Source organism: Pseudomonas syringae pv. coryli str. NCPPB 4273 (assembly GCF_000972175.1).
GTDB lineage: Bacteria > Pseudomonadota > Gammaproteobacteria > Pseudomonadales > Pseudomonadaceae > Aquipseudomonas > Aquipseudomonas syringae.
This window is the reverse complement of record NZ_AWQP01000054.1, coordinates 1-57,671: the sequence shown is the minus strand read 5'-3', so window position 1 is coordinate 57,671 and position 57,671 is coordinate 1. Positions and strand designations below refer to the sequence as shown.

General features: G+C 59.8%; 49 protein-coding genes, 1 pseudogene and 1 riboswitch (1 of these 51 running past the window's edge). Of the genes and pseudogenes, 26 read left to right on the top strand and 24 right to left on the bottom strand.

Annotated elements, in window-relative coordinates; translation table 11 throughout:
• The 15 genes from P406_RS21180 to P406_RS21110 form a co-directional block, all read left to right on the top strand.
• Positions 1 to 687, top strand: the 3' portion of a protein-coding gene (locus tag P406_RS21180) for a metallophosphoesterase (RefSeq protein ID WP_003409653.1). Its footprint begins 279 nt before the window's first position; the window shows 687 of its 966 coding nt (coding positions 280–966); the start codon falls outside the window, past its left edge; it ends in the stop codon at positions 685 to 687.
• A gap of 2 nt (positions 688 to 689) precedes the next feature.
• Entirely contained in the window at positions 690 to 1,562 is an 873-nt protein-coding gene (locus P406_RS21175) for a rhomboid family intramembrane serine protease (RefSeq protein ID WP_003415704.1), read from the top strand.
• A 28-nt stretch (positions 1,563 to 1,590) separates the two neighbouring features.
• Positions 1,591 to 1,851 (top strand): YeaC family protein, encoded by a 261-nt coding sequence (locus P406_RS21170; RefSeq protein WP_003368468.1) that lies wholly within the window; start codon positions 1,591 to 1,593, stop codon positions 1,849 to 1,851.
• Complete coding sequence (locus P406_RS21165) at positions 1,848 to 2,681, top strand: DUF2797 domain-containing protein (protein ID WP_024639083.1); 834 nt, start codon at positions 1,848 to 1,850, stop codon at positions 2,679 to 2,681. Before P406_RS21170 ends, P406_RS21165 begins: the two co-directional genes overlap by 4 nt.
• 12 nt (positions 2,682 to 2,693) lie before the next feature.
• On the top strand, positions 2,694 to 5,360 hold the full coding sequence (gene pepN / locus P406_RS21160; RefSeq protein ID WP_046237288.1) for an aminopeptidase N: 2,667 nt from the start codon (positions 2,694 to 2,696) through the stop codon (positions 5,358 to 5,360).
• 390 nt (positions 5,361 to 5,750) lie between these two features.
• The gene (locus P406_RS21155) at positions 5,751 to 6,404 is read left to right on the top strand and encodes a YjfI family protein (protein ID WP_046237287.1); all 654 of its coding nucleotides are present in this window, start codon (positions 5,751 to 5,753) and stop codon (positions 6,402 to 6,404) included.
• A gap of 26 nt (positions 6,405 to 6,430) precedes the next feature.
• Positions 6,431 to 7,138 (top strand): PspA/IM30 family protein, encoded by a 708-nt coding sequence (locus tag P406_RS21150; protein ID WP_046237286.1) that lies wholly within the window; start codon positions 6,431 to 6,433, stop codon positions 7,136 to 7,138.
• Between the two features lie 30 nt (positions 7,139 to 7,168).
• A complete protein-coding gene (locus P406_RS21145) occupies positions 7,169 to 7,723 on the top strand; it encodes a rhomboid family intramembrane serine protease (RefSeq protein ID WP_046237285.1) in 555 nt (184 codons plus the stop codon).
• Positions 7,724 to 7,807: 84 nt separating this feature from the next.
• A complete protein-coding gene (locus P406_RS21140) occupies positions 7,808 to 8,473 on the top strand; it encodes a DUF2491 family protein (protein WP_046237284.1) in 666 nt (221 codons plus the stop codon).
• Between the two features lie 13 nt (positions 8,474 to 8,486).
• A complete protein-coding gene (locus P406_RS21135; protein WP_046237283.1) occupies positions 8,487 to 8,912 on the top strand; it encodes a DUF350 domain-containing protein in 426 nt (141 codons plus the stop codon).
• 27 nt (positions 8,913 to 8,939) lie between these two features.
• Entirely contained in the window at positions 8,940 to 9,683 is a 744-nt protein-coding gene (locus P406_RS21130) for a DUF1190 domain-containing protein (RefSeq protein WP_003409665.1), read from the top strand.
• An 11-nt stretch (positions 9,684 to 9,694) separates the two neighbouring features.
• Positions 9,695 to 10,852 (top strand): glutathionylspermidine synthase family protein, encoded by a 1,158-nt coding sequence (locus P406_RS21125; protein ID WP_046237282.1) that lies wholly within the window; start codon positions 9,695 to 9,697, stop codon positions 10,850 to 10,852.
• A 516-nt stretch (positions 10,853 to 11,368) separates the two neighbouring features.
• Positions 11,369 to 12,724: a DUF1329 domain-containing protein gene (locus tag P406_RS21120; protein ID WP_046237281.1), complete on the top strand. Its 1,356-nt coding sequence runs from the start codon at positions 11,369 to 11,371 to the stop codon at positions 12,722 to 12,724.
• A 233-nt stretch (positions 12,725 to 12,957) separates the two neighbouring features.
• Positions 12,958 to 14,004, top strand: coding sequence for a YCF48-related protein (locus tag P406_RS21115; protein ID WP_046237280.1), 1,047 nt, complete (start codon positions 12,958 to 12,960; stop codon positions 14,002 to 14,004).
• Positions 14,005 to 14,031: 27 nt separating this feature from the next.
• On the top strand, positions 14,032 to 16,422 hold the full coding sequence (locus tag P406_RS21110; RefSeq protein ID WP_046237279.1) for an efflux RND transporter permease subunit: 2,391 nt from the start codon (positions 14,032 to 14,034) through the stop codon (positions 16,420 to 16,422).
• A gap of 96 nt (positions 16,423 to 16,518) precedes the next feature.
• Here the strand turns inward: P406_RS21110 and P406_RS30385 are convergent, their stop codons facing one another.
• The 6 genes from P406_RS30385 to P406_RS21090 all read right to left on the bottom strand — a co-directional run bounded on the left by P406_RS30385 (position 16,519) and on the right by P406_RS21090 (position 21,795).
• A complete protein-coding gene (locus tag P406_RS30385) occupies positions 16,519 to 16,959 on the bottom strand; it encodes a hypothetical protein (RefSeq protein WP_082100890.1) in 441 nt (146 codons plus the stop codon).
• Positions 16,956 to 17,396 carry a hypothetical protein gene (locus P406_RS28195; RefSeq protein ID WP_162234438.1) on the bottom strand — a complete coding sequence of 147 codons (441 nt, stop codon included), beginning with the start codon at positions 17,394 to 17,396 and terminating at the stop codon, positions 16,956 to 16,958. The genes P406_RS30385 and P406_RS28195 overlap by 4 nt, the downstream gene beginning before the upstream one ends.
• Entirely contained in the window at positions 17,393 to 18,319 is a 927-nt protein-coding gene (locus P406_RS21105) for a DUF6402 family protein (RefSeq protein ID WP_046237278.1), read from the bottom strand. The genes P406_RS28195 and P406_RS21105 overlap by 4 nt, the downstream gene beginning before the upstream one ends.
• Before the next feature lie 5 nt (positions 18,320 to 18,324).
• Positions 18,325 to 18,909 (bottom strand): PAAR domain-containing protein, encoded by a 585-nt coding sequence (locus P406_RS21100; protein ID WP_046237277.1) that lies wholly within the window; start codon positions 18,907 to 18,909, stop codon positions 18,325 to 18,327.
• A gap of 334 nt (positions 18,910 to 19,243) precedes the next feature.
• Complete coding sequence (locus P406_RS21095) at positions 19,244 to 19,957, bottom strand: FadR/GntR family transcriptional regulator (RefSeq protein ID WP_003318617.1); 714 nt, start codon at positions 19,955 to 19,957, stop codon at positions 19,244 to 19,246.
• A gap of 95 nt (positions 19,958 to 20,052) precedes the next feature.
• Entirely contained in the window at positions 20,053 to 21,795 is a 1,743-nt protein-coding gene (locus P406_RS21090; protein ID WP_046237276.1) for an IlvD/Edd family dehydratase, read from the bottom strand.
• 213 nt (positions 21,796 to 22,008) lie between these two features.
• Between P406_RS21090 and P406_RS21085 the strand changes: the two genes are divergently transcribed.
• The 5 genes from P406_RS21085 to P406_RS21065 all read left to right on the top strand — a co-directional run bounded on the left by P406_RS21085 (position 22,009) and on the right by P406_RS21065 (position 26,385).
• Positions 22,009 to 23,322, top strand: a complete 1,314-nt coding sequence (locus P406_RS21085; protein ID WP_046237275.1) for an MFS transporter — start codon at positions 22,009 to 22,011, stop codon at positions 23,320 to 23,322.
• A 35-nt stretch (positions 23,323 to 23,357) separates the two neighbouring features.
• Positions 23,358 to 24,350 carry an AraD1 family protein gene (araD1, locus tag P406_RS21080; RefSeq protein ID WP_004418549.1) on the top strand — a complete coding sequence of 331 codons (993 nt, stop codon included), beginning with the start codon at positions 23,358 to 23,360 and terminating at the stop codon, positions 24,348 to 24,350.
• A 127-nt stretch (positions 24,351 to 24,477) separates the two neighbouring features.
• Complete coding sequence (locus P406_RS21075; RefSeq protein WP_046237274.1) at positions 24,478 to 24,762, top strand: DUF5629 family protein; 285 nt, start codon at positions 24,478 to 24,480, stop codon at positions 24,760 to 24,762.
• 80 nt (positions 24,763 to 24,842) lie between these two features.
• A complete protein-coding gene (locus P406_RS21070) occupies positions 24,843 to 26,015 on the top strand; it encodes a lactonase family protein (RefSeq protein WP_003423190.1) in 1,173 nt (390 codons plus the stop codon).
• Between the two features lie 175 nt (positions 26,016 to 26,190).
• Positions 26,191 to 26,385 carry a hypothetical protein gene (locus P406_RS21065; protein ID WP_046237273.1) on the top strand — a complete coding sequence of 65 codons (195 nt, stop codon included), beginning with the start codon at positions 26,191 to 26,193 and terminating at the stop codon, positions 26,383 to 26,385.
• Positions 26,386 to 26,613: 228 nt separating this feature from the next.
• On the opposite strand, the gene P406_RS21060 is transcribed toward P406_RS21065, so the two are convergent.
• From P406_RS21060 to P406_RS21015, 10 genes are all read right to left on the bottom strand, one after another.
• Positions 26,614 to 30,258 carry an AAA family ATPase gene (locus P406_RS21060; RefSeq protein WP_046237272.1) on the bottom strand — a complete coding sequence of 1,215 codons (3,645 nt, stop codon included), beginning with the start codon at positions 30,256 to 30,258 and terminating at the stop codon, positions 26,614 to 26,616.
• Positions 30,255 to 31,499, bottom strand: a complete 1,245-nt coding sequence (locus P406_RS21055) for an exonuclease SbcCD subunit D C-terminal domain-containing protein (protein WP_046237271.1) — start codon at positions 31,497 to 31,499, stop codon at positions 30,255 to 30,257. The genes P406_RS21060 and P406_RS21055 overlap by 4 nt, the downstream gene beginning before the upstream one ends.
• Positions 31,500 to 31,541: 42 nt before the next feature.
• Positions 31,542 to 33,200: a BatD family protein gene (locus P406_RS21050; RefSeq protein ID WP_046237270.1), complete on the bottom strand. Its 1,659-nt coding sequence runs from the start codon at positions 33,198 to 33,200 to the stop codon at positions 31,542 to 31,544.
• On the bottom strand, positions 33,197 to 34,915 hold the full coding sequence (locus P406_RS21045) for a VWA domain-containing protein (RefSeq protein ID WP_046237269.1): 1,719 nt from the start codon (positions 34,913 to 34,915) through the stop codon (positions 33,197 to 33,199). The genes P406_RS21050 and P406_RS21045 overlap by 4 nt, the downstream gene beginning before the upstream one ends.
• Entirely contained in the window at positions 34,912 to 35,970 is a 1,059-nt protein-coding gene (locus P406_RS21040; RefSeq protein ID WP_046237268.1) for a vWA domain-containing protein, read from the bottom strand. The genes P406_RS21045 and P406_RS21040 overlap by 4 nt, the downstream gene beginning before the upstream one ends.
• On the bottom strand, positions 35,963 to 36,457 hold the full coding sequence (locus P406_RS21035; protein WP_003415732.1) for a DUF4381 domain-containing protein: 495 nt from the start codon (positions 36,455 to 36,457) through the stop codon (positions 35,963 to 35,965). Before P406_RS21035 ends, P406_RS21040 begins: the two co-directional genes overlap by 8 nt.
• On the bottom strand, positions 36,454 to 37,398 hold the full coding sequence (locus P406_RS21030) for a DUF58 domain-containing protein (RefSeq protein ID WP_003318876.1): 945 nt from the start codon (positions 37,396 to 37,398) through the stop codon (positions 36,454 to 36,456). Before P406_RS21030 ends, P406_RS21035 begins: the two co-directional genes overlap by 4 nt.
• Positions 37,399 to 37,402: 4 nt before the next feature.
• Positions 37,403 to 38,362, bottom strand: a complete 960-nt coding sequence (locus P406_RS21025; RefSeq protein WP_046237267.1) for an AAA family ATPase — start codon at positions 38,360 to 38,362, stop codon at positions 37,403 to 37,405.
• A gap of 210 nt (positions 38,363 to 38,572) precedes the next feature.
• On the bottom strand, positions 38,573 to 39,319 hold the full coding sequence (locus P406_RS21020; protein WP_046237266.1) for an amidohydrolase family protein: 747 nt from the start codon (positions 39,317 to 39,319) through the stop codon (positions 38,573 to 38,575).
• Positions 39,320 to 39,367: 48 nt separating this feature from the next.
• Positions 39,368 to 39,727, bottom strand: coding sequence for a hypothetical protein (locus tag P406_RS21015; protein WP_003415734.1), 360 nt, complete (start codon positions 39,725 to 39,727; stop codon positions 39,368 to 39,370).
• Between the two features lie 367 nt (positions 39,728 to 40,094).
• Between P406_RS21015 and P406_RS21010 the strand changes: the two genes are divergently transcribed.
• Positions 40,095 to 44,951: an NAD-glutamate dehydrogenase gene (locus P406_RS21010; RefSeq protein ID WP_046237265.1), complete on the top strand. Its 4,857-nt coding sequence runs from the start codon at positions 40,095 to 40,097 to the stop codon at positions 44,949 to 44,951.
• A gap of 184 nt (positions 44,952 to 45,135) precedes the next feature.
• Here P406_RS21010 and P406_RS21005 read toward each other — a convergent pair whose 3' ends face one another.
• From P406_RS21005 to acnB, 8 genes and pseudogenes are all read right to left on the bottom strand, one after another.
• The gene (locus tag P406_RS21005; RefSeq protein WP_046237300.1) at positions 45,136 to 45,558 is read right to left on the bottom strand and encodes a hypothetical protein; all 423 of its coding nucleotides are present in this window, start codon (positions 45,556 to 45,558) and stop codon (positions 45,136 to 45,138) included.
• Positions 45,559 to 45,592: 34 nt separating this feature from the next.
• Positions 45,593 to 46,003, bottom strand: coding sequence for a hypothetical protein (locus P406_RS21000; protein ID WP_046237264.1), 411 nt, complete (start codon positions 46,001 to 46,003; stop codon positions 45,593 to 45,595).
• A pseudogene (locus tag P406_RS20995) lies at positions 45,984 to 46,508 on the bottom strand (polymorphic toxin type 44 domain-containing protein); the annotation flags it as partial. The gene P406_RS21000 and the pseudogene P406_RS20995, both read right to left, overlap by 20 nt.
• Before the next feature lie 75 nt (positions 46,509 to 46,583).
• Positions 46,584 to 47,003 (bottom strand): hypothetical protein, encoded by a 420-nt coding sequence (locus tag P406_RS20990; RefSeq protein WP_046237299.1) that lies wholly within the window; start codon positions 47,001 to 47,003, stop codon positions 46,584 to 46,586.
• A gap of 148 nt (positions 47,004 to 47,151) precedes the next feature.
• Complete coding sequence (locus P406_RS20985) at positions 47,152 to 47,580, bottom strand: hypothetical protein (RefSeq protein WP_235810358.1); 429 nt, start codon at positions 47,578 to 47,580, stop codon at positions 47,152 to 47,154.
• A complete protein-coding gene (locus P406_RS20980) occupies positions 47,555 to 48,724 on the bottom strand; it encodes a polymorphic toxin type 44 domain-containing protein (protein WP_046237263.1) in 1,170 nt (389 codons plus the stop codon). Before P406_RS20980 ends, P406_RS20985 begins: the two co-directional genes overlap by 26 nt.
• Positions 48,725 to 49,027: 303 nt before the next feature.
• Positions 49,028 to 49,600 (bottom strand): manganese efflux pump MntP, encoded by a 573-nt coding sequence (gene mntP, locus P406_RS20975; protein WP_003409706.1) that lies wholly within the window; start codon positions 49,598 to 49,600, stop codon positions 49,028 to 49,030.
• 6 nt (positions 49,601 to 49,606) lie between these two features.
• Positions 49,607 to 49,772: riboswitch (yybP-ykoY riboswitch) on the bottom strand.
• A gap of 107 nt (positions 49,773 to 49,879) precedes the next feature.
• Positions 49,880 to 52,480, bottom strand: coding sequence for a bifunctional aconitate hydratase 2/2-methylisocitrate dehydratase (gene acnB / locus P406_RS20970; protein WP_046237262.1), 2,601 nt, complete (start codon positions 52,478 to 52,480; stop codon positions 49,880 to 49,882).
• 402 nt (positions 52,481 to 52,882) lie between these two features.
• On the opposite strand from acnB, the gene P406_RS20965 reads away from it, so the two are divergent.
• The 5 genes from P406_RS20965 (at position 52,883) to P406_RS20945 (ending at position 57,571) form a co-directional block, all read left to right on the top strand.
• The gene (locus P406_RS20965; RefSeq protein ID WP_002554470.1) at positions 52,883 to 53,353 is read left to right on the top strand and encodes a DUF1289 domain-containing protein; all 471 of its coding nucleotides are present in this window, start codon (positions 52,883 to 52,885) and stop codon (positions 53,351 to 53,353) included.
• Positions 53,354 to 53,437: 84 nt separating this feature from the next.
• The gene (locus tag P406_RS20960) at positions 53,438 to 54,049 is read left to right on the top strand and encodes a MiaE family protein (RefSeq protein WP_046237261.1); all 612 of its coding nucleotides are present in this window, start codon (positions 53,438 to 53,440) and stop codon (positions 54,047 to 54,049) included.
• A 150-nt stretch (positions 54,050 to 54,199) separates the two neighbouring features.
• Positions 54,200 to 54,688, top strand: coding sequence for a MarR family winged helix-turn-helix transcriptional regulator (locus tag P406_RS20955; protein WP_003409713.1), 489 nt, complete (start codon positions 54,200 to 54,202; stop codon positions 54,686 to 54,688).
• 72 nt (positions 54,689 to 54,760) lie between these two features.
• Entirely contained in the window at positions 54,761 to 55,969 is a 1,209-nt protein-coding gene (locus P406_RS20950; protein ID WP_046237260.1) for an HlyD family secretion protein, read from the top strand.
• A gap of 42 nt (positions 55,970 to 56,011) precedes the next feature.
• Positions 56,012 to 57,571 (top strand): DHA2 family efflux MFS transporter permease subunit, encoded by a 1,560-nt coding sequence (locus P406_RS20945; protein ID WP_226488771.1) that lies wholly within the window; start codon positions 56,012 to 56,014, stop codon positions 57,569 to 57,571.
• Positions 57,572 to 57,671: the final 100 nt, after the last annotated feature.

Sequence of the window (57,671 nt, the reverse complement as noted above, 5' to 3'; positions counted from 1 at the left end):
GAAAGCGGTCACCAGTTCGTGCGCGAGCACACCCCGCGTCATGCGCGGCTGATCGGCGAGACCCTGGCACAGTTCGAGCAGTATCCGGATGAGTGGAGCGAGTTCGTCAACTGGTTCTACGAGCTACCGCTGTACCTCGATGCCGGTCGCTTCAGGGTCGTGCATGCCTGCTGGGATGCGACCCTGATCGATCCGCTGCGGGGCCTGCATGGCACGGGGTGTATCGACAAGCATTTCGTTCAGGCGTCGGCAGTGCCCGGCAGTTTCGCCAGTAATGTCTTCAACCGTCTGCTGCGTGGCACCGACATGCGCCTGCCGCATGGCCTGACCCTGACTGGCGGTGATGGGCTGACCCGCGAATTCTTCCGCACCAAGTTCTGGGAGGATGATCCGCAGACCTACGGCGACGTGGTCTTTCAGCCGGACGCCTTGCCCGAAGGGGTCGCCAAGACGCCGCTGTCCACGTCGGAAAAAAACGCCTTGCTGCGGTATGGCATCAATGAGCCGCTGCTGTTTGTCGGTCATTACTGGCGTAGCGGCATCCCTGCGCCTATCCGGCCGAACCTGGCCTGCCTGGATTACAGCGCCGTGCTCTACGGCAAACTGGTCGCCTATCGGCTGGACCAGGAAACACAGATCGATCCGGACAAATTCGTCTGGGTCGACGTGCAGCGTCCCGAGGTTTGAGAATGAGTCCTGTAGCTGTCCTGCGTTTGCCGCTGACCACCGACCTGAGCGGTTTTGTCAGGCTGTTGCTGCGCTTGCAGATCCCTCACCGGGTCAGTGAAGAGGCTGGCGAGCAAGTCCTGTGGGTGCCGGACGCGCCGCGACTGGTCGAAGAAGTACGCGAGTTGTACACGCGCTTTCCCGAAGGTGACGAGCACGTGCAACTGACGCAAGACAGCGGAAGCGTCACCTACAAGCCGCCCGGCCTGATCGAGCAGTTACGCAGCAGTCCGGTGACGGCCCTGGTGTTGCTGGTCACCTTGCTGGTGGCCGGTCTGACGCTGCTGGGCGATAACCTCGAAGCCGTCCGCTGGCTGACCTTTCAGGATTTTCGCATCAATGGCGAGTACGCAACGTTTTTGCCGTTGTCCGAAAGCCTCGCGTCCGGACAGTGGTGGCGGATCATCTCGCCCATGCTGATCCACTTCGGCATCCTGCACCTGGCCATGAACGGCATGTGGTTCTGGGAGCTGGGGCGGCGGATCGAAATTCGTCAGGGCAGCCTGTCGCTGCTGTTGCTGACCTTGCTGTTTTCGGCGGTTTCAAATTATGTGCAATACCTGTTCAGCGGCCCAAGCCTGTTTGGCGGACTGTCCGGGGTGCTGTATGGCCTGCTCGGGCATTGCTGGATTTTCCAGATGCTGGCGCCCAACCCGGTCTACCGCCTGCCGCGCGGCGTGTTGATCATGATGCTGGTCTGGCTGGCGCTGTGCCTGTCCGGGCTGGTGAGCATGCTCGGCTTCGGCGAAATCGCCAACGGTGCGCATGTCGGCGGGCTGATCATCGGTTGTGTCACCGGGCTGCTGGGTGGTGCGATTGCGCGCCGCAAGGCCTAGAATTACCCGCTATTTTCTGGAGTGCGCCATGTCGTCTTTTATAGAAATGATCGAAAACATCACCCCGGATATCTACGAGAGCCTGAAACTGGCGGTGGAAATCGGCAAATGGTCCGACGGTCGCAAGCTCACTCAGGAACAACGTGAGCTGTCCCTGCAGGCGCTGATCGCCTGGGAAGCGCAGAACCTGCCGGAAGACCAGCGCACCGGCTACATGGGGCCGCAGGAATGCGCCTCCAAATCGGCCCCGGTGCCCAATATCCTGTTCAAATCGGATGCTATTCATTGATCGAAATTGGTCGCGGAGCAGTCAACAAAATGTCGGCGCGTCAGGACGACACGTCGTGTGTGCAATACGCTTTTCGCCTCGGTGAGACCGAGATCGCGGTCAACCCGCTGATCGGCAAGACGCTGCGTCTGGAGTTTCTCGGCGCCATTCATTGCAGTCATTGCGGGCGCAAGACCAAGTCCAGCTACAGCCAGGGTTACTGCTACCCGTGCATGCTCAAGCTGGCGCAGTGCGACCTGTGCATCATGAGCCCGGAGAAATGCCATCACGATCAAGGCACTTGCCGTGATCCGGCGTGGGGCGAGCAGTTCTGCATGACCGATCACATCGTTTACCTGGCCAATTCGTCAGGCGTGAAGGTCGGCATTACCCGCTCAACGCAGTTGCCGACCCGCTGGCTGGATCAGGGCGCAAGCCAGGCACTGCCGATCCTGCGCGTGGCAACCCGTCAACAGTCCGGCTTCGTCGAAGACCTGCTGCGCAGCCAGGTGGCCGATCGCACCAACTGGCGTGCCTTGCTCAAGGGCGACGCTCAACCTGTCGACCTCAAGGCCATTCGCCAGGAGCTGTTCGACAGTTGCGGCGCAGGGCTGCTGGGATTGCAAGAACGATTCGGGCTGCAGGCCATCCAATTGCTACATGACGCCGAGCCTGTCGAGTTTCGTTACCCGGTCGAGGCGTATCCGACCAAGATTGTCAGCTTCAATCTGGACAAGAACCCGATTGCCGAAGGCACGCTGCTGGGGATCAAGGGCCAATACCTGATTTTCGACACGGGCGTGATCAATATTCGCAAGTACACGGCCTATCAGCTGGCCGTGCATCAGTAGAAGGATTCCAGCATGCGCACCGAACAACCGAAAATGATCTACCTGAAGGATTACCAGGCTCCCGAGTACCTCATTGATGAGACGAACCTGACCTTCGAACTGTTCGACGACCACTCGCTGGTCCACGCGCAGCTGGTCATGCGCCGCAACCCCGAGCGTGGCGCAGGCCTGCCACCGCTGGTGCTCGACGGTCAGCATCTGGAACTGGTTTCGGTCAAGCTGAGCGATGTCGAGCTGAGCGCTGCGGATTATCAGCTGACCGACGACCATCTGACCCTGCACCCACAGGCTGACAGTTTTACAGTCGACAGCACCGTGCGCATCCATCCGGAATCCAACACCGCACTGGAAGGGCTGTACAAGTCCAGCGGCATGTTCTGCACCCAGTGCGAGGCCGAGGGCTTTCGCAAGATCACCTATTACCTCGACCGTCCTGACGTGATGAGCAAGTTCACCACCACCGTCAGCGCCGACAAGCAGGATTTCCCGATCCTGCTGTCCAACGGCAACCCGGTGGCCAGCGGCGAAGAAGGGGGTGGCCGGCACTGGGCGACGTGGGAAGATCCGTTCATGAAACCGGCCTACCTGTTTGCGCTGGTGGCCGGTGATCTGTGGTGTATCGAAGACACATTCACCACCATGAGTGAGCGGAACGTGACCCTGCGCATCTACGTCGAGCCAGAAAACGTCGACAAGTGCCAGCACGCCATGACCAGCCTGAAAAAGTCCATGCGCTGGGACGAAGAGACCTACGGTCGCGAGTACGACCTGGACATCTTCATGATTGTCGCGGTCAACGACTTCAACATGGGCGCGATGGAAAACAAGGGCCTCAACATCTTCAACTCCAGCGCCGTGCTGGCGCGCGCCGAGACGGCGACCGATGCCGCACACCAGCGTGTCGAAGCGATCGTCGCCCACGAATACTTCCACAACTGGTCGGGCAACCGCGTGACCTGCCGTGACTGGTTCCAGCTGTCGCTCAAGGAAGGCTTCACCGTGTACCGCGACGCCGGTTTCTCGGCCGACATGAACTCGGCCACGGTCAAGCGTATTCAGGACGTTGCCTACCTGCGTACCCACCAGTTCGCCGAAGACGCAGGCCCGATGGCGCACGCCGTGCGCCCGGACAGCTTTATCGAAATCTCCAACTTCTACACCCTGACCGTGTACGAAAAGGGCTCGGAAGTGGTCGGCATGCTTCACACCCTGCTGGGGGCTGAAGGATTCCGCAAGGGCAGCGATCTGTATTTCGAGCGCCACGACGGCCAGGCCGTGACCTGCGACGACTTCATCAAGGCCATGGAAGACGCCAATGGCGTCGATCTGACCCAGTTCAAGCGCTGGTACAGCCAGGCGGGCACGCCACGTCTGGCGGTCAGCGAGTCGTACGACGCTGCAGCTAAAACCTACAGCCTGACCTTCCGCCAGAGCTGCCCGACCACACCAGGCCAGCCTGGCGACCAGAAGCAACCCTTCGTGATCCCGGTCGAACTGGGGCTGCTGGACAGCAAGGGTGGCGAGATTGCCCTGCGTCTGGCGAACGAAACGACGGCGACCGGCACCACGCGGGTATTGTCGGTTACCGAAACCGAGCAGACCTTCACCTTCGTCGATGTAGCCGAAAAGCCGCTGCCTTCGCTGCTGCGCGGCTTCTCTGCACCGGTCAAGCTGAGCTTCCCGTATGACCGCGACCAACTGATGTTCCTGATGCAGCACGACAGCGACGGTTTCAATCGCTGGGATGCCGGTCAGCAGTTGTCGGTTCAGGTGTTGCAGGAACTGATCGGCCAGCATCAGCAAGGCCAGCCACTGGTCATGGATCAGCGTCTGATTACCGCACTGGGCGCCGTGCTGGCGGATGATCATCTGGATCAGGCGATGGTCGCGGAAATGCTTTCGTTGCCGGGCGAGGCTTATCTGGCAGAAATCAGCGAAGTGGCCGATGTCGATGCCATTCACGCCGCTCGCGATTTTGCCCGTCAGCAGTTGGCAGAGGGGCTGTTCGATGGGCTGCTGGCGCGCTATCAGGCCAACCGTGAAGTGTCGAAGGTCACGCCTTATGTGGCCGAAGCCGCACACTTTGCCCGTCGTGCCCTGCAGAACATCGCGCTGTCTTACCTGATGCTCAGCGGCAAGCCGGAGGTGCTGGCAGCCACCATTGATCAGTTCGATACCAGCGACAACATGACCGAGCGTCTGACTGCGCTGGCCGTGCTGGTCAATTCGCCGTTCACTGCCGAGCGCGACAAGGCGCTCGCCGTGTTTGCCGAGAACTTCAAGAGCAATGCACTGGTCATGGATCAGTGGTTCAGCGTCCAGGCGGCAAGCACCCTGCCGGGCGGCCTGCAGCGCGTGCAGGAACTGATGAAGCACCCGGCCTTCAGCATCAAGAACCCGAACAAGGTGCGTGCCTTGATCGGTGCCTTCGCCGGGCAGAACCTGGTCAACTTCCACGCGGCCGATGGCTCCGGCTATCGCTTCCTGGCGGACCTGGTCATCGAGCTGAACGCGCTGAATCCGCAGATCGCTTCGCGTCAGTTGGCACCACTGACCCGCTGGCGCAAATACGACAGCGCCCGTCAGGCACTGATGAAAGCCGAGCTGGAGCGCATCCTCGCCTCCGGCAAACTGTCTGCGGACGTGTATGAAGTGGTGAGCAAAAGCCTGGCGGAATGAGGGTTGATGCCATGCTGAGTGCGTGATGGGCGCTCAGAAGGAAGGCGCTATCTGCTGACGTGGATAGCGCCTTTTTTGATTCGCGTGCCAATGCTCGAAGCGTTCATCGCAATACGCCAATCTCGTGGGAGCTTGCTCGCGAAGGTGCCGGTACAGTCCACGAAAAAAGGCGTTGCAACCATCGCCTTCGCGAGCAAGCTCGCTCCCACAGAGACTGGTGTTTATCCAGTTACCAAGGTTTCAGCCTTGCGGTTTTCAGAGTTCATCTCGTTTTGTTTAGCGACGATAGGAATTCGATCCTTAAAATCTCACATGTGATACATATCTATCTTCAGAAACATCTGCTACGTTGCTCACCTGATCCACGGCCAGCAACAGAGGGAAGCGCCAATGCCTCGTAAGACCCAGGGCGATAACGCAGCGGTCCCGGCCAAGGTTTCCAAGAGTTCCACCGATTACATGCGTGAAATGCGTCAGCGGCTCAAGGAGGCGGGGCTGGTGAAGCGCGAATTCTGGATCCGGCCCGAAAATGTCGATGCCCTGCGGGGGATCGAAAAAGCCTTAAGACAGCCCTTTTTGGGCGACAGAATAAAACTGGAGGACTTCATGACCGAGAATACCCACTGGACCATCAGCTCACTGCACAAGGCTTTTTCCGAACTGGACCTGGTAAGTCATGGGCAGGTCGAAATGAGCGCTATTGAAGGCAATGCGGCGGGCATGAAGCTGAAAATGGCCAGTCACGGCGACCTGCCAATCTATATCGCGGTGGAAGGCGAGCAGATTCTGGCTGACGCGACCTTGATTGAAGTCAACAAGGTCAAGAACGTGCAAGCCTTCAACGACGTTGTCCTGCGCAGCCGCGACCTGTTTCCACTGTCCTCGATCGGCATCGAAAAGCTGGGCGGCGATCAGGAAGTCTACTGCCTGTTCGGCGCACTGAGCGCTGCCTCGTCGCTCACCGTAATCGTGCAGGAAATCCTCACCCTCGCGGATAACGTGATGCGTGCGGCCGACGCTTTTGAAGATCATTTCATCTACTGAACAGCGCTGTCAGGCGGAGAACATTCATGACTACGAGTATCTGGAAAAAACTGGTCACCGCCGTTCGTGGTGGTGCTTCCGAAGTGGGCGAGTCGATTGCCGACGCCAATGCCATCCGCATCCTGGACCAGGAAATCCGCGACGCCGAGAACGCGCTGGTCAAGGCCCGCGACGGGCTGATCACTATCAAGGCCAAGCACAAGCTGTCTGCACAGCGCCTTGAAGAACATGCCACCAGCATCGCCAACTGGGAAGGTCGCGCCATGCAGGCCCTGAACAAGGGTGAAGAAGCCCTGGCCGTAGAGTGCGCGAACAAGATCGCCGAAATCGAAGCCCTGCGTGATCAGGAGCAGGAGCTGGCCGAGCAGTTCAACAAGCAGGTCGGTCTGTTGCAGGAGCAGGTCATCAAGGCCGAGTCACGAATCAAGAGCCTCAAGCAGCAGGTCGAAATGGCCAAGGCCCGTGAAACCGTGCAAAAGGCCCGCGTGGCAACGGCCACTGCAACCGGTGGCGCCAGCGGCGCTGTGGAAACTGCAGTCGGCTCGCTGGCACGCCTCAAGCAGCGTCAGGATGAACAGGACGCCAAGCTCGAAGCGGCTGAAGAGCTGGCCAGCCAGTCCAGCGGTAGCGATCTGGAGCGTCGTCTGCAGGATGCCGGGATCGGTGCCAAAAGCGGCGGTGCGCAGGATGTACTGGCGCGCCTGAAAGCCAAAAATCAGACGCCGGCTCAGTAAGCGCTGCAACAAGGCAGGCGAGGGTGGTGCATGGCGTTTTCCCGACGACTCAAGGTCATCCTCGTCCTGTCGGTCGTGTTGATTGCGGTACAGGCAATCAACTCGGTCACCGGCAACAGTCTGGTCCAGTTCGGTATCATGCCGCGCAGCCTCACCGGGTTGCGTGGCATTGTGTTTGCGCCCTTTCTGCACGGGTCGATTCAGCACTTGCTCAGCAATCTGTTGCCGTTCATTGTGCTGAGCTGGCTGGTCGCGACCGAGGGTGTCAGGCGTTACGCATGGGTCGCCGGGCTGATCTGCCTGCTGGGCGGGCTGCTGGTCTGGAGCTTCGGTCGCAGCAATATCCATGTCGGCGCAAGCGGTCTGATTTTTGGTTTGTGGGCTTATCTGCTGGCGCGGGCGTGGTATCAGCGCAGTATCGCCAGCGTGCTGATCGCGCTGCTGGTGCTGGCCGCTTACAGCGGGCTGGTATTGGGCTTCGTTCCGGTGGCCGGCGTGTCGTTCGAATCACATATCGCCGGTGCACTTGCGGGCGTTTGTGTGGCCTGGCTGATGCACTCCAGGGCATTGCTGGCGCAGAAGTGAGTCAGTCTCACGCGCGCAGGCAGTGCGCCTGTTGCGCTTGAAGAGCGTTTTATATCGTCACCCGTCACTGCAAGGAAATGGATTATGAGTTGGTTCAAACGGGCCATGGGCCTGGAAGCCCCCAAGGTATCAGGCCGCGATGGCGCACAACCGGTCAGCACGGTGAGTCCGCTGGGGCTGGCGTCCGGACGCATGCTATGCCTGGACAGTTCACTGAAGCTGTTGCTCGACGGTCACTCGGAAGTGGTCGTCCCGGGCGATGAAAAGGTCTGGTCCGTAGGGCATATCGATCTCGGCCAATCCATGGCGCTGCATCGTTTCTACCTCGATAACGAGGACTACTTTCTGCAAGTGGTCAGCGACGGCCCCAACCCGGAAGACGTACAGGACATCATCCTGTTCGGCTATTACAGTGCCGAGCCGATCACCAGCAAGGATGAATTGCTGCGCCTGACCGGCCCGTCGTCGAAGATCGGCCTGCCGACCTACGAGCACGATGGCGAGGTCTTCGAGCGGCAATGGGGGACTTCACCCGGCCAGACCGAACTGACGCCACTCGATGAAGACATCGTCAGTCCTGACGCGACTTATCGCGTCAAGCACCTGAGCATGCTGTACGCCCGCGAGACGGGACTGATCAACCGCCGTGAGTTTCTGCTGTTTTCCGTAGAGGAAGACGAGGAGGGCAGCATCACGCTCACCACGGCGGTCGGCATCACGCTGCAATCCACTGATATCAACGTTCTTTGACAAGGAAATCCTCATGATCGACGCGCTGCGTATGTCGCTCAATGCCACCGCTGTGTTCGGCTTCGTCATGTACATCCTGGTGGCGGCGATTCTGTTCGCGCTGTTCCAGTTCATCTACAGCCGGATCACGCCACACAAGGAATTTGCGCTGATTCGCGAGAACAACAGTGCCGCTGCGCTGGCCTTGGGTGGTTCGCTGATCGGTTTCGCGCTGCCGGCCAGTAACATCATCAGCTACAGCATCAGCATCCTGGATGTGGTCGTCTGGGCAGTGATTGCCGCCGTTGTGCAACTGCTGGCGTTCGGCGTTACCAGCCTGGTGCTCAAGGGCCTGTCGACGCGTATCGCCAAGGGCGAAATGGCGGCGGCCATCTATTCGGCCAGCGTCGCGATCAGCGTCGGTCTTCTCAACGCCGCCTGCATGACCCCGTCGGTCTGACGGCAGCCTTGAACAAGGAGACTCACGATGAGACGTAGTTCAGTAAAACTGGTACTCGCCGGTGCGCTTCCGCTGGCCCTTGCCGGGTGCGGTCCGTCCGAGCAGAAGGACACCGTCAACGCCAAGGCCAACTTCAGTTCGGTGCAGGAATGCGCCGATGCCAAGGTGCCGGTTAATATCTGTTCGGATGCCTACATGCAGGCGCTGTCCGATCATCGCCGCATTGCGCCGACCTACGATGACAAGGCCTCCTGCGACGCGGACTTCGTACCGGATTATTGCCAGGTCACCTCTGACGGCAAGTACATGCCCAAGCTCGGCGGCTTCGAACTGGGCTTTTCCGGGCAAGTGCCGAAAGAGGCTCTGGACCGTGCCAATCAGGAAGTCAACCAGTCTGCTTCGGCAGGCATGAGTGGCACCACCGGGCTGATGGCCGGCTTGCTGATCGGCAATCTGCTCAGCAACGGCTTCGGCAATAACCGCTATTACTCGCAGCCCATCTATCAGACGCGCGATGACCGGGGCGGTTATTACAGCTCGTCCCTGCCCAGTCAGATCGATCGCGGCAAGACCTTCGGGCGCTCGACCCAGGCGCAATCCAGCCCGGATCGCAGCTACGGCAGGAGCACTCTGGGGCGTAACCTGGGCAGCTCGGGTTCCGGCTCGTCCTCGGTGTCATCGACCATCTCGCGCGGCGGCTTCGGCAGTCAGGCTTCGGCACGCAGTGGCTGGGGCGGCAAGAGCAGCAGTGGCAGCAGTTTCGGAGGCTGACGGTTCGCGGCATGAAAAAGATCAGCATCGAGGAACGTCCGGACTGGCGCACGACCGCCGAACGTGAAGGGTTCAACTTTCACACCATCGACGGCGAGCGTTACTGGGACGAGCGCGGGTATTACCTGTTCAGCGAACAGCAGATTACCCGCGATCTTGAAGCGCCCACCCAGGAGCTTCACCAGATGTGCATGGACGCCGTGGCGCGAGTGGTGGACAGCGAAGCGCTGCTCCATCAACTGGCGATTCCGGAAGCGTTCTTCGACCTGATCCAGACCTCGTGGAAGGAGGGACATCCGCATCTGTACGGGCGCTTCGATTTTGCCTACGACGGTACGGGCCCGGCAAAGATGTACGAAATCAATGCCGATACGCCGACCAGTCTGATGGAAGCGGGGGCGGTGCAGTTGCTCTGGCTGGAAGAGCAGATGGCACGCGGCGTGTTGCCTGCGCATGCCACCCAGTTCAACTCGATTGCCGAGGACCTGGTTCGGGCCTTTGCCGAGTTTCCCGGCACGACTCCCTTCTACTTTTCGGCGATGTCCGGTTCCATCGAAGACCGGGGCACCACCGATTTCCTGCGGCGTATGGCAGCACACGTCGGCATTGATGCGAGGCATATCGATATCGAAGACATCGGGCTGAGCGCTGACGGGCGTTTTGTCGATCTGGACGGGCGCTGGATCGAGCGCTTGTTCAAGCTGCATGCTTGGGAGCACATCTTTCACGAGGAGTTCGGCCAGCACGTGTCAGCCGCTGGCACCCAGTTCGTCGAACCCGCGTGGAAGGCGATTCTCAGCAATAAGGGGATTCTGCCGTTGTTGTGGCAGTTCAACGAAGGCCATCCGAACCTGCTGCCTGCGCACGTCGACCAGGACCCGAACAAAGCGGTCCCCAAAGGCTGGGTACGCAAACCCTACTTTTCCCGTGAGGGCGCCAACATTGAAATGCGCACGCCCGGCGATCAGGTGATCTCGGTCGATGGGCCCTACACGGATGCGCCCTACATTCTGCAGGCGTACTCGCCGCTTCCGCGATTCGGCGACAGCTACACGCTGATCGGCTCCTGGGTCATCGGCGATCTTGCGTCCGGGATCGGTATTCGTGAAGACGACAGCCTGATCACCAAGGACACCAGCCGCTTCCTGCCACACGTCGTCATCGACTGAACCCTGCCTGTCGTCACCCGGTGTTACTGGCTTCGAGCACGTAACACTCTTGTTGTTACCACGCGTTCATATACCCGCCCTCAAGCAGCGATAATAAGTGGTTTTGTTAGCGTGCTGTCTGACAATCAAACAGGCGGTGTCGCTGTTTTTAATTCTGGTCATAACGCGGGGGCACGACGTTTCAGATCTGTACCTTATATAAGTTGTGATCTGCTCTTTATCGCCTGTTGGCATTCACGTTGCATTACTGTGGGCTATTCCGGGTGCCTGCTTCATTGGTGTTTAACAGCGCGTTGTCGACTCTTCTTGTTCTGTGAAGTTTCCTACAGACCTATACCCGATAGATAACCTGTTCGCGGTAGGAATACGTGGGCAATTTGGTTTGCCTGTTAAACAAACGGTTATTGGCCGAACGTCAATAACCGTGTCGCCCTTACAACCTGCCGTTTACACGGAACTATTCCCGGCCTGGACGCCAGACACGCGTCCCGACGTGGCCATGCAAGGAGAGCCCACATGCTCATGAAACTTCGGCTGGGCGGCGCGCTGATGCTGCTGTTCGCGATCGACACCTGCCAGGCAGTCGATGCCACGTTGCTCGGGAGTCGTTTGACCCCGCTGGGAGGCGAGATGGCAGGTAATGCCACGGGGACCATTCCGCCCTGGACGGGCGGAATCACCCGACCGCCGTCCGGATACAAGGGGTCGGGCACCCGGCATGTCGACCCGTATGCCGCTGACAAGCCCCTGTTCACCATCACCCACGCCAATATGCAGCACTATCGCACGCGTCTGACGCCAGGGCAGGTGGCGATGTTCGAAGCCTACCCTGACAGCTACCGGATGCCGGTATACCCCACGCGACGTTCCGGATCGGCACCGCAATGGGTGTACGACAACACCCGCCGCAATGCGCAGAAAGCCCGATTGATCGGCGGCGGCAACGGTTTTGTCGATGCCTACGGCGGCATTCCATTTCCGCTTCCGGAAAAGGGCATTCAGGCCGTGTGGAACCATATTGCCCGGTATCGCGGCCATTATGCGGTGCGACGTACTTCGGAAGTTGCCATACAGCGCGACGGCAGTTTCAAGCTGAACACGTCGCGTCAGGAAGTGCTGTTTCGCTTCTATGACCCTGCGGGCAGCTTTGCCAGTCTGGATAACGTGCTGTTCTATTACCTGTCGTTTACCCAGTGCCCGACGCGCATGGCCGGTTCTGCCGTGCTGGTCCATGAAACACTGGACCAGATCCAGGAGCCGCGGCAGGCGTGGACCTACAGTGCTCGGCAACGTCGGGTACGCCGCGCGCCGAGTCTGGCTTACGACATGCCGATCCCGGCCTCTGAAGGCTTGCGCACGGCCGACGACACCGACATGTTCAATGGCTCGCCGGATCGTTACGACTGGAGGTTACTGGGCAAACGCGAGATTTATATTCCCTACAACAACTACCGGATTTCCAGCCCCGACATTACCTATCGGCAATTATTGCAGGTGGGTCATCTCAACCCGGCCTATACGCGCCATGAGTTGCATCGCGTATGGGTGGTGGAGGGCACGCTCAAACCGACCGCGCGTCATGTCTATTCAAGACGCACGCTGTACCTGGACGAGGACAGTTGGCAGGCTGCAATCGTCGATCAGTACGACGCTCGGGGGCAGTTGTGGCGCGTCTCCATGGCGTACCTGAAGAACTATTACGAACTGCCGACGACCTGGTCCGCACTGGACGTTTTCCATGACTTGCAGGCGCGGCGTTATCACGTACAGAACCTCGACAATCAGGAGCCTGGCACCAGTGACTTCTCTCAGCCGGTACCCAGCGTGAACGCCTTCAAACCAGCGGCCTTGCGGCGCAGGAGCATTCGCTGACCGGCGTCTGGTCAATCTGTCCGATCAACCGTCGTTATGTTTCATCAATCACATTCAGCACGCTTAACAAAAGATAACGACATGTCGATTGTCAGGCATTTGCAAAGCTGCCTAGGATGGCTGAGCTTCCAGACAGGTAACGCCATAGCGCTGTGGGCGTCGGCATCGATATGAGTTGTCCGGCACCCGCACCCGATAACAGCCACCTGATAATAATAAGAGCGGAAAAGTCCATGCGTGAGTCTTTCCATCGTCGCACCCGGTTATACGCGGGCATGTCTCTGGCTGTCGTTGCGTCATCCCTGTTTGCGCTGCCAGCCATGGCTGGTTCCGAGGCGCTAGCCACTGCCGCCGCTGCCGACACGCCTGTTTATGCCATCGAGTCGGCCAAAGCCTCACGCACGTTGTTGCTGGACGTCGCCCATGCGGGGGCGCGGCTGGTCGTGGTGGGTGACCATGGGCATATTCTGCTTTCCGATGATCAGGGCAACACCTGGAGTCAGGCCCGCGTGCCTACCCGGCAGTTGTTGACGGCCGTGTTTTTTGTGGATGAACAGCACGGTTGGGCGGTCGGTCACGACGCGCAGGTACTGGCCAGCAGCGATGGCGGCAAGACCTGGAACAAGCAGTTCGAGGACTTGAAGCGCGAGGCTCCGCTGCTGGATGTCTGGTTCAAGGACCTCGACAACGGCTTGGCCATCGGCGCCTACGGCCTGCTGCTGAGCACGGCCGATGGCGGGCAGCACTGGGAAGATGTCAGCGACAGGCTGGACAACGAAGACCAATACCACCTGAACGGCATCGCTCAGGTCAAGGACGCCGGCCTGTTCATTGTCGGCGAAGCGGGCAGCATGTTTCGCTCCCGCGACGAGGGGCAGACCTGGGAGAAAGTCGACGGCCCGTATCAAGGCTCGTTATTCGGCGTGATCGGCACGGCTCAGCCGTCCACGTTGCTGGCCTATGGTCTGCGCGGCAATCTGTTTCGCTCCAGCGATTTTGGTGACAGCTGGCAGCCGATCGAACTGAAGGGCGCGCGCGGGCCGCTCGAGTTCGGTCTGGCCAGCGCCACGCTGCTGGCCGATGGCTCGCTGGTGCTGGTCGGCAATGGCGGCAGTGTCATGCGCAGCACCGATGACGGGGAAACATTCGCGGTCTTCAATCGACCTGATCGCATCTCGCTGGCCGGGGTTACCGGCAACCCTCAGGGCAATCTGATTCTGGTCGGGCAGGGCGGTGTTCGCCTCACCTCGCCGACGGGCGCCGATACCACCCAACAATAAGACCTTTCAGGGCGGGGATATTCAGGCATGAGCACGCACCAGCACGCGCAAGATCCGGATGAAAAGGCAACCTTCCTTGAACGCCTGATTTTCAACCATCGCCCGGCAGTCATCATCCTCTGCCTGCTGGCCAGCCTCTTTCTGTTCTGGCAGGCCACGCAGGTGCGGCCTTCCACCAGTTTCGAGAAGATGATCCCGCTGTCTCATCCGTTCATTCAGAACATGATGGAACACCGCAACGATCTGGCGAATCTGGGTAACACCGTTCGTATCTCGGTGGAGGCCAAGGACGGCGACATCTTCTCCAAACAGTACATGGAGACGCTGCGTCAGATCAGCGACGAGGTGTTCTATATTCCCGGCGTCGACCGGTCTGGCCTGAAATCGCTGTGGAGCCCGAGCGTACGCTGGACCGAAGTGACGGAGGAGGGCTTTGCCGGAGGCGAAGTGATTCCGCAGAGTTACAACGGTTCGGAGGAGAGCCTGGATCTGTTGCGCAACAACATACTCAAGTCCGGACAGGTCGGGCGTCTGGTCGCCAACGATTTCAAATCCAGCATCATTGATGTGCCGTTGCAGGAGTCCTACCCGGATCCGGCAGATCAGGGCAAGTTGCTGGCGCTGGACTATCAGCAGTTCTCGCACCAGCTTGAAGAGAAGATCCGCGACAAGTACGAAGCACAGAACCCCAACATCAAGATTCATATCGTCGGTTTCGCCAAGAAGGTCGGTGACCTCATCGACGGTCTGTTCATGGTGGTGATGTTCTTCGGCATCGCCTTTCTGATCACGCTGGTGCTGCTGATCTGGTTCACCCGGTGTATCCGTAGCACGGTGGCGGTTCTGAGCACCACGCTGATTGCGGTGATCTGGCAATTGGGGCTGATGCACGTTGTAGGCTTCGGAATTGACCCGTATTCGATGCTGGTGCCGTTTCTGATCTTCGCCATCGGCATCTCTCACGGTGTACAGAAGATCAACGGTATTGCCCTGCAATCCAGCGAGGCCGACAACGCCCTGACCGCTGCAAGGCGGACGTTTCGTCAGCTGTTTCTGCCCGGCATGATCGCGATTCTGGCCGACGCGGTCGGTTTTATCACGCTGCTGATTATCGACATCGGAGTGATCCGCGAGCTGGCCATCGGCGCGTCCATTGGTGTGGCGGTGATCGTGTTCACCAACCTGATCCTGCTGCCGGTGGCGATTTCCTACGTGGGCATCAGCAAGCGGGCGATCAATCGCAGCAAGCAGGATGCGGTGTCCGAGCATCCGTTCTGGCGCTTGCTGTCCAACTTTGCCAGCCCAAAGGTTGCACCGGTCTCGATTGTGCTGGCGCTTCTGGCCTTCGGTGGCGGCCTCTGGTACAGCCAGAACCTCAAGATCGGCGACCTGGACCAGGGCGCGCCGGAGCTGCGTCCCGATTCACGCTACAACAAGGACAACGCGTTCATTATCGGTCATTACTCCACCAGTTCGGACGTGCTGGTGGTCATGGTCAAGACGCCACCAGAAGGTTGCTCGGCCTATCCGACAATGTCAGCGATCAACGAGCTGGCCTGGAAGATGGAAAACACCCAAGGCGTGCAGTCGGCCATTTCCCTGGTCACGGTGTCCAGACAGATGATCAAGGGCATGAACGAGGGCAACCTGAAATGGGAGAGTCTGTCGCGTAACAAAGACGTGCTGAACAACTCCATCGCCCGCGCCGACGGCCTGTACAACAACACCTGTTCGCTGGCGCCGCTGCTGGTGTTCCTCAACGACCATAAGGCCGAGACCCTGGACCGTGCGGTGCATGCAGTGCAGGACTTCGCTAAACAGAACGACACGTCGGACCTGCAATTTCTGCTGGCCGCCGGCAACGCTGGTATCGAGGCCGCGACCAACGAAGTAATCAAGCAGTCCGAGCTGGTGATTCTGGTGCTGGTCTACCTCTGCGTGGCCGCGATGTGCATGATCACCTTCCGCTCATGGGCCGCCACGCTGTGCATCGTTTTGCCGCTTGTGCTGACCTCGGTGCTCGGTAACGCCCTGATGGCCTTCATGGGGATCGGCGTCAAGGTCGCGACCTTGCCGGTGGTGGCGCTGGGCGTGGGCATCGGCGTCGATTACGGCATCTACATCTACAGCCGTCTGGAAAGCTTTCTGCGCGCCGGACTGCCATTGCAGGAAGCCTATTACGAAACCCTCAAATCCACCGGCAAGGCCGTGCTGTTCACCGGCCTGTGTCTGGCCATCGGTGTGTGCACCTGGATCTTCTCGGCGATCAAGTTCCAGGCCGACATGGGCCTGATGCTGACCTTCATGCTGCTGTGGAACATGTTCGGCGCACTGTGGCTGCTGCCCGCGCTGGCGCGGTTTTTGATCAAGCCGGAGAAGATGGCGGGGAAGGTGGGGAACTCATTGTTTTCGCATTGAGGTTGTGGCGACCTGTAACTCGGTGTCCTATTCACTATCGTGCCAATGCGGCGCTGGAACGATCATTAAAAAACGTCCAGCATCGTAATGCTCTCGTTATTGAGGGTTCACGCGAGTAGGGCGATCACCCATGCAGTCAGGGAGATTGGGGCCAATTGAGATCATTCCGGCCGATACCTCACTCGATACGTCTCCGCAATCCAGTGGCCCACTCGCTGACGCCAGATCGTAAACCTCGGTCTGTGAAATCAACTCGCCAGTGCGATGATCATAGAGCCGAAAAAACGCAGGGTACTCCCACCAAGGTAGCCACTTTCTTGGCACCTCACTGTCCGGGTGTGGCATCGAATGAAACATCATCGGAAGGACCCAGAGTGGTTTGAACAACTCCACTCGGTAACAGCCTCCAGGGCTTATGTCAGGCTCGCCAGAGCGTTCCGCTAACCCTTTCTCCCACCATTCCGATGCCGTCCAGAGACTGCCTGCGATAGTTATGTAGGCCAGAAAAAATACCCAGCGTCCCGATGCCTCTTTCATTGAGGCTTTACGCGAGTAGGGCGATCACCCATGCAATCAGGGAGATTGGGGCCAATTAAGATCAAACCGGACATTACCACTCCCGATCCACTTCCCCACGACAGTTTATCGCCCGCTGATTCCAGATCGTAAATCTTTGTCTCTGAAATCAATACGCCAGTGCGGTGATCGTAAAGTCGAAAAAACGCCGGGTAGCCCCACCAGGGAAACCACGTGGGTGGTTGATCTTCGTTGGGATCGGATTCTCGATGAAACATCATAGGTAAGACCCAAAATGGTTTAAATATATCTACTCGATAACATCCACCCGGACTTACATGCGGGCCGCTCGATTTTTCAGCCAGTCCTTTTTCCCACCATTCAGAAGCGATCCAGAGACCGCCTGCGATGATGACGTATGACAAAAAAAATACTAGTGTGCGAGATGATTTTTTCATGGCCATGTTCCTAGCTCAATGATTTGATCGGATTTCTTCCACATGATGTCCGAATAAATTATGAAGTCGCCCCCTTTGATTTGTTCTACACGATAGTTTCGAAAGTTTGCGTTTGTGATTGCAGCAAAGGGCCCATCTTTCAATCTGATTATCAAATTTCCTTGAGGGTGCAAGGTTATGAGTGTTTCCGATTTGGTGAGTACGCGATCTTCTGTCCATGTGCCCAAGTATTGTATGCCATTGAAGTCGTAATGATCTCGGATATAAAGACCTACATGCTCAACTTGAAAGTAGTGTTGACGATGTTGGGTGCCAGAAATTTCCTTGCTGAAGGTTTTTCCTGTTACACCTACTTTCATCGTTGCAAAGCCCAATGCTCCGTACATATCATCCAGCGTGCTCCATGCACTACCGAATTTAGCGAAGTTTACTTGAGCACAAGCGTCCATTTGTCTGGCGGACATCGTGTTTGAACCCAGTTGGCAGTCAATGTGATCACGCCAGCCAGCTTCTTTTAGCAGTTCTTTCAATCGATTGACGGCGTTAGCTGTGTTCAATCTCGACTCAGCCACCTCAACAGCCTGCCTGCATCGCTCAAACTGCATTGCCCATTCCATCTTCACGATGCTTTCATCGCACTGCGCGGGAGACAGGCTCATTGGGTCTGGCTGCGTTTCTCGCTCCTTCCACTCCTCCGGCATCTCCCACGCTGGACTGTCAAACCATCTTTGCATCAGCGCCGCTGCCGTATTCCACCCCATGTTGCGCATGGCTCCGGGGATGCGGGAGAGGGCGAGGCTTTGGATGATGACTTCTTTGGCCGGGGTGTCTGTCGGGGCGTAGGTGTGTGAGGCGCCTTGGGGCAAGGCGAAGTAGGTGTCGGGGCCCAAGGCGTTGGTGCGCTGGAAATCGTTCAGAGACATCGGGGTTACTCCATGACCGGCCAGGGTGCGGTGGTTGCGAGTTGTACAGCGGTGACCGCATGACTTGTATGGCTGCGGCTGTAGCCCTGCAGGTCAAGCGCACCAACGGCAGTGCAGCGTTGATCTTGCATGACCACATAGCCCAGATGGCCAAGGCTGGAACGCTGTTGGTTGAACAGACGAAATCGTTCGTCGCATGCCATTGAGTTTCGCTGGCTCGGCAACGAATCAACGGCCTGCACACCGCCATCCAACGCACCTTCGCTGGCCAGCTCTTGATGATGACCAGCCGAAGTATCAGGCGCAGACTCCACTGCATCGGAGCGCCTCCCGACCCGAAAGAAACTTTGTTGCCTGGATATCAACCGGGCCCCGCAACTGGTCAGGTCGCCTTCCAGTGCGATGATGTTTCCGTCGATATGGACGTTGTTTTCTTCTCCGAGGATTTTGCTGACGCCATGCAGCGGGCAGATAACGTCACAGCCCCTGTGCGCTATGGCGAAACCATTGATGCGCTTTGTTTGATCGCCGTTGATGACAGACCCTCCGTGGTCTGTGGTATCGCCCTGAACGATGGCCAGAAGTTTCATGCAATGCTCCCTGCACACTTTTTATCAGCTGCACGAGTCCCTGACGTCCGATAGGTTTAATCGACGTGTATGAACCGGCGCAGTGTTTTGATTAATGTGCAGGGAGAGATATCATTACTTTATATGTTCGCAAATAGCAGACTTGCTATCTGGAGTGATTAAGGACTGAGCTTACACTGGGCTAGTAAAGATCTTACGAATGAACTGGATATTTCCCACGGAAATAGAACGTTCAGCGGCGGGTACCAGCAATCGTCAGGGTTCGCCATGCCTGATTAATAAACACGACGAATAGACAGGCGCAGGAAGTTATCGATTCGGTCGAGCCTGTCGATCAACCGCCCCCGAGTACCACACTCAGCGCATTGCGTGCATCGTCCAGTTGCACCAGCGAAGCGTGGCGTGCGCCCAGTGCGTCGCGGTTCTGGATGGCGGTGAGGATCGCCTTGTGGCGTGGCATGGCCAGTTCGTGCAGGTTAGGGCGTTTGTTGGAGTATTTGAGCGCTTCGCGCAACGCCAGTGACAGCATGTTGCACAAGTGCGCCAGCAGATCGTTGTGGGTGGCGTCGGCGATGCGGCTGTGGAAGTCGAGGTCGGGTTGCAGCAGGTCTTCCGGCGTCGGTGCAGCTTCCATGCGCAGATAGGCTTCGTGGATCGACTCGATCTCTGCGTCGGTGGCATGCTGCGCGGCCAGTGCGGCAACCGCTGGCTCGATGACCGCGCGTACGCTGGTCAGCAGATGGAAGAACTCATTCTGCGGCGAGCTTTGCATGACCCAGTGCAGCACGTCCGGGTCCAGCAGATGCCATTCGCGACGCGCCTTGACCACCGTGCCGACACGCGGGCGCGAATAAACCAGACCCTTGGCCACCAGAACCCGTGTCGCTTCGCGCAGGACCGGTCGGCTGACGGCGTACTCTTCGCAGAGCAGCGCTTCGGCAGGCAGCTTTTCGTCAGGCTTGAAACGGCCGGACACGATTTGCATGCCCAGTTCCTGGACGATACGGGCGTGCATGCTTTTTCGGTCGGAAGGCTTTCGATAATCCATGGGAACGCTGGTCGGTCCTGGCGGTAATTGCTGGGCATCATACCATTGCGTAACACTTGCGGCGGCTGCCTGCGTCAGGCAAACCGCCGCTTTTGTCAGTGCGAGTGGCGGGGCACTTCGGAACCTCTGCAACCGACCAGAAAGTCGAAATCACAGCCCTGATCCGCCTGCATCACCCGGTCTACGTACAGCTGGCGATAGCCTCCCAGCAGCAATTGAGGCGGAGCCTGCCAGTCGGCGAGGCGTGCCGCCAGTTCGGCTTCCGGGATGTCCAGATGCAGGCGCCCGCCAGCGCAGTCGAGTTCGATCCAGTCGCCTTCCTTGACCACCGCCAGCGGTCCGCCCGCTGCGGCTTCCGGCGTCACATGCAGAACCACTGTGCCGTAAGCCGTGCCGCTCATGCGCGCATCGGAAATGCGCACCATGTCAGTCACGCCCTGCGCCAGCAGCTTGGCTGGCAAGCCCATGTTGCCGACCTCGGCCATGCCCGGATAGCCCTTGGGGCCGCAGTTCTTGAGCACCATGACCGAGTTGGCATCGATGTCCAGATCCGGATCGTTGATTCGCGATTTATACATCTCGAAATTCTCGAACACCACTGCGCGGCCACGGTGCTGCATCAGTGCCGGCGTCGCGGCCGAGGGCTTGAGCACGGCACCCAGCGGCGCGAGGTTGCCGCGCAACACGCAAATCCCGCCGTCGGCGCGGATCGGGTTGTCCAGCGCGCGGATCACCTGATCTTCACCATAGATCGGTGAGTTGCAGGTGTTTTCGCCAATGCTCTTGCCATTGACGGTCAAGGCATCCGGGTTTGGGAGCAGCCTGGCTTCGTTCATGCGGCGCAACACGGCGGGCAGGCCGCCGGCGTAATAGAACTCTTCCATCAGGAAGCGCCCCGACGGTTGCAGGTCGACAATCGTCGGCATGCCACGGCCCATGCGTGACCAGTCATCCAGATCCAAGTCGACGCCGATACGTCCGGCGATGGCTTTCAAGTGGATGACGGCGTTGGTCGAGCCACCGATGGCCGCGTTGACCCGGATGGCGTTTTCGAAAGCGGCCTTGGTGAGAATCTTCGACAGGCGCAGGTCTTCGCGGACCATGTCGACGGCACGCATGCCGGACATGTGCGCCAGCACGTAACGCCGCGAATCCACCGCCGGAATGGCCGCGTTGTGCGGCAGCGAAGTGCCCAGCGCTTCGGCCATGCAGGCCATGGTCGACGCCGTGCCCATGGTGTTGCAGGTGCCTGCCGAGCGCGACATGCCGGCTTCGGCGGAGAGGAATTCATCCAGGCTGATGGTCCCGGCTTTGTAGGACTCGTGCATCTGCCAGACGATGGTTCCGGCGCCGATGTCCTTGCCTTCATGTTTGCCGTTGAGCATCGGTCCGCCGGTGACGACGATGGCAGGGATGTCGCAACTGGCAGCGCCCATCAACAGGGCAGGGGTGGTCTTGTCACAACCGGTCAACAGCACGACCCCGTCGATGGGGTTGCCGCGAATCGCTTCTTCAACGTCCATGCTCGCCAGGTTACGGGTGAACATTGCGGTAGGGCGCAGGTTGGATTCGCCGTTGGAAAACACCGGAAACTCCACCGGCCAGCCGCCTGCTTCGATCACGCCACGTTTGACATGCTCGGCGATCTGCCGGAAATGCGCGTTGCAGGGGGTCAACTCCGACCAGGTATTGCAGATGCCGATGATCGGCTTGCCCTGAAACTGGTGGTCGGCAATGCCCTGATTCTTCATCCAGCTGCGGTACATGAAGCCATTCTTGTCGGCGGTGCCAAACCACTGGGCAGAACGGAGGGTCGGTTTTTTATCGGAGTCAGACATGATCGGCTCTCTTATTGTAAGACTTAATGGCGATACTGCTGGCTAAGGTAAGCCTAAAAAACGCGTATTGGAAGAGTTGTCAGTTTAAATAGTATTACTATATAGTCAGTCGTAGACGAGGGATCATCCTGGCGCATGTGCAGTGTTATTCAGCCCCAGGCACAGAGGCGATCCCCGCAGGTTCCATAACAAAAACAATGGGAGACCGCCTACATGAGCCAGGAACTGCGGCTTATACGCCGCATCACGCTGAAACTGATCCCCTTCCTTATCCTGCTGTACCTGATCGCTTATGTAGACCGCTCTGCCGTGGGCTTTGCCAAGCTGCATATGGGCGCGGACATCGGTATTGGCGACGCCGCCTACGGGCTGGGTGCCGGACTGTTCTTCATCGGTTACTTCCTGCTGGAGATCCCCAGCAACCTGATGCTCGAGCGTTTCGGCGCACGCCGCTGGTTCGCGCGAATCATGATCACCTGGGGCGCGATCACCATCGGCATGGCCTTCGTCCAGGGGCCGCACAGCTTCTACGTGATGCGGTTTCTGCTGGGCGCCGCCGAGGCGGGCTTCTTCCCCGGTGTGCTGTACTACATCACCCAATGGTTTCCGGTGCGCCATCGCGGCAAGATCCTTGGCCTTTTCATCCTCTCGCAACCCATCGCCATGATGATCACCGGGCCCGTTTCCGGCGGTTTGCTGGGCATGGACGGCATACTCGGCCTGCATGGCTGGCAGTGGCTGTTCATCGTCATCGGCACGCCGGCGATTCTGCTGACCTGGCCGGTGCTGCGCTGGTTGCCGGATGGTCCGCAGCAGGTCAACTGGATGGACCAGGCCGAGAAGGACTGGCTGACCGGTGAGCTGAAAAAGGATCTTGAAGAGTATGGCCAGACCCGCCACGGCAATCCGTTGCATGCCTTGAAAGACAAACGCGTGCTGTTGCTGGCGCTGTTCTACCTGCCGGTGACCTTGAGCATCTACGGTCTGGGCCTGTGGCTGCCGACGCTGATCAAACAGTTCGGTGGCAGTGACCTGACCACCGGCTTCGTGTCGTCGGTGCCGTACATTTTCGGCATCATCGGTCTGCTGATCGTGCCGCGCAGTTCCGATCGCCTCAACGATCGTTACGGACATCTGGCCGTGCTGTATGTGCTGGGTGCCATCGGCCTGTTCTGCAGCGCCTGGCTGACCATGCCGGTGGCGCAGCTGGCTGCATTGTGCGTGGTGGCGTTCGCGCTGTTTTCCTGCACGGCGGTGTTCTGGACCTTGCCGGGGCGGTTCTTCGCCGGTGCCAGTGCCGCAGCCGGTATCGCGCTGATCAATTCGGTCGGCAACCTGGGCGGCTACATCGGTCCGTTCGTGATCGGCGCGTCGAAGGAAATCACCGGCAGCCTGGCATCGGGCCTGTATTTCCTATCAGGCGTGATGGTCTTCGGGCTGCTGCTGACCGGCATCGTCTATCACGTGCTGGAGCGCAAGCATGTGCTGCCAGTGTCCGACTTCGCGGCGAGTGCCAAGGCGAGATAGGTTTTCAGCGGCCCATTATCTGAAAGGAGAATTTCATGCGGTTAGTACAGTTTGAATTGAGCGACGGTCAGCGTCGGGTCGGTCTGGTCGACGGTGACCAGGTGCGTGAGGTCCAGGGTGTCGAGAGTGTTCGCGAGCTGGCGCTGGCGGCGATCGAGGCGGGTTCGGCGCTGGCGCATCAGGTCGAGCAGCGGGGCGTTGGCGAGACGCATGACTATTCGCAGTTGCTTGAGGAATTGCGGATCCTGCCGCCGCTCGACCATCCTGATCCGGCGCACCTGCTGGTCAGTGGCACCGGGCTGACCCATCTGGGCAGTGCGTCGGCACGCGACAAGATGCACCAGCAGTCCGGCGATGAAGCCTCGATGACCGATACCATGCGTATCTTCAAATGGGGCGTCGAAGGCGGCAAGCCGGCGGCGGGGCAGGCCGGTGTTCAGCCCGAGTGGTTCTACAAGGGTGACGGCAGCATTGTCGTGCGCCCCGGACATTCGTTTTCGCTGCCGCCCTTTGCCGAAGACGGCGGGGAAGAGCCCGAGCTGAGCGGCCTGTACGTCATCGGTCATGACCGCAAGCCTTATCGCCTGGGCTTCGCCATCGGTAACGAATACTCCGATCACGTCATGGAGCGTCGCAACTACCTGTATCTGGCGCATTCGAAACTGCGCGCCTGTTCGTTCGGGCCGGAGTTGCGCGTGGGTGACTTGCCGCAAAGCCTGTCGGGCACCAGCCGGGTCTGGCGCGATGGCAAGGTGCTGTGGGAGAAAGAGTTCCTCAGTGGCGAAGCGAACATGTGCCACAGCCTGGAAAACCTCGAATACCACCACTTCAAGTACGCGCAATTCCTCAGGCCCGGTGACGTGCATGTGCATTTCTTCGGCACCGCGACCCTGTCGTTTGCCGATGGCGTGCGCACACAGCCGGGCGATCGTTTCGAGATCAGTCAGGCCGAGTTCGGTAAGCCGCTGGTCAACGGCCTGGCACCGAGCGAACCGGTGTTTCAGCCGGGCGGCATCGGCAAGCTGTAAGCGCAGTCACTGTTTGATTGCTCACCGTGCCAGCGCTCGGCGCTGGTACGGCTCCAGCTGCGCTCCGACTGTATCTGCGCCTGCCTTTTGGCCTATCATTCGCGCTTTTGCTGGCCGGATGAATTTCATGACTACCACACCCACCACACTGCTCGCCGCGCTCGAAGTCACCACCATGCTGGAAATTGACGGTCTGCACGCCTGGGACTTCTCTCTGGGCGAAGAGCTGAACGTCGAATGCATGGACGGCCGCGAGCGCAAGGTATGGCGCTTCACCAAGGCACAAGTCGAGGCTGCGACCTTCGATGAGTCCCTGCAAAGCTGGGTGATCAATGACGGCAACGCCGATCACCGGATCGTCTGCCTGGCTGCCTTTACCCCCACCGATGAAGATGATTCTGCGCAGGATTGAGTAAATGCGGGCTGGCGCTATCATAGACCCCGACAGTGCCGTAACAGGCATCAATAACTTCGATAACAAGGGATGCCCCCATGCCCCATAAATTCCTGCCGTGGCTGGCGATTGCCAGTGCCATGAGCGCATTTACCCTGCAGGCCCAAGCCATGCCCGATACTGAATTGCTGATAGGTTCCTACACGCAAGGCAAGAGTGAAGGGATCTATCGTTTTGCCTTCGACAGCAAAACCGGGATGATCGATGCCAAGCCGTTGCAAGTGGTCAAGGCCGAAAACCCGTCGTGGCTGACCGTCTCCAGAGACCAGCGCTATCTGTTCGCGGTCAATGAAAACGGCCCTGGACAAAAAGACGCGGTCGGTAAGGTCAGCAGCTTCGCGATCGACCCGAAAACCCGTCAGATCACGCCGATCAATCAGGTTCAAAGCCGCGGTGAAGAACCGACGCACTCCAGCCTGAGCTACGACGGCCGCTACCTGTTCGTGGCCAACTACGCCGTAAACCCTGACCCGGGCGGCGCGCTGACCGTGGTGCCGGTGGGTAAGGACGGCACGTTGAGCGAAGCCGTTCAGGTGCTGCCGCTGGGTCCTGGAAGCAAGGTCAACAGTGAGCGGCAGATGTCGTCGCATGTGCACCTGGCCGTGCCGACCCCGGATGACAAGTACGTGGTGACTGCCGACCTGGGCGCTGACAAGCTGTTCGTGTATCACTACGACGCAAGCCAGGCCAAGCCGTTGCAGCCAGCCAAGGTGCCGTTCGTGCAGTTGCCGGGCGGTTCCGGACCCCGTCATACCCTCTTCAGTGGCGATGGCAAACATGCCTGGCTGGTACTGGAGATGACGGCTCAGGTGGCGGTGTTCGACTACCATGACGGCGCCTTCAAGCAGACCCAACTGGTCGACATGAAGAACAAGGGCGTGGACGAGAAAAACGGTGGTGGCGCCTTGCACACTTCACCGGATGGCAAGTTTCTGTACGTGACCAATCGGGGTGACGCGAATCAGGTTGTGGTGTTCCGCATTGATCAGGCCAGCGGCAAGCTTGAAGAAATTCAGCGTCGTTCCCTGGAAGGCAAGGAACCCCGTGAGTTCGCTTTCGATCCGACCGGCCAGTTCATGCTGTTCGCCAATCAGAAGAGCAACCAGATCGTGACCGTTCGCCGTGATCCGCAGAGCGGGAAGATCGGTGAAACGGTACAGAAATTCGATGCAGACGCACCTTCTTACCTGCGTTTTCTGACTGACAAGTAAGCCGCCCCGGCTCCAGCCCTTACGATATAAGGGCTGGGGCCGTTATCATTCTTGATGATATGGGTTAGTGCTACAAAAGATTTCTGCTGAGCCACCCTCGGGCGTAAGTTTGAGTCACGGCCATAACGGTCAGGACTTCAAACCAGCGTACAGACAGACAAGAGGGGTGACCGACATGAATTTCAATCTTTTCTCCATCATCGCTGCATCTGCTATCTCGGCAAACGTCGCTCTCCCGGCCAGCGCCAGTGTCGAAGTGAACGACAAGAAAGCTCACGCCGCTCAGACCTACACTGCGACCTACACAACCAAATACCTGCAACAGAGCGCTAATTTCTACGCAGCGCTGGATCACAAACCCGCCCAGTGATTGATCAGCCGTCACGCTTTCGCGAGCATGTTCGCCCACACAGGTCCCTGCGACTTACTGCCCAATGCGTGGCAGACCATGCACGGAATGTCAGGCGAGCCTGTTCGCGAAAGCGCTGGTGGCACAACATTCAAGAGCGAACGCAGAGCGTCCAGAACGGCATTCCCACGCGGAGCGTGAGGAACGATAACCAATCTGCCGTGCCTCACGTTCCGCGTCACAGGTCTCTCAGTGCCCCACCTCGATGGTGCTCAATCCATTGCCCTGACGACGCACCTTGATCTGCACCGGGATTCGTTCGTGCATTTCCTGGACGTGGGAAATTACGCCGACCTTGCGACCCTGCGCCTGCAGGCCGTCGAGGGCGTCCATCGCCAGTTGCAGTGACTCCGGGTCGAGGCTGCCGAAGCCTTCGTCGATGAACAGTGACTCGATGCGCAAGGTGCTGGATGCCATCGAAGCGAGGCCCAGCGCCAGTGCCAGCGAGACAAGGAAGGTTTCCCCGCCGGACAGCGAGTGAACCGAGCGCAGTTCGTCGCCCATTTCCGTGTCCATGACCAGCAGGCCGAGCATGCTGCCGCCGCGTTTCAGGCGGTAACGGCGCACCAGTTGCCTGAGCTGCGCATTGGCGTGGTGGACCAGCAGATCCAGGTTGTAGGCCTGGGCGATTTTGCGAAACCTGTCGCCTTCTGCCGAGCCGATCAACGACGCCAGACGTGCCCAGCGCAGGTATTCGCTGTTGGCATCGGCGATGCGCGCCTGCAGTTCGCTGTTGGCGTTGCGGCGACGCTGATCTTCACTGAGCTCGGCACGCAAGTCGGCGCAGTGCTGCTCACTGAGCGCCGACTGTTCATGGGCCTGCTGCAGCGCTGCTTCCAGTTGCGCACTGTCGGTCAGATCACTGTGTTGCGCCTGATGCTGTTGCAGGCGCTGATCGCGTTCCAGCTGCAACACTTTTGCCTGTTCCAGCGCCTTGTCGGTGCTGCTCAATTGCACACGCAGTTGCTCGACATGCGCATCGTCGTAGGTCAACAACGTATCCAGCGCGCTGTCGTCGAGCTGCGGATGCTGAGCGCGCCATTCGCTGATCTGTACATCAAGTTCAGCCAGTTCCTGTTGCAGGGCCTGCTGCTGTTGCTGTCCGGACTTAAGTTCGGCAGCCAGTTGAATCAGCTGATTGTGGATGTCCTGCAGCGCCTGCGCCGCCAGACTTTCCGCCTGTCTGGCCTGCTCGATGGTTTGCTCCAGCGCCTGCTGCCATTGCTCTGCGCTGGCGTGGTCGCCCAGCAGACCGGCAAGTGTCTGCTGACTGTTCTGCCGTTGCTCGCCGAGCCGGGTGACTTCCTGCGCCAGTTCGGTCTGGCGGTGCACGCGAGTCTGCTGCTCGACCTGCTGCTTCTCGATCTTCTGCTGGCGCTCGGTTTGCTCCTGCTGCTCTTCGTGTTGCTGCTCCAGTTGATCGAGACGCTGGGTCACCTGCTGTTCGAGCTGCAGCACGGTCGCTGATGCATCACTGCGCAGCCCTTCAAGCACCTGGGGCGATACCAGCGGCGTAAATGCCGTCAGTTCTTCTTCCAGTCGCTGCCCGTCGGCCTCCAGTTGCTTGAGCTGCTCGGCAACATGACCCGCAGCGGTCTGGCTGGCTTCGGTCGCCGCCTGAAGCTGCTGCTGCAGGCGCGCAGCGTCTTTTTGCAGGGTCAGCAAGGCTTGCTGACGTTGCTCGTCACGGCTGATGACTTCGCTCAGTTGACTCAATTGCTGGCTCAACCAGCCGTCGCGCTTGTCGGCGTCGCGGTCGAGCAATTGCGCGGCGAGAGGATGTGACTCCAGGTCCGGTGCCAAAGCCTGATGGCGCGCGGTGAGCTGCTCATACTGGCGCAGCAGCTCTTTCTGCCGGGCGATCACGCCGCCGACCTGTTCACGCAATTGATTGCGTTGCTCGGTGAGCAGGTCCACGGCTTTCTGCGCGCTGGCCTGCTCGTTGTCGTCGTGTTGTGTGAGGCTTTCGAGCAGCGCCTCCGGTTGATGCCAGGGGTGTTCGATGCTGCCGCAGACCGGGCAGGGCTGGTCGTCCTGCAACTGCACGCGCAACTCCTCGACACTGGCGCTGCGGGCCAGGCGTTGGCGCTCCAGCAGTTGCCGGGTGACGGTCAGGGTCTGTTCGGCGACGGTCAGTTCATCACGAACGCGAAGGCCTTCGCTGTTGAGCTGTTCGCGTTGCTGCTGGGCGCTCTGCTGTTGCTGGGTGAGGTCGGCAAGCTGGCGGTCGACGTCCTGCTGACTGGCCCACAGACGGGCCAGTTCCTCGAAGGCACGCTGCTGTTTGCGGTTGTCCTGCAACAGGCTGCCGAGAATCTGCACCTGCTCGGTCACTGCCTCCACTTCGCAATCGGCTTCGCGGTACAGCAACTCCAGCGCGCTGCGTTGCTCGGTCAACTGCTGATCGGCATTGCTGGCACGTTGCTGCAGCGCAGGCAGCTCACTGTGGCCGTGCTTGAGACGATTGGCGATCAGCGTGAGGGATTTCAGGCGGTCACGCCACGCATTCCAGGCCTGAGCCAGCGGCGCCAGTTCGTTGCTGTGCTGCAGTTGCCCGGCAATACGCTCAAGACGTTGCGCTACCTGCTGTTGCTGATCGAGCAGGGTTTGCAGGCTGGTCTGGCCCTGGATGCAGAGCTGCTCGCTTTGCTGGTGCAGGTCTGACGCCTTGGCCAGTTCCTGGGCCAGGTGATTGAGGGTGTTCTGCGCTTCGAAAGCCTGCAGCAACAGCGGTTTGGCGCTGCTGTGCGCTTGCTGGGCGTCCAGCAGGCTGGTCTGCGCCTGAGTACGGCGGCTTTCCAGCTGTTGCTGCTGGTCGTGCAGCGAGGTCTGCTGTTGTTGATGCTGGCGAATCTGTTCAGCCAGCGGATCAAGCTGAGCATTCAGCGTGACCCGACGCGCGAAGCGATGACGCTGCGGGCCCAGGCGTTCCAGCTGGCCGAGGGTCTGGCGTGCACCGCTGTGCTCGTCCCAGGCCTGTTGCGCACTGTTCAGGGCTTCCTGGGCAGCGAGCTGTTCGTCACGCAGACGGTTCAGCTCGGTCAGCCACTGCTGTTTGATTTCCAGTTGCCGTTGCTGTGTCTGATGAGCCTTGAGCTGCTGCTGCGCGTCGCTCAGGCGTTGTTCCAGTTCAGCCAGCAGATCCGGGGCCAGCGGGATGATGTTGCTGGCCTGCGCGGTCAGGGTTTTCAGGGCGTCTTCGGCTTCCTTGCTTTTGCTGTAGGCGCGCCGACCAAGCTGGCTGTAGATCGCGGTGTTGGTGAGCTTTTCCAGCAGTTCGCTGCGTTCCTTGTCATCTGCCTTGAGGAACGCGCTGAACTCGCTCTGGGCAAGCATCACGGCGCGGGTGAACTGTTCGAAGTTCAGGCCCAGGCGGTTTTCGATCAACTGCTCGAATTCGCGTTTGCTCTGGTTGCTGAGGATTTGCTCGCTGTCCAGATCGGTGAGGGTCTGGCGGCTGGCCTGCAGCTTTTTGCTGGCGTTGTCGCGCGCGCGATTGGTTTCCCAGCGCGCGCGATAACGCCGCTGATCGATGCCGATGAAGTCCACCTCGGCGTAACCGCTGCCCGTGCCACGGCGCAGCAGGGTACGCGGGTCGCTGGTGGTGATGTCGCCGTCGATGTCCGGGACCTTGGACTGGCCGATATTGCTCAGCCGCGGAATCGCCCCGAACAGCGCCAGGCACAGGGCATCGAGCAGTGTGCTTTTGCCCGCGCCGGTTGGGCCGGTGATGGCAAACAGTCCGGCGCTGGCCAGTGGCTCGGCAGTGAAATCGATTTCAAAGGGGCCGGCCAGCGAGGCCAGGTTTTTCAGGCGAATGGCGAGGATTTTCATGGTTGCTCGCTCTCCTGCTGGACTTCACGCAGCAGCGTGGCGAAATCGGTCAGCGTCTGTTCGTCGACCTCGCTGCCGAAGTTGTCCTGCCAGGCACGGCTGAACAGTTCCTGAGGCGTGAGCTGGTCCAGCTCAATCAGCGTGGCGTCACCCTCGCTGCCGTCCGCGCTGCCCTTGCCGGCGTATTCGGCACCGATGCGCACCAGCCGCACGGCCTTGCCCTGTAGGGCGTTTTCGATCTGGTTGCGCAGGTCCGGCTGGGGTTCCTCCAGACGCACGCGCACTTCCAGCCACGGCTGGCGGTCCGGGTCGGCAAGCAGGTCGATATCCGGCAACGCCTTGAGCTGCACCAGCAGGTCGGCCAGCGGCGCAGGCCCGAGGCGTTGCAGGTTGACGGCGCGAGGGATCAGCAACGGCTCGACACTGGTCAGCGTCTCGCCGTCGCAATTGATTTCCAGAATCTGATGCTGATAGCTGATTTCCGAAAAGGACAGCGGGATCGGCGAGCCGCTGTAGCGAATGCGCTCTTCGCCGTTGACCCGCTGCGGTTTATGCAGGTGGCCCAGCGCAACATAGGTGATGCTCGGCCCGAACAGGCTGGCCGGCAGGGCTTCGGCGTTGCCGATGATCAGGCTGCGCTCGGAGTCTTCCGAGACCGAGCCACCTGCCATGTGGGCGTGACTGATGGCGATCAATGCCTGACCGGGCTGGCGCTTGAGGTCAGCCGCCGCGATCAGTAGCTCATGCACCCGGCCGATGCCACGCAGGTAGTCATCGCCCAGGGTCGGGCCGGTGACCTCGGCGGGACGCAGAAAGGGCAGCGCCAGGCACCAGGCCTTGATGTCGCCATTGGCGTCTGGCAATGGCAACAGCAGGCGTTCGGCATCCAGCACACCGTCGTCCAGCCACATCACCCTGCCCAGCGCGTGGGTACGCAAGCGGCGCATCAGCGGGGCGGGAAGTTCGATACGCGAGCCGGAGTCGTGGTTGCCGGCGATCATCACGATGGTCAGCAAGGGTTGCTGTTCGTGGGCGTTGACGATGAAGTCGTACAGGCGCTCCTGCGCTTTGACCGGCGGGTTGACGGTGTCGAAGATGTCGCCCGCGATCAACAGTACATCCGGTTTACGGTCGGCCAGACGGGCGAGCAGCCAGGTCAGAAAGCAGGCGTGTTCGAAATCCCGCTCCTGGCCGTGCAGGTTCTGACCCAGGTGCCAGTCAGAGGTGTGAAACAGACGCATTGGTTTACCTTGTCGTATAGGGGTGTTGCCTGAGCTGCATCCTTATTTGGGATACAGCGGCGGCAACCCGGCATCACCTGCCGGGTCCTGAATATGTTCGGCGGCGGGCAGTTTGCGCACCGCGCGCCAGAGGTCCTCGCCCAGCCACAGCTTGCCGGTTTCGCTGTACAGCGCACCGTTGAGACCGTCCAGAGCATCGGACAGCGGCACGAAGCGCGCGGCCATTTCAGCCAGGGTTTCCGGCTGCTGACGTGCCCAGGCGTCGAGCGCCTGACGGGTGCCCTGCGGGTCGTTGGCCAGGCAGGCGCGTTTGAGGTCATCGAGTACGGTACGCGGGCTGGGCCCGGTCTGCACGGCCCGGGCGATTGCCGGCTGTCCACGGGCGCGCCACCACAGGCCGAAACCGAGCAGGGTGGTGCAGACCAGCAGCAATGTGCTCATCTGCCACGGCCAGACTGGCGGGCCGATTACGGTCACGCCGTTTGTGTCGTTGTTCACCGGCGTGTCCACCGCCAGACCCGGGTTGACGCTGATCTGCAGGGTGCGCGCGGGCAGGCTGCTGTGCTCCAGATGATCTTCGCGGGTATTCCACCAGGTCACTTCAACCGCAGGCAGGTCGATTGCGCCGGCGCGGGTGGGCACCAGGGCTTCGCGTTCTTCGCGCGTGCCGATCAGGCCGCGTTCGCTGGGCAGGTTGCGCAGTTGTGGCTGATCCGGGTAACGCCGCAGGCCGGGTACTTCTGTGGGCGGCAAGGGTGGCAGCTGCGCGCCGGCCAGCCCTTCGGCCTTGAGCGTCAGGGTGCGGGTCAGCGAATCGCCGACCTGCGTAGTGCCGGGCTCCGGGCTCCAGTTTTCTTCCAGATTGATACTGCGTGCCGGCAACCAGGCGACATCGGCCGGGTAGTCGGCAGGCTTGGGCTTGACGGTCAACGACACTTCGGCAGATTTGACCCGTACCGCTCGGCCCGGCTGCGGGCCGAACGGATTGGCGTCCTGGGCTTGCGAACCCTCGGCAGGCGTCTGCACCAGCGTGGCACTGAACACTTGCGCCGGTATCTTCAGCACGCCGCTCTGCTGCGGGTAGATCGCGTAGCGTGTCTCGATCACCCCATGGCGCACGCCGTTGATCAGCTTTTCGTAGGTGCGCGAATCACCCAGTTTTTCGACCCGCGCGTCCGGCACTTGCAGCGGGCTCAGGCTACTGTCGTCGAACAGTGACACCGAATGGTAAACGCGCAGAGTCAGCACGGCCTGGGCCTGAACATACACGCTGTCCTGATCCAGGCTCGCTTCGATGAAGATCGATGCCAGATGGTTGCCCGGCTCCTGGGGCTCGCTCTGCAGGACCTGCAGGGTCAGCGGCTGGCTTTTCAGCTCGCCCAGTTGCAGCGACGGAATCAACACGCTTCCGGTCTCGCGGGGCAACAGGGTCACGATCCAGCGCGTCGTGGCCTGGCTGCTGCCATCCAGAGTTTTCAGGCTGTTGAGCTGACGCGTGTCGCGCACCTCGAAACTGCTTTCCAGCGCGCTCATGTCGGGCTTGCCGAACTGCGTCACATCGTCGGTTTCCAGCGTCAGCTCGACGGTTTCCCCGGCGTTCAGGCGCGTGCGGTCAACGCTGGCGGTCAGTTGCGCAGCCTGCAGTGACAAGGTGATCAGGCTCAGCAACAGGCCGATCAATAAGGTGTACACGCGACTCATCGGGTCTTTTCCTGATGTTGCTGTTCGTAGCGAAATTTGCGCCGCAACAGTTCGCCCGGGTCATCCGGAATCTGCCTCAGCCATTGCTCCAGTTCCTGACGCCGCTCGCCGGTCATGGGGCTGTCGGCGGACTGTAGCGCAGGGCGGGTGGTCTGTTCGTCGTCGGTCGACTCGCCCGAGGTGGCCTGGCCGCTGTTGTCCGGCGGCAGGCTTTCGCTGGTGCCGGGTTGATCCGATCGGGACGGGTTCTGCTCGGCGGGCGATGCGCTGCTATTGGGGTCTTGCGACGCCTGCTGACCTTCTTCGCCCTGATCGGCCTTGTTCTGTTCATCCTGGGGTGGCTTCTGCTCATTGGCCTGATCCAGCAGGCTTTGCACCAGCGCCCGATTGGTTTGCGCCGCAGGGAAGTCGGGCTGTCGGTCCAGGGCCTGCTCGTAGGCATCCAGTGCCGCTGCCAGCTCGCCGCTGCGGGCCAGCGCATTGCCACGATTGTAGTGGTCGGCGGCGCTGTTGCCTTCGGCGAACTGCCGGGCGGCGCTGGCGTAGTCTTGCGCCTGGTACAACGCCACGCCTTTCCAGCGCGAGTCTTCGAAGCGCTGCGCTGCCTCGGCTGGACGATGCTGTTCCAGCAGTCGCTGGCCCTGTTGATCGGGACGCAGCCACAGGTCCTGAAACTCGAACGCCTGGCTGTTCTGCGGGAACATGAACATCAGCGGCAGGCAGAACAGCCAGCCGCGCCGGCCGGTCAGTGCCGCGATCAGCAACAGCGGCAGCAGCAACCAGTGGCCCTGGTCAGCCCAGGTGTCGAGTTGCACGACCTGGCCGTCGCGGGTCATGTGTCGGGGGCTGGCCAGCAGACCGAGGCTGCGCAAGTCTTCTTCATCGCCGCGTGCCTGACGATAGCTGCCACCGACCTGATCGGCGAAGTCGTTGAGGCTGGCGCTGTCCAGACGCGGCACCAGAATCGCACCCTGATCGTCCTTGAGCAGGCTGCCGTTTTCCTGCGTGACCGGCGCGCCTTCGGCTGTGCCGACCCCGAGAATCAATAGCGGCGGCGATTTTCCGCGCAATGCGGCGCGGATGCCCTGACGTTCCTGTTCGCTCAGCGACGAGGTGATCAACAGTATCCGCCCCTGACCCAATGCGCCCTGTTTGAGCAGGTGCAGCGCTTTCTGCACGGCCAGATCGGCGCGCTGGCCGGTCACCGGCATGATCGACGGTCTGATGGCTTCCAGCAGGTTGTGGCTGGTGACCAGATCATCGGACAGCGGCACCAGCGTGTGTGCGCTGCCTGCATAGACAACGATGGCGGTCTGCGCATCGCTGCGTTTTTGCAACAGGTCCAGCAGCTTGCGTCTGGCCTGTTCCAGACGGGTAGGGGGCGTGTCGGTGGCGAGCATCTGCGGAGTGAGTTCGAGAATTACCACCAACGGATCGACCGGTTTCTGGCTGATCTGTTCGACGCGCTGCCAACTGGGGCCCAGCAAGGCGAAAAGGGCCAGTAACCAGGCGAGCCCCAGCGCGACCCATGGCAGTTTGCTGTTGCTGCCGCGCCCACCGTTGAGCAACACCTCGTGAAAGTGAGTGGGCAGCAGCATTTGCCAGCGTCCGGCGCGTTTCTGCCGGTGCCAGAGTCGCCAGATCAGCAGCGCCAGCAAGGGCGTGATCAGCAGCCATTCCGGGCGAAACCAGTGCGGCCAGAGCCCGCTGATCATCGCGACCTCCACAGGCTTTTGCAGCGCTCACGCCAGTTGATGGAACGCAGCACCGCCAGTAGGCGTTGCAGTGCGTTGTTCGGCCACAACTCACGCAGCACCAGCAGCACACTCAATAGCAGCGCTGTCGCCAGTGGCCATTGATAAAGTGCTTGCGCCGGGCGCGCCTGGGTGGGCTGCTGTGCAACCGGCTCCAGGGCATCGAGGGTGGCGCGGATTTTTTCCAGCTGGTCGCCATCGCGCGCGCGGAAATACTGGCCACCGCTTAGGCTGGCGATTTCCTTGAGCGTCGGTTCGTCCAGATCAAGGCTGGGGTTGAGGCCCAGCACGCTTTGCAGCGCGTCCTTGTCCGGGTCCGAGCCGATGCCGATGGGGTAGATTTTCACGCCTTCTTCGGCAGCCAGCCGTGCGGCGGTAATCGGATCGATCTGTCCGGCGTTGTTGGCGCCATCGGTGACCAGCACCAGCGCACGACTGGTGGCCGGACGCATACGCAGACGTTTCAGGGCCAGGCCGATCGCATCGCCCAGTGCGGTGTTCTTGCCGGCAATGCCTATCCTCGCCTCGTCGAGCCAGACCCGCACGGTGCGGCGGTCATAGGTCAGTGGCGCCTGGACAAACGCCTGGGTGCCGAACAGGATCAGGCCGACTCTGTCACCCTTGCGGCCTTCGAGAAAGTCACCGAGCAGTTGTTGCACCAGCACCAGCCGGCTGACTTCATCGCTTTTCCATTGCATGTCCGGGTAGTCCATCGAACCGGACACGTCGACCGCCACCAGCAGGTCGCGGCCACTGGCAGCCACCGGCAGTGGCTCGCCCAGCCATTGCGGTCGCGCTGTGGCGATCAGCAGCAACAGCCAGATCAACAGAAACGGCGCACGCTGTCTCCAGACCGGCAAGTTGGCTTTGGCGCGGCGACCGCTCAGGCCTTCGAGTTCACTGAGAAAGCTGACCTTGAGCGCCGGCTCGCCGCTGTCGGCCATGGGCAGCAGGGCGCGCATCAGCCATGGCAATGGCAGCAGGGCGAAGACCCACGGCCAGGCGAACTCAAACATGTTTGCGGATCCAGGTATCGACCGCCTGAGTCAGGCCGGTGATGGCCTTGTCGTCCAGTTTGCACTCGGGCTTGTACGCGCCTTCGACCAGGATCATCCAGCGCGTCAGACCGGCAGCCGGGCAGCGGTTGTCGAGGAACGCCAGCCATTTGCGGCCGTTGAGGGTGTGGCTCTGGCTGTGCGGGTAATGATTACGGCACAGGCGTTTGAGCAGGCCGTTGATCTGCTGCAGCCAGGCACCTGCCGGCGCGCCGTCGTAGGGTTTCGGCAGGCTGGCCAGTTCCGCCAGCGCGGCGAGGCGAACCGGGTCCAGCGGCTGTTCGCTGCGCACTTTGCGGGCCTTGACCGGCAGCAGTTTGCGCAAGCGCCACAGGCCCCAGCCTGCAACGGGGATTAGCAACAGCAGCAGCCACCAGCCCGGCGCAAGCGGCCAGAAGCCTACGGCTTCGGGCGCAATCAGCGGCTCCAGCTGATCGAGGGGATTCATTTGCGCTTCACCGGACGTCGCGCATTGAGGTATTCGCGCAGTTGTTCGACGAGCTCCGCCTGGGTGCTCAACGGCATGAGCAATACCCGCAGCTTCTGCGCCAGCAACTCCCAACGCGCCGTGCGCTCCTCGCCCTGTTGCCGATAGGCGCGGCGCAGCTCGGGGTTGAGGGTGTCGATCTCCAGTTGCGCGCCGCGTTCGGCAAAGCGCAGCAAACCGGCAGCGGGCAGGGCGCGGTCCAGCGGGTCGGACAGCGGCAGCAACAGCAGATCGCTGTGGCGTGACAGCAGGCTCAGTTGTTGTTCGGCGGCATCGGACAGGGCGCGCTCGTCGCACAGGACGATGACCAGACTGCCGGGGCGCAGCACTTCCCGTGCGCGACGCAGCGCAGTGCCGAACGCATCGCGGTCTGGCGGAATCTCGGTATGCAGCGACTGATTGACCCGCACCAGTCGGTTGAGCAACTGCAGCAGGCTTTGTTTGCTGCGTCGCGGCTTGATCTCGTAGTGTTCGTTATCGCCGAACACCAACCCGCCGACCCGGTCGTTGTGTTCCAGCGCCGCCCAGCCGATCAGCGCGGCCGCCTGAGCCGCGAGTACCGACTTGAACATCAGGCCGGAACCGAAGAAAAGCCGTCGGCTCTGTTCCACCAGAATGAAGATGGGCCGCTCGCGTTCCTCATGGAACAGCTTGGTGTGTGGCTCCTGCGTGCGTGCCGTCACGCGCCAGTCGATGCTGCGCACGTCGTCACCGGCCTGATAGACCCGCACCTGATCGAAATCCACACCACGACCGCGCAGCTTGGAATGGTGCAGGCCGATCAGCGGGCTGCGTTGGCTCGGGGTGGAAAACAGCTGCACTTCCCGCACCCGATGACGCATCTCGATCAGCTCGCTGAGGCTGACGCGGATGCCCGGCTGGGGGATCAGGTAGGGTTGCATGGGGTCAGGCGACGGCCACGACGTCGAGGATGCGCTGAATCACGCGATCCTGATCGATACCGGCAGCTTCGGCCTCGAACGACAGGATGACCCGGTGGCGCAACACGTCGAACAGCACCGCCTGAATGTCTTCGGGGCTGACGAAGTCGCGTCCGGCCAGCCAAGCGTGCGCACGGGCGCAGCGGTCCAGCGAGATGGAGCCCCGCGGGCTGGCACCGTAGGCAATCCATTCGGCCAGCTCCGGGTCGAACTTGGCCGGGGTACGGGTGGCCATGACCAGTTGCACCAGGTATTCCTCGACCGCATCGGCCATGTACAGGCCAAGGATTTCCTTGCGTGCGGCAAAGATCGCCTGCTGGCTGACGCGGCGCTCCGGCTTGGTTTCGCCATTCAGGGCTTCGCCACGCGCCTGTTGAAGGATCTTGCGTTCGACGGCGGCATCCGGGAAGCCGATCTTGACGTGCATCAGAAAACGGTCGAGCTGGGCTTCGGGCAGCGGGTAGGTGCCTTCCTGCTCGATAGGGTTCTGGGTCGCCATGACCAGAAACAGCGGCGACAGGTCGTAGGTGCTGCGCCCGACACTGACCTGCCGTTCGGCCATGGCTTCGAGCAGGGCCGACTGGACCTTGGCCGGCGCACGGTTGATTTCGTCGGCCAGCATCAGGTTGTGGAAGATCGGCCCTTGCTGGAACACGAAGCTGCCGGTTTCCGGGCGATAGATCTCCGTACCGGTGATGTCGGCAGGCAGCAGGTCGGGGGTGAATTGAATGCGGTGGAACTGGGCTTCGATGCCTTCTGCCAGCTCCTTGATGGCCTTGGTCTTGGCCAGGCCGGGAGCGCCTTCGACCAGCATGTGGCCGTCGGCAAGCAGGGCGATGAGCAGGCGTTCGATCAGCTTTTCCTGGCCAAGGATCTGCGTTGAAAGAAAAGTTCGCAGCGCAATCAGCGCTTCACGATGTTCCATCGGTGACGGTTCCTGGCAGGGTGAACAGCTGTGTCTGACGACTGCTGAGCTGGGGGCGATACTTTAATCCATCCAGGCAGCTATCGACTAACGACTCCCGCGTTTTTTATTGCATTTAGAGAAGTGCCTGTCATTTATGCGGGTATTGTCCTACATGATCCTTGGGTGTCCATGTAGGAAGGCTGGCTCTGGCTCCCGGAGGCCACGGCGTCAGAGTCGATAGAAGCTCGCCGCGTTATCCCACAGCGCCTGACGAGCGCCGCTTTCGCCCAGTGCGTCGATCAACAGTTCGATATCGTCGGGCCGGAACGGGCGGGGGGCGCGGGTCGAAGGCAGGTCGGTGCCGAACATCAGGGCATTCGGGTTGGCGGCGTGGATATCCCTCAGGGCCTCGCGCACCGGAAAGTCCACTCGCCCGAAACCACAGGCCTTGATCCGTACACCGCGCTCGGCAAGACGCAGGACCACGGGCAGCCCTTCGGTACTCAGCCCCAGGTGATCGATGCTGATGGCCGGAAGTTTGCGCAGGCGTGTTTCGATGGGCGCCAGTTCCCGCGAGTCGATGTACAGCTCGGAGTGCCAGCCTGCGCGTTCATGGACACGCACGGCCAGTGCCTCCAGCTGGTCGAGCTGCTCCGAGCCTCCGCGCTTGAGGTTAAAGCGCAAGGCGCGCACGCCTGCCGCATTCAGGGTGTCCAGCTCTGCATCGGTGACGCTGGCGGGCAATTGCGTGACACCGACGAAGCCCGGTCCCAACAGCCGCAGCGCCTGAAGCAGATAGCCCTGATCAAAGCCCTGAAAGGAACCGGACACCACCGCACCGCCCTGAACGCCCAGCGGCTGGACCGTCGCAAGGTAGTCAGCGACACCGAACGGCTCCGGCAGATAGCCGTTATTGGCGATCAGCGGGAAATGCGGGTCGATGATGTGGCAGTGGGCGTCGAAAATGCGGTTCATGACGGACTCCTGTTCGGCGAAGTGTTCACTCTGGTGCTTTTTTGATCATCAGCTGATTGTGCTGGTGTACTCACCGACGTTTTTGAGAATGATCTGTAACGTCTGGTGAACGTCCTGCAACTCGCCTGCATCGGTGGCGTGGAGGATTTCGTACTGATGGTGGCCATCGAGCTGCCTGGCGTCCTGCGCGTCGATTTCCACCAATAGGCGCTCGGCACTGAAGGTGACCTTCAGGCTGGACACGTTCAGTGACTTGTCGTCGCTGACGGTGATTTCCACTTCGTTCTCGTCCGGGAAACGGGTCAGGGAAAACAGCATGCCGTTTTCTGCGTGGCAGCAGAGCAGTGCCATGTCGTCGTATTCGTCGTCGCACGGGTTGGCGATGAGGCTGGCGGTCTTGATTTGCATGGGTGGCTCCGGGTCTGTCCAGGTAAGGCATGAGTGAATTTTGCCAGTCCCGGGCAAATAATGTCGGTCGATATTGGCACCATCGTGCGCAGTGTATCGCGACCTGATGACCGAATATGTCGCAGCCTCGTAAGCAGTGTGCGCTCAGCTCTCGTTAAGCTGCATGACGGACAAGTGGTGTACGGTGTCGGGTGCGCGTAGCGTTTTTTCACTCCGATATACAAATGTGACTACCCTGACACGGCGCGCGTTACTACTTTAGCTTTACACTCGATCAGGTGATGCCCACGCGATTGACTGCAAGGGCACCCCGGTTTCAACACCTTCTTCAAGCCTCCCCAATAAAAGCCAAAGCGGAGTACCACAGATGGCGTTCTTCACCGCAGCCAGCAAGGCCGACTTCCAGCATCAACTGCAAGCGGCACTGGCTCAGCACATCAGCGAACAGGCACTGCCACAAGTGGCGCTGTTCGCCGAGCAATTCTTCGGCATCATTTCCCTCGACGAACTCACCCAGCGGCGGCTTTCCGACCTGGCAGGCTGCACCTTGTCCGCATGGCGCCTGCTGGAGCATTTCGAACATGCTCACCCGCAGGTCCGGGTCTACAACCCCGATTACGAGCGCCACGGCTGGCAATCGACTCACACTGCCGTTGAAGTGCTGCATCATGACCTGCCGTTTCTGGTCGACTCCGTACGTACCGAGCTGAACCGCCGCGGCTACAGCATCCACACCCTGCAGACCACCGTGCTGAGCGTGCGTCGCGGGGCTGCTGGCGAATTGCTTGAGCTGCTGCCCAAGGGCACCACTGGCGACGACGTGCTGCAGGAATCGCTGATGTACCTGGAGATCGACCGCTGCGCCAACGTCAGCGAGTTGAACGTGCTGGCGCGCGAGCTGGAGCAGGTGCTTGGCGAAGTACGCGCCGCCGTTGAAGATTTCGGGCCGATGAAAGCGCGTCTGCACGAGCTGCTGGCCAGTATCGATGCCAATGAGTCCAACACCGATGTCGAGGAAAAGGCCGAGATCAAGGTCTTCCTGCAATGGCTGGTGGACAACCACTTCACCTTCCTCGGTTACGAAGAGTTCGAAGTGCGCAACAACGCCGAAGGCGGCCAGTTGGTCTACGACGAGTCGTCCTTCCTCGGGCTGACCCGACTGCTGCGCCCTGGTCTGACCCGCGAAGAACTGCACATCGAAGACTACGCGGTGAAATACCTGCAGGAACCGGTGCTGCTGTCGTTTGCCAAGGCGGCGCATCCAAGCCGCGTACACCGTCCGGCGTACCCGGATTACGTTTCGATCCGGCAGATCGACGCGTCGGGCAAGGTCATCAAGGAATGTCGTTTCATGGGCCTGTACACCTCGTCGGTGTATGGCGAGAGCGTGCGGCAGATTCCGTACATCCGTCGCAAGGTCGCCGAGGTCGAGCGTCGTTCCGGTTTCGACGCCAAGGCGCACCTGGGCAAGGAACTGGCGCAGGTGGTCGAAGTGCTGCCGCGTGACGACCTGTTCCAGACGCCAGTGGACGAGTTGTTCACCACGGTCATGTCGATCGTGCAGATTCAGGAGCGCAACAAGATTCGCGTGTTCCTGCGCAAGGACCCGTACGGGCGTTTCTGCTACTGCCTGGCCTATGTGCCGCGCGACGTGTATTCCACCGAAGTGCGCCAGAAGATTCAGCAGGTCCTGATGGACCGCCTCAAGGCCAGCGATTGCGAGTTCTGGACGTTCTTCTCTGAATCGGTGCTGGCGCGGGTGCAACTGATTCTGCGCGTGGACCCGAAGATCAACCTGGAGATCGACGTCGCCCAGCTGGAAAACGAAGTCATTCAGGCGTGCCGTTCGTGGAAGGACGACTACGCCAGTCTGGTGGTCGAAAGCTTCGGTGAAGCCCACGGCACCAACGTGCTGGCCGACTTCCCGAAAGGCTTCCCGGCCGGCTACCGCGAGCGCTTTGCGGCGCATTCGGCAGTCGTCGACATGCAGCACGTACTGAGCCTCAGCGAAGCCAATCCGCTGGTGATGAGCTTCTACCAGCCACTGGCCGGTGGCCGCCAGCAATTGCATTGCAAGCTGTATCACGCCGATACGCCGCTGGCCTTGTCCGATGTGTTGCCGATTCTGGAAAACCTTGGCCTGCGCGTGCTGGGCGAGTTCCCGTACCGCCTGCATCATGCCAACGGTCGCGAGTTCTGGATTCATGATTTCGCCTTTACTTACGGCGAAGGTCTGAACCTCGATATCCAGCAGCTCAATGACACTCTGCAGGATGCGTTCGTGCACATCGTGCGCGGCGATGCCGAAAACGATGCGTTCAACCGTCTGGTGCTCACCGCCGGCCTGCCGTGGCGCGATGTGGCGCTGCTGCGTGCCTATGCGCGCTATCTGAAGCAGATTCGTCTGGGCTTTGACCTGGGTTACATCGCCACCACGCTGAACAACCACACCGACATCGCCCGCGAGCTGACGCGTTTGTTCAAGACCCGGTTCTATCTGGCGCGCAAGCTGGGTTCCGACGATCTCGACGACAAGCAACTGCGTCTGGAACAGGCCATTCTGACTGCGCTGGACGACGTGCAGGTGCTCAACGAAGACCGCATCCTGCGTCGTTATCTGGACCTGATCAAAGCCACGCTGCGGACCAACTTCTATCAGGCCGATGCCAACGGGCAGAGCAAGAGCTATTTCAGCTTCAAGTTCAACCCGCGCCTGATTCCCGAACTGCCCAAGCCGGTGCCCAAGTTTGAAATCTTCGTTTATTCGCCGCGTGTCGAAGGCGTGCATCTGCGCTTCGGCAATGTGGCGCGTGGCGGCCTGCGCTGGTCGGATCGCGAGGAAGACTTCCGTACTGAAGTGCTGGGCCTGGTAAAAGCCCAGCAGGTGAAGAACTCGGTCATTGTGCCGGTAGGTGCCAAGGGCGGCTTTGTGCCGCGTCGCCTGCCAACCACCGGCAACCGCGACGAAGTGCAGGCCGAGGCCATCGCCTGCTACCGCATCTTCATCTCCGGGCTGCTCGACATCACCGACAACCTCAAGGAAGGCGCACTGGTGCCGCCGGTCAACGTCGTGCGTCATGACGATGATGACCCGTATCTGGTGGTGGCCGCCGACAAGGGCACGGCGACGTTCTCCGACATCGCCAACGGCATTGCCATCGACTACGGCTTCTGGCTGGGTGACGCCTTCGCTTCCGGTGGTTCTGCCGGTTACGACCACAAGAAGATGGGCATCACCGCAAAGGGCGCATGGGTGGGCGTGCAGCGTCACTTCCGCGAACGCGACATCAATGTGCAGCAGGACAGCATCAGCGTGATCGGTATCGGCGACATGGCCGGTGACGTGTTCGGCAACGGCCTGCTGATGTCTGACAAGCTGCAACTGGTCGCAGCGTTCAACCACCTGCACATCTTCATCGATCCGAATCCGGACCCGGCCACCAGCTTTGCGGAGCGTCAGCGCCTGTTCAATCTGCCGCGCTCGTCCTGGACCGACTACGACACCAGCATCATGTCCGCTGGTGGCGGGATCTTCCCGCGCAGCCTGAAAAGTATCGCCATCACCGAACAGATGAAGGCGCGCTTCGACATCAAGGCTGACAAGCTGACCCCGACCGAACTGCTGAACGCTTTGCTCAAGGCGCCGGTCGATCTGTTGTGGAACGGCGGTATCGGTACGTACGTGAAGTCCAGCGAAGAGTCGCACGCCGATGTCGGCGACAAGGCCAACGATGCGCTGCGCGTCGACGGCAACGAGCTGCGCTGCAAGGTAGTGGGTGAGGGCGGCAACCTGGGCATGACCCAGCTGGGCCGTGTCGAGTTCGGTCTCAATGGCGGCGCGACCAACACCGACTTCATCGACAACGCGGGCGGTGTGGACTGCTCCGACCACGAAGTGAACATCAAGATCCTGCTCAACGAAGTAGTGCAGGCCGGTGACATGACCGAGAAGCAGCGCAATCAGCTGCTCGAAAGCATGACCGACGAAGTCGGCCACCTGGTACTGGGCAACAACTACAAGCAGACCCAGGCGTTGTCGCTGGCAGCCCGTCGTGCTTACGAGCGGATTGCCGAATACAAGCGCCTGATGAGTGACCTGGAGGCGCGTGGCAAGCTTGATCGTGCCATCGAGTTCCTGCCGGCTGAAGAGCAGATTGCCGAGCGGATTGCGGCCAAGCAGGGCTTGAGTCGTGCCGAGCTGTCGGTGTTGATCTCGTACAGCAAGATCGACCTCAAGGAAGCGTTGCTGGAATCCCGTGTGCCGGATGATGACTATCTGGCGCGTGATATGGAAACCGCGTTCCCGCCTTCGCTGGGCGCCAAGTTTTCCACGGCCATGCGCGGCCACCGTCTGAAGCGCGAGATCGTCAGCACGCAGATCGCCAACGATCTGGTCAACCACATGGGCATCACCTTCGTGCAGCGGCTCAAAGAGTCGACCGGCATGAGCGCTGCTGCGGTGGCCGGTGCCTACGTGATCGTGCGTGACATCTTCCATCTGCCGCACTGGTTCCGTCAGATCGAGGCACTGGACTACAAGGTTTCGGCCGAAATCCAGCTGGCGCTGATGGACGAGCTGATGCGTCTGGGGCGTCGTGCCACACGCTGGTTCCTGCGTAGCCGTCGCAATGAGCTGGACGCCGGTCGTGACGTGGCACACTTTGGTCCGCACCTCGCTGCACTGGGCCTCAAGCTTGACGAGCTGCTGGAAGGTCCGACCCGCGAGATCTGGCAAACGCGTTATCAGGCCTATGTCGAAGCCGGTGTGCCGGAACTGCTGGCGCGCATGGTCGCCGGTACGACGCATCTGTATACGTTGTTGCCGATCATCGAAGCCTCCGATGTGACCGGGCAGAACGCTGCCGACGTTGCCAAGGCGTACTTCGCCGTCGGCAGCGCGCTGGACATTACCTGGTACTTGCAGCAGATCAGCAGTCTGCCGGTGGAAAACAACTGGCAGGCGCTGGCGCGTGAAGCGTTCCGTGACGATGTCGACTGGCAACAGCGGGCAATCACCGTGTCGGTTCTGCAGATGGCCGACGGTCCTTCGGAAATCGACGCGCGTCTGGCCCTGTGGCTGGAGCAGCACACACTGATGGTCGAGCGCTGGCGTGCCATGCTGGTCGAGCTGCGTGCGGCAAGCGGCACGGATTACGCGATGTACGCCGTTGCCAACCGCGAACTGCTGGACCTGGCCATGAGCGGGCAGGGCATCACGGTCTGATCCGCTTGTAACAGGTTGACCCATAAAAAAACCGCATCGAGAGATGCGGTTTTTTTGTGGTGCGCCAAGCATGGCGCGTTGCGCCTAAGCGCAACCAGCTTGGATATGGTGTTCCGTAAGGAGGTCGTCTCGGTCTGCATGATGGCCGTGCTGATTGTCTTTTTTGTATTGCTGGCAGGGCGCTTTAGGGCCGAAAGGGGTCAGATTCACCCACGCATTGCTTTAACCGGGCAATAACCTTAGGAGATGTTTTTTCGATATCGACCCTACCAGCCCTATCAAGGTAGATGTCTATCGTTGCCCAGCGCTTAGGTGTGATGTCCATGCATTTTCGTAAACCTCTGTCGGTCCACCAAAAGAACACCATGAAGAAGTTCTCATCAGGAAATACATGACCAAACTCCGATGTCGCTTCCCCCGGTAGCATTCGCTGCCTTGTAATCTGGTCGTGAGTGTTCCAAATTAAGCGCAGTTCGTCCGTGGCTTCTTTAGGGTAGTGGACAATTACGCCTGGAGCAGCAAAGTACCAAGCCACCAGCGGAGCTATCAATAGGAAAAGGAACAAGTAACGGGCCTTAATTTTCTTTGCATTTGTGCTCAATAACATGTGCTCCCCATTCTTGAGCGGCTGGTTGGGCACCTTAAGGCCGGAAAGGATCGGCGTCACCCTCACATCTCTTCAAGCGAGCAATAACGTCAGGGCCAGTTTTAGCAGTTTCGATGCGGCCTCTGCCATCGAGGTAGATGTCTATCACGCTGCCCCATTTTGGCGTAATTGCTATACACCTCCGCAGACTCTTTTCATTCCACCAATCAAAGTTCATAAAAAACTTCTCATTGGGGAAGATATGCCCGATATCGTATGTGCCTTGACCCGGAAGCATTCCTTCTTTATGAGTGTTGTGCTGGGTGTTCCAGATCACACGAAGCTCGTCTGTAGCTTCTTTAGAATAATGGACACGAACGACAGGGGTCGCCACGCACCAGAACAGCGCTGGAAGAATTATGAGTGCCCCAATAAGATACCGGGCCTTAATATTTTTCACAGACATGGACACTGGCGCCATCTCCCCATTCTGACGGTGTGACCGCGAGTACTTTGTCCATGATCATTCTTGCCGTGACGCCTCCGTTTGGACTCTCATAGAAGAGTTTAACGCCAATGCCAATAGAAATCCGATCCGGGACGTCATCCCATGCGCGGAGTCCCTCTAAGTTCTCGGTGCGTTGAGGGCCTCGGTGTTTTATGCTTTCCTGTGGTTTTGTTATGTCACAGATCGCCCCGACAGAGTCTGAGACTATCTGCTCTAACCCCACACCGTCGGCAAGCACGCTTTCTGAAAGCTTCCCCCCTGCGCGGCCAACATAATCGTAGTGAATGTTAGATCAAATATCATAAAAATACTCGTACTCTCCTTGGTTGTGGTAATACCCACCGCACTTCTTATGAGTTTTCGGCTTGTGGTCCCAATCCTTATACTGCCCGACACGCTCAGTCCAAATCGCCATTGCAGCAGCGCCATTTGCTGCGCCAATAGCTTGAGGGCTCGTCGCGCCAACTTCAGTGAATTCGGGGCTATGGGCACGCCTCGGAGACCATAACGTTTGACACTTACGGTTCTGGAGTGCCGGTTAAGGTCGGAAGGGGTCTGGTCGCCCCACACACTGTTTCAGACGAGCAATGACGTCAGGCGCTGTTTTGGCTGTGTCGATCCTGCCGATATCATCAAGATAGATGTCTATCGTACTTCCCCATTCAGGCGTAATGTCGATGCACCTCTGAAAACCTTTGTCGGTCCACCAATCGAACATCATGAAAAAGTCCTTGTCAGGGAATATGTAGCTGAACTCAACGGCTGAACCGCCGTGCCTGATATCACCCCTGTGGATTCTGTCTTGAGTATTCCAAACGTATCGAAACTCCTCCTTGCTATTCGCAGAAAAATTGACCGCTACGACCGGGGAGGCAAAATACCAAAAAGCCACAGGAAGGATGATGAGTAGAAGAAGCATCCAGCGGCCATATCGGATCTTGGGTTTATTGACAGACATGTAGTTGGACCCCTTTACCCCATGCCTGGAGCGGTACTGCAAGCACTTCGTCTATGATCATCTTGGCCGTGATGCTTCCTTCAGGATGTCGTCTGCGTTCTACTTGGTGGTTGTGATGGGTGTCCTTTGGTAACGCTGGTAGGCAACCTTACGACCGAAAAGGATCAGGTTCCCCGGCACATTGTTTTAAACGAGCGATAACATCATGGTCAGTCACAGCAGTGTCGATTCGACCTTTATCATCAAGGTAAATGTCTATCATCCGCCCCCATTTCGGCTTCACGTAGAAACACCTCTGAGATCCCTTATCGGTCCACCAATCGAACCTCATGAAGAAATCTTTATCAGGGAAGATTTGGCCCCACTCAACCGCTGAGCCTCCACCTGCGGGCATGTCACCCTTATAGATTTGATGCTGAGTATTCCAGATGTATCGAAACTCGTCCTTTCCTTCATGAGAAAAATTTACTGCCACGACTGGAGAAGCTAAGTACCAAAAGGCGATAGGGCCGACCAATAGGCCAACAAGCAGCCAACGGCCATACCCGGTTTTAGTTTTGCTTGCATTTGTGTTCACGGATGCCTTTCCCCCATGCTTCAGGTGCTACTGCAAGAACTTCCTTCATTACCATTTGTGCCGTAATTCCGCCGGTGGGATTTTGGCTGAACAGCTTGATCCCAATGCTAATCGAAATCCGGTCTGGGGCGTCGTCCCATGCACGGAGTCCATCAATGTCGGCCGAACGATTAGGCCCCGGAAGTTTTCTTTCCTCTTTCGGTTTCTGTAGGACCTCGCCTACTTTCCTGAGTGTGTCTGAAACGATCTGCTCAGCACCTGCGCCATCCAAAAGGATGCTTTCGGAAAGCCCCCCAGCTCGCCCGACGTATCCATAGTGAATGTTCGACCAGATATCATAGAAGTAATCGTAATCGCCCTGTTTGTGGTAGACGACGCCGTCGTATTTCGCGGCGAGTATCGGCTTGTGATCCCACGGGCGATTCTGACCAACACGTTCTGCCCAGATGGCAAAAGCCTTTGCTTGCATACCGGCCGCCATGCTGTAGAAATCCGGGCCGGGGCCAAGGCGCAAATAAAATGGAAGCGCCTCATACTCCTTCATCTTTGCAGCCGCATCGAAGCTATTGAGGTCTCTCATCTGCCGAACTTCTGGGCTGTTGATGTTGGTGTTCATCTCGCCAGCAATGTAGGTCGCCAGCTCTTCCATCCTGTCGGGATCTTTGCAAACAACGGTTTCCGCTTTTGGCTCAGGCTTCGCCTCTGACTCTTTACCGGCAGCCCCAGGCTCAACCAAAGCGTTCGCCGCCAAGGCTTTCTCCGTGAGCTTCGGGTCAGCCAACAAGGTCGCCATCTTCTCGTCGTCCACGGAACCGTCTGGCCGGAAGGCCCCCAGCGCCATGAAGTTAATAATGGTCGCGCGTCCAGCATCACCCATGACGAAGCCGCCACCAACATTATTGGAGCCCGTGATGATTGTCCCGCCGTGACTGGTTGGGCTTCCCAGGTGGGCCATAGGACGGCCATTCACTTGAATAGAGGGGAAACCCGAAATGATGACCGCCCCGCACCCACAGGTATCACCCACGCGTGCCGCGCCCAGGCCATTGATGTTGACGTCACCGGATGCAGAAGTGATTGGCGTTGTACCGTGACCCGGCAATGGGCAGGCGTGCTTGTCGCCCAATCGGGCTGAAGAAATCATTGCAGGCCGTCCTTGTGTCTTTGATCCGTAGACAATAATCAGCGTTTAGTTGACGCATGGGAGGCTATTGGAAACGTGAAAGGCGGTCTGTAGGAGAAGTCTTAATTTTCGCGTAGTGCCCTGAGAATCTGATCGGGATCTCATCTATATTTCTGGCTGTGGTGGGTGACATCGTCGTAGTGGTAACAAATCTTAGTGCCTGAAAGAGTCTGGCTGGCCGTGGGGGGGAAGGTGGTGTGAGAGGACGGCGGGTGTGAACCCGCCCCCTACTCGATTCTGCGTTTATAGGTCTCGGGCCGTCAATCAGGCCGCAGCAGACAGGTGCTCGTAAAGAATCGTCGCACCCACCACGATCAACACGATACCGCCAATGATTTCAGCGCGTTTGCCGACCATGGTGCCCAGCACCCGGCCCAGCATCACGCCGATGGTGACCATGACCGTGGTCGCCAGGCCGATGGCCAGGGCGGCAACCACGATATTGACGTCGACAAACGCCAGGCCTACGCCGACTGCCAGTGCATCGATACTGGTGGCGAATGCGGTAACGGCGAGAATCCAGAAAGAATGCTGCCCCGGCTTTTCCTGCTCTTCGTCATCGTCGTGCTTGATGCCGTTGTAGATCATGTGCAGGCCGAGCACCAGCAACAGGGTGAAGGCGATCCAGTGGTCCCAGCTCTCGGCGAAGCGCGCAGCCACCTGGCCGATGCCCCAGCCGATGACCGGCGTGATGGTTTCGATGGCGCCGAATATGAGGCCCGTGCGCAACGCTTCGAGAAAGCGCGGTTTATGCAGGCTTGCTCCTTTACCGAGGGCCGCAGCAAAGGCGTCCGTGGACATGGCAAGCGCGAGAAAGAGGAGGGAAATCGGATTCACGGTTATATCCAGTCGGGCTATGAGTCAACGACGCAACCACACGCCCGACTTTAGGCATGGATGCATCGTTGGTCTCGCCAACCAGAAGGTGTTCGCACCACGGCATGCTGCCGAGAATGTTGATACGAACGCTCTGTGACCGGAGTCAAGAGCAGGCTACTCCCCAACAAGGGCCGCCACTATAGCCATGTGAATGTGAAAAATATATGTACGGGGCCGAGTGAGGGCAAAAAAAACCCCATCACGAGGATGGGGTTCTTCTGATGCCTGCTTTCGTGCTTACACTTGAACAGCCGGGATGTTGGCGTTCGCAGCGGCTTCACGGAACTCGGCGATCTGATCGAAGCTCAGGTAGCGGTACACGTCCGCTGCCATAGTGTCGATCTGGTTGGCGTAGCCCATGTACTCTTCGACCGTCGGCAGACGACCCAGAATCGAGGCAACGGACGCCAGTTCGGCCGAGGCCAGGTAGACGTTCGCGCCGTCACCCAGACGGTTCGGGAAGTTACGGGTCGACGTCGACACCACGGTCGCGTTCGGTTCCACGCGTGCCTGGTTACCCATGCACAGCGAGCAGCCCGGCATTTCCATGCGTGCGCCAGCCTTGCCGTAGATGCCGTAGTAGCCTTCTTCGGTCAACTGGTGAGCATCCATCTTGGTCGGCGGCGACAGCCACAGACGCGTCGGCAGCTGGCCCTTGACCTGATCCAGCAACTTGCCCGCAGCGCGGAAGTGGCCGATGTTGGTCATGCAGGAACCGATGAACACTTCGTCGATCTTCTCGCCCTGTACCGAAGACAGCAGGCGGGCATCGTCCGGATCGTTCGGCGCGCAGAGCACAGGCTCCTTGACGTCGGCCAGATCGATTTCGATGATTTCGGCGTACTCGGCGTCCTTGTCGGCTTCCAGCAGCTCCGGGTTGGCAACCCAGGCTTCCATCGCCTGAGCACGACGCTCCAGGGTGCGAGGATCACCGTACCCCTGTTCGATCATCCAGCGCAGCAGGGTGATGTTCGAATTCAGGTATTCGATGATTGGCTCTTTGGCCAGCTTGATGGTGCAACCGGCAGCCGAACGTTCGGCAGAGGCGTCGGACAGCTCGAAAGCCTGTTCGATGCTCAGGTTGTCGAGGCCTTCGATCTCCAGGATGCGACCGGAGAATGCGTTCTTCTTGCCTTTCTTCTCTACGGTCAGCAGGCCAGCCTGAATCGCGTAGTAAGGAATGGCGTGAACCAGGTCGCGCAGGGTAATGCCAGGTTGCATCTTGCCCTTGAAGCGAACCAGGATCGATTCAGGCATGTCCAGCGGCATGACGCCCGTTGCCGCAGCGAACGCCACCAGGCCGGAACCGGCCGGGAAGGAGATACCGATCGGGAAGCGGGTGTGCGAGTCGCCACCGGTACCGACGGTGTCCGGCAGCAGCATGCGGTTCAGCCAGCTGTGGATGATGCCGTCGCCCGGACGCAGGGAAACGCCGCCGCGGGTCATGATGAAGTCAGGCAGCGTGTGGTGCGTCTTGACGTCGATCGGCTTCGGATAGGCCGCGGTGTGGCAGAACGACTGCATGACCAGATCGGTCGAGAAGCCCAGGCATGCCAGGTCTTTCAGTTCGTCGCGGGTCATCGGGCCAGTGGTGTCCTGGGAGCCGACGGTGGTCATCTTCGGTTCGCAGTAGGTGCCCGGACGAACGCCCGCTACGCCGCACGCCTTGCCGACCATCTTCTGCGCCAGGGTGTAACCCTTGGTGCTTTCGGCTGGCTGGTCAGGGGTCTTGAACAGGTCGAACTCCGGCAGGCCCAGTTCGGCGCGCGCCTTGCTGGTCAGGCCACGGCCGATGATCAGCGGAATACGGCCGCCAGCGCGGACTTCGTCGAGCAGCACCGGGGTCTTCATTTCGAAGGTGGTGATGACTTCGTCGCTGTCGTGCTTGCAGACCTTGCCAGCGTAGGGATAGACGTCGATCACGTCACCCATGTTGATGTTCGAGACATCGAATTCGATTGGCAGAGCGCCAGCATCTTCCATGGTGTTGTAGAAGATCGGAGCAATTTTGCTGCCGAAGCAGAAACCTCCGGCACGCTTGTTCGGGACGTAAGGGACGTCGTCGCCGAAGAACCAGAGTACCGAGTTGGTTGCCGATTTACGCGAGGAACCGGTACCGACCACGTCACCGACGTAGGCAATCGGGAAGCCCTGACCGCGCATTTCTTCGATCTGCTTCATCGGGCCGATGGCGCCCTGAACGTCAGGAACGATGCCTTCACGGGCCATTTTCAGCATGGCCAGTGCGTGCAGCGGGATGTCTGGACGCGACCAGGCATCAGGGGCAGGGGACAGGTCGTCGGTGTTGGTTTCGCCGGTGACCTTGAAGACGCGCAGGCTGATCTTGTCGGCCAGCGTCGGACGCTTCTTGAACCACTCGCCGTCGGCCCAGGACTGCAGGACAGCCTTGGCGTGGGCATTACCGTTCTTGGCTTTTTCGGCCACGTCGTGGAAGGCGTCGAACATCAGCAGGGTGTGCTTGAGTTGTTCGGCAGCGACCGGCGCGAGGGTGGCGTCGTCGAGCAGCTCAACCAGGGTGACGATGTTGTAGCCACCTTGCATGGTGCCGAGCAGTTCGGTGGCGCGTTTTTTGTCGATCAGGGGGGAAGTGGCTTCGCCCTTGGCCAGGGCAGACAGGAAACCGGCCTTGACGTAGGCAGCTTCGTCAACGCCTGGCGGAACGCGATTGGTGATCAGATCGACAAGGAAAGCTTCTTCGCCAGCCGGGGGATTCTTCAGCAGCTCGACCAGGCCTGCAGTTTGTTCGGCGTTAAGCGGCTGGGGCACGATGCCCTGGGCGGCACGCTCTTCGATATGTTTACGGTAGGCTTCAAGCACAGTATTAACCCTCATCAGTGGTCCCAAATGGGTGTCCGGGACGCTCATCCAGAAATCGCCCGTACCCACGCAAGGCTTATTGAGCCTTGTTGGCAGGGTGTCGGTGATTCCTAACAGAAGCTGCTTTCAAAGTTTTACGCCTGCAGGGCGGGGGGAGTGGCGGTCGACACGGCCATTCGTGATGAGGGAATGGCCTGTCGACGCCGCACTGCGGGATTAACTTGACTGTGCTCGTGACGCTTTGAAAACAGCTTCCAACGGACATTGGCGCCTTAAAAGGCTCGCTGATTCTACGCCAAAACTTTGCCAAAGGTAAGTTAGCCCCTACATCTTCGGGGGTGAACTTGCTTAGACAAAGGGCTAACATGAGCCCTTGTTTCGCCTTCCCCAGTCCTGCCTGACATGCCCGATTACATTATCAAAACCCCCTGCGTCGGCCTTTGCTCCACTGTTTACGGGGATCTGGTGTGCCGTGGCTGCAAGCGCTTCCACCACGAGGTCATCCACTGGAACGGCTACAACGAAGATGAAAAAAGAGCGGTCTGGCTGCGTCTGGAGCAACTGCTGGTCCAGGTGATGACTGCCAAGCTCGAAGTCTTCGATGCCGACAAGCTGCGTGCGCAGCTCACCCAGCGCAAGATCCGCTTTGTGCCGCACCAGTCCGAATATTGCTGGGCTTACCAGTTGATCGCCCGTGGCGCGCGGGTCATCAGTCAGGTCGAGGCCTACGGCTTCGTGCTGTTGCCGGAGTTTCGCGATTGGACGCTGCCGGAACTGCGTGATGCGATCGATCGCGAGTTTTTCCTGCTGTCCGAGGCGCACTATCAGCGCTATATCGCGCCAGGCTTTCTGCGCGACGCATTCGGCGCCTGACAAACCCGGCATGCTTTTGTGTCGCGAGGCATCGTGGCTCCTCGTATAATGCGCGGCCGTGCCTCTCCGTCATTCTGTGAGCCTATGTACCCGATCCCTGAAATCGAAGCCTTTTTGCTTTGCCGCACCCCCGACAGCTGGGTCCAGGCCGCGCTGCGCAATCTGGACATCCTGTTGATCGACCATGCGAACAACGAGAAGAAGGCCGCCGGGGCTGCGTTCCAGTTCATGTTTCAGTACAACGACAAGTTCGACCTGTTGAGCAAGATGTCGCGTCTGGCCCGGGAAGAGCTGCGCCATTTCGAGCAAGTCATCAGCATCATCAGAAAGCGCCAGATCCCCATGGCCAACATCAGCTCGGCCCGTTATGCCGGAGCGCTGCGCAAGCTGGTGCGCAATCACAACCCTTACCGGCTGACCGATGCGCTGATCGTCGGTGCCATAGTAGAAGCTCGTTCCTGCGAGCGCTTTGCCGCGCTGGTGCCGCATCTGGACGAAGAGCTGGCCAAATTCTATGGCGGTTTGCTGAAGTCCGAAGCGCGGCACTTTCAGGACTACCTCAAGCTGGCTTACAGCTATGGCGACAAGGCTGATGTCGATGCCAAGATCGAGGAGATCCGTCTGGCCGAGCGTGAGCTGATCGAAAGCCCTGAAGAAGAGTTCCGCTTTCACAGTGGTGTACCTGTCGCCGCCTGATTCCTCTCGCGTTCCCTCCAAAAACGACCGTCTTGCCAGCGGTCGTTTTTTTATGGGGATTTAGTAAGCACGCTAATAAATGCTTTGACAACGGCTGCCTAGGCAGTAATATTTTGCAATCACTGCCTAGGCAGCTATCTGGGTCAATCCGTGAAACATTTCAGCCCCGACAATTTCGAATCCAGCCTCATCGGTCTGCTGGTCGGTCGTACCAATGCGCTCAAAGACCGCATGCTCGACAAGTACCTGCTGCCCTATGACGTGACGTTCGCGCAGTTCAAGGTGCTGATCATCATTGCCCAGTTTTCTACCGATACCCCCGTGGAATTGTGTCGGCACCTGTCACTGGACAGTGGTTCGATGACCCGCATGCTCGATCGCCTGGAACAGAAAGGGCTGGTGGTGCGCCAGCGCTCCGCGACCGATCGTCGTCAGGTGCGTCTGGCACTGACCGAGCAGGGGCAGGCGCTCTCCGATCTGCTGCCGCAGATTGGCGCGGACGCGATGAACGACACGTTCGCAGCGCTCGACAGTGACGAGGTCGAGAGCCTGAAAAGAATTCTCACCAAGGTGCTGGTGGCGGCTGATGACCACATCACCCTGACTCGTTTGAGCTTCAACCCCAAAGCTAAAAGCTGAGCGGCCGACGTGCTGGCAGGCGTTAGCCTGATCGCCGTCGTTCCGTCGCTTCGCTGATAAAAGGTAACTGCCATGGCCACTGCTGCCGCTGAAAACACATCTGCCCAAGCTCCTGAACAGCCGCCGAAGTCCGGCAAGCGCAAGTTCATGCTGATCGGGCTTGCCATTGTCGTGGTGATCCTCGCGCTGGGCATCTGGGCCTGGTACGAGATCTACGGTCAATGGAGCGAAGAGACCGACGATGCCTACGTCAATGGCAACGTGGTTGAAATCACCCCGCTGGTCACCGGAACCGTCATCAGTATTGGTGCGGACGATGGTGATCTGGTGCACGCAGGGCAGGTTCTGCTGAAGTTCGACCCGAGCGATGCCGAAGTCTCGCTGCAAAGCGCCGAGGCCAATCTGGGCAAGGTTGTGCGCCAGGTGCGCGGCCTGTACAGCAATGTCGATGGCATGAAAGCGCAACTGGCCGCACAGCGTGCTGCCATGCAGACCGCTCAGGACAACTACAACCGTCGTCGCAGCCTTGCAGCCGGCGGGGCGATTTCCCAGGAAGAGCTGTCGCACGCCAGAGACAGCCTGACCAGCGCGCAGAGCGCCCTGAACAACATTCAGCAGCAGTTGAGCACCAGTGTGGCGCTGGTCGATGACACCGTGGTGTCCTCGCACCCGGACGTCAAGGCCGCGGCTGCGCAGTTGCGTCAGGCGTACCTGGCCAACGCTCGTTCGACGCTGGTGGCACCGGTCACCGGTTACGTCGCCAAGCGCACCGTGCAGCTGGGGCAACGCATTCAGCCGGGCACCGCAACCATGGCGGTCATCCCGCTGGATCAGTTGTGGATCGATGCCAACTTCAAGGAAACCCAGCTGGGCAAGATGCGCATCGGTCAGCCGGTGGAGATCAGCTCCGACCTGTATGGCAGCGATGTGAAGTACAGCGGCACCATCGACAGCCTGGGGGCCGGCACCGGCAGTGCCTTTGCGTTGCTGCCTGCGCAGAACGCGACCGGCAACTGGATCAAGATTGTCCAGCGTGTGCCAGTGCGGGTGCACATCAACCCTGAAGAGCTGGCGAAGTACCCGTTGCGCATCGGCCTGTCGACCACGGTTGAGGTCAACCTGCACGACCAGAGCGGCCCGGTCCTGGCGCAACAGCCGCGCAAGCAGGCCGCTTTCAGCACTCAGGTGTACACCGAGCAACTGGCTGACGCCGACGCGCTGATCGCCCGCCTGATTCACGAGAACAGTGCGCCCGGTGGCAAGACTGCCGTTCAGCGCTGAACCGCCAATCCGTGAGCCCCGGCCTGCCGGTCGGGGTGTCGCATTCGTCTTCAGGGATTCGCGATGAGCAACAACGCCCCCGCTTCTTTTACCCCGCCAAGCCTGTTGCTGTGCACCATCGGTCTGTCGCTGGCGACCTTCATGCAGGTGCTCGATACCACGATTGCCAACGTGGCGCTGCCGACCATCGCCGGCAACCTGGGGGTCAGCTCGGAGCAGAGCACCTGGGTGATCACCTCGTTTGCGGTCAGCAACGCGATTGCCTTGCCGCTGACCGGCTGGCTCAGTCGTCGCTTCGGTGAGGTCAAGCTGTTCCTGTGGGCCACCATTCTGTTCGTGATCGCTTCGTTTCTGTGCGGTATTTCCCAGTCCATGCCGGAACTGGTGGGCTTCCGCGCGCTGCAGGGGATGGTCGCCGGTCCGCTGTATCCGATGAGCCAGACCCTGCTGATTGCGGTGTACCCGCCCGCCAAAAGGGGTATGGCCCTGGCATTGCTGGCGATGGTGACGGTAGTTGCACCCATTGCCGGGCCGATCCTCGGTGGCTGGATCACCGACAGCTATAGCTGGCCGTGGATCTTCTTCATCAACATCCCCATCGGCCTGTTCGCTGTGCTGGTGGTGCGTAGCCAGATGGCCAAAAGGCCGGTCAGCACAGCCCGTCAGCCGCTGGACTACATTGGCCTGCTGGCGCTGATCGTCGGTGTGGGCGCGCTGCAGATAGTGCTCGACAAGGGTAATGATCTGGACTGGTTCGAGTCGAACTTCATCATCTTTGGCTCGCTGATTTCGCTGGTCGCGCTGGTCTTCTTCGTCATCTGGGAAATGACCGACAAGCACCCGATCGTCAACCTGCGCCTGTTTGCCTACCGCAATTTCCGCATTGGCACGCTGGTCATGATCGGCGGCTATTCCGGCTTCTTCGGCATCAACCTGATCTTGCCGCAGTGGTTGCAGACCCAGATGGGCTACACCGCGACCTGGGCGGGGCTGGCCGTCGCGCCGATTGGCATCCTGCCGGTACTGATGTCGCCCTTTGTCGGCAAGTACGCGCACAAGTTCGACTTGCGTCTACTGGCCGGGCTGGCGTTCCTGGCGATGGGGCTGAGCTGCTTCATGCGTGCAGGCTTCAACACCGACGTGGATTTCGAACACGTGGCGATGGTGCAACTGTTCATGGGCATCGGCGTGGCGCTGTTCTTCATGCCCACCCTGAGTATTCTGCTGTCCGACCTGCCGCCCAATCAGATCGCCGATGGCTCCGGGCTGGCAACGTTCCTGCGCACCCTGGGCGGCAGCTTCGCAGCCTCGCTCACCACCTGGATCTGGATCCGCCGCGCCAACCAGCATCACGCCTACCTGAGCGAAAACATCAGCACCTTCGACCCCGCCACCCGTCACGCCCTCGACAGCCTGGGCGGTGCCAGTCCGCAGGCCTATGCGCAACTGGAGCAGACCCTCAACGCCCAGGCCTACATGATGTCCACCGTGGATTACTTCTACCTGCTGGGCTGGATATTCGCAGGACTCATCCTGCTCGTCTGGCTGGCCAAACCCCCATTCGCCGCCAAGGCCGGGCCTGCGGCAGGGGGCGGGCATTGAGATGGGTTTCTCGTGCCAATGGGATGGCATGCAGTTCGTGACTGCTTCAACTGCTTCAACTGCTTTAGATGTGCTTTTCTATCACGATGGCACTGACGAC

Bases quoted from the DNA above. Each gene is read 5' to 3' on its own strand.
- P406_RS21175 (WP_003415704.1), top strand. From the start codon at position 690: ATGAGTCCTGTAGCTGTCCTGCGTTTGCCGCTGACCACCGACCTGAGC.
- P406_RS21170 (WP_003368468.1), top strand. From the start codon at position 1,591: ATGTCGTCTTTTATAGAAATGATCGAAAACATCACCCCGGATATCTAC.
- pepN (WP_046237288.1), top strand. From the start codon at position 2,694: ATGCGCACCGAACAACCGAAAATGATCTACCTGAAGGATTACCAGGCT.
- P406_RS21155 (WP_046237287.1), top strand. From the start codon at position 5,751: ATGCCTCGTAAGACCCAGGGCGATAACGCAGCGGTCCCGGCCAAGGTT.
- P406_RS21150 (WP_046237286.1), top strand. From the start codon at position 6,431: ATGACTACGAGTATCTGGAAAAAACTGGTCACCGCCGTTCGTGGTGGT.
- P406_RS21145 (WP_046237285.1), top strand. From the start codon at position 7,169: ATGGCGTTTTCCCGACGACTCAAGGTCATCCTCGTCCTGTCGGTCGTG.
- P406_RS21140 (WP_046237284.1), top strand. From the start codon at position 7,808: ATGAGTTGGTTCAAACGGGCCATGGGCCTGGAAGCCCCCAAGGTATCA.
- P406_RS21135 (WP_046237283.1), top strand. From the start codon at position 8,487: ATGATCGACGCGCTGCGTATGTCGCTCAATGCCACCGCTGTGTTCGGC.
- P406_RS21130 (WP_003409665.1), top strand. From the start codon at position 8,940: ATGAGACGTAGTTCAGTAAAACTGGTACTCGCCGGTGCGCTTCCGCTG.
- P406_RS21125 (WP_046237282.1), top strand. From the start codon at position 9,695: ATGAAAAAGATCAGCATCGAGGAACGTCCGGACTGGCGCACGACCGCC.
- P406_RS21120 (WP_046237281.1), top strand. From the start codon at position 11,369: ATGCTCATGAAACTTCGGCTGGGCGGCGCGCTGATGCTGCTGTTCGCG.
- P406_RS21115 (WP_046237280.1), top strand. From the start codon at position 12,958: ATGCGTGAGTCTTTCCATCGTCGCACCCGGTTATACGCGGGCATGTCT.
- P406_RS21110 (WP_046237279.1), top strand. From the start codon at position 14,032: ATGAGCACGCACCAGCACGCGCAAGATCCGGATGAAAAGGCAACCTTC.
- P406_RS30385 (WP_082100890.1), bottom strand. From the start codon at position 16,959: ATGAAAGAGGCATCGGGACGCTGGGTATTTTTTCTGGCCTACATAACT.
- P406_RS28195 (WP_162234438.1), bottom strand. From the start codon at position 17,396: ATGAAAAAATCATCTCGCACACTAGTATTTTTTTTGTCATACGTCATC.
- P406_RS21105 (WP_046237278.1), bottom strand. From the start codon at position 18,319: ATGTCTCTGAACGATTTCCAGCGCACCAACGCCTTGGGCCCCGACACC.
- P406_RS21100 (WP_046237277.1), bottom strand. From the start codon at position 18,909: ATGAAACTTCTGGCCATCGTTCAGGGCGATACCACAGACCACGGAGGG.
- P406_RS21095 (WP_003318617.1), bottom strand. From the start codon at position 19,957: ATGGATTATCGAAAGCCTTCCGACCGAAAAAGCATGCACGCCCGTATC.
- P406_RS21090 (WP_046237276.1), bottom strand. From the start codon at position 21,795: ATGTCTGACTCCGATAAAAAACCGACCCTCCGTTCTGCCCAGTGGTTT.
- P406_RS21085 (WP_046237275.1), top strand. From the start codon at position 22,009: ATGAGCCAGGAACTGCGGCTTATACGCCGCATCACGCTGAAACTGATC.
- araD1 (WP_004418549.1), top strand. From the start codon at position 23,358: ATGCGGTTAGTACAGTTTGAATTGAGCGACGGTCAGCGTCGGGTCGGT.
- P406_RS21075 (WP_046237274.1), top strand. From the start codon at position 24,478: ATGACTACCACACCCACCACACTGCTCGCCGCGCTCGAAGTCACCACC.
- P406_RS21070 (WP_003423190.1), top strand. From the start codon at position 24,843: ATGCCCCATAAATTCCTGCCGTGGCTGGCGATTGCCAGTGCCATGAGC.
- P406_RS21065 (WP_046237273.1), top strand. From the start codon at position 26,191: ATGAATTTCAATCTTTTCTCCATCATCGCTGCATCTGCTATCTCGGCA.
- P406_RS21060 (WP_046237272.1), bottom strand. From the start codon at position 30,258: ATGAAAATCCTCGCCATTCGCCTGAAAAACCTGGCCTCGCTGGCCGGC.
- P406_RS21055 (WP_046237271.1), bottom strand. From the start codon at position 31,499: ATGCGTCTGTTTCACACCTCTGACTGGCACCTGGGTCAGAACCTGCAC.
- P406_RS21050 (WP_046237270.1), bottom strand. From the start codon at position 33,200: ATGAGTCGCGTGTACACCTTATTGATCGGCCTGTTGCTGAGCCTGATC.
- P406_RS21045 (WP_046237269.1), bottom strand. From the start codon at position 34,915: ATGATCAGCGGGCTCTGGCCGCACTGGTTTCGCCCGGAATGGCTGCTG.
- P406_RS21040 (WP_046237268.1), bottom strand. From the start codon at position 35,970: ATGTTTGAGTTCGCCTGGCCGTGGGTCTTCGCCCTGCTGCCATTGCCA.
- P406_RS21035 (WP_003415732.1), bottom strand. From the start codon at position 36,457: ATGAATCCCCTCGATCAGCTGGAGCCGCTGATTGCGCCCGAAGCCGTA.
- P406_RS21030 (WP_003318876.1), bottom strand. From the start codon at position 37,398: ATGCAACCCTACCTGATCCCCCAGCCGGGCATCCGCGTCAGCCTCAGC.
- P406_RS21025 (WP_046237267.1), bottom strand. From the start codon at position 38,362: ATGGAACATCGTGAAGCGCTGATTGCGCTGCGAACTTTTCTTTCAACG.
- P406_RS21020 (WP_046237266.1), bottom strand. From the start codon at position 39,319: ATGAACCGCATTTTCGACGCCCACTGCCACATCATCGACCCGCATTTC.
- P406_RS21015 (WP_003415734.1), bottom strand. From the start codon at position 39,727: ATGCAAATCAAGACCGCCAGCCTCATCGCCAACCCGTGCGACGACGAA.
- P406_RS21010 (WP_046237265.1), top strand. From the start codon at position 40,095: ATGGCGTTCTTCACCGCAGCCAGCAAGGCCGACTTCCAGCATCAACTG.
- P406_RS21005 (WP_046237300.1), bottom strand. From the start codon at position 45,558: ATGTTATTGAGCACAAATGCAAAGAAAATTAAGGCCCGTTACTTGTTC.
- P406_RS21000 (WP_046237264.1), bottom strand. From the start codon at position 46,003: ATGTCTGTGAAAAATATTAAGGCCCGGTATCTTATTGGGGCACTCATA.
- P406_RS20990 (WP_046237299.1), bottom strand. From the start codon at position 47,003: ATGTCTGTCAATAAACCCAAGATCCGATATGGCCGCTGGATGCTTCTT.
- P406_RS20980 (WP_046237263.1), bottom strand. From the start codon at position 48,724: ATGATTTCTTCAGCCCGATTGGGCGACAAGCACGCCTGCCCATTGCCG.
- P406_RS20965 (WP_002554470.1), top strand. From the start codon at position 52,883: ATGCCCGATTACATTATCAAAACCCCCTGCGTCGGCCTTTGCTCCACT.
- P406_RS20960 (WP_046237261.1), top strand. From the start codon at position 53,438: ATGTACCCGATCCCTGAAATCGAAGCCTTTTTGCTTTGCCGCACCCCC.
- P406_RS20950 (WP_046237260.1), top strand. From the start codon at position 54,761: ATGGCCACTGCTGCCGCTGAAAACACATCTGCCCAAGCTCCTGAACAG.